The organism is Acinetobacter bouvetii DSM 14964 = CIP 107468, assembly GCF_000368865.1.
Taxonomy (GTDB): Bacteria; Pseudomonadota; Gammaproteobacteria; order Pseudomonadales; family Moraxellaceae; genus Acinetobacter; species Acinetobacter bouvetii.
The window spans coordinates 115,344-171,964 of sequence record NZ_KB849728.1 but is presented as its reverse complement, the minus strand read 5'-3'; the positions used below and the strand labels follow the sequence as shown (position 1 = coordinate 171,964).

Genomic DNA, 56,621 nt, shown 5'->3' with positions numbered 1-56,621 from the left:
TCAGTGAAATCGAAATCGCCGTGAAGATGCGGTGTACCCGCGGCTAGACGGAAAGACCCCGTGAACCTTTACTGCAGCTTGACATTGAACTTTGATCTTACTTGTGTAGGATAGGTGGGAGGCTTTGAAACCGCGACGCTAGTTGCGGTGGAGCCAATCTTGAAATACCACCCTGGTAATATTGAGGTTCTAACTCTGCTCCATAATCTGGAGCGAGGACCATGTCTGGTGGGTAGTTTGACTGGGGCGGTCTCCTCCTAAAGAGTAACGGAGGAGTACGAAGGTGCGCTCAGCGTGGTCGGAAATCACGCGTAGAGTATAAAGGCAAAAGCGCGCTTAACTGCGAGACCCACAAGTCGAGCAGGTACGAAAGTAGGTCTTAGTGATCCGGTGGTTCTGTATGGAAGGGCCATCGCTCAACGGATAAAAGGTACTCTGGGGATAACAGGCTGATACCGCCCAAGAGTTCATATCGACGGCGGTGTTTGGCACCTCGATGTCGGCTCATCTCATCCTGGGGCTGAAGCAGGTCCCAAGGGTATGGCTGTTCGCCATTTAAAGAGGTACGCGAGCTGGGTTTAGAACGTCGTGAGACAGTTCGGTCCCTATCTACCGTGGGCGCTGGAAATTTGAGAGGATCTGCTCCTAGTACGAGAGGACCAGAGTGGACGAACCTCTGGTGTACCGGTTGTGACGCCAGTCGCATCGCCGGGTAGCTATGTTCGGAAGGGATAACCGCTGAAAGCATCTAAGCGGGAAGCCTACCTCAAGATAAGATTTCCCTAGGACTTTATGTCCTCTAAAGAGCCGTTGAAGACTACGACGTTGATAGGCTGGATGTGGAAGTGCGGTGACGCATGAAGCTGACCAGTACTAATTGCTCGTGAGGCTTGACTATACAACGCCCAAGCAGCTGTATATCATGCTTCAATTGATTCACATATAATCAATCAAACTTGATTTAGTTAAAAAGCTAGATACAATGAACAAATTAAATGAACTCAAGTACTTCTGTTAATAACTCATTTGACCAAGCAACGGCACTGAAAAGATAAGACCAAATGCAAAGTCATAACAGTTGTGCTGGCGACAATAGCAAGAGTGAACCACCTGATCCCTTCCCGAACTCAGAAGTGAAACCTCTTAGCGCTGATGGTAGTGTGGGGTTACCCATGTGAGAGTAAGTCATCGCCAGCTCATTATTCGAAAACACCCCTAACTCAAGCAGTTAGGGGTGTTTTTTTATGCATTAAATAAAAATAGCAAATAATTGCCCGCGGAGAGCCTTGAGCGCAGTCTGAAGCCCTGATATTGATCTTCTTAAAATATGCAGCGTATTTTTATTGCTTCAAATATTATTTTATTCTGAGTTTTATTATGATTTAGTCTGATTCTTTTTGTCATTTAAGGGATAAATGCGGCTATAGGCTTAGGCCTTCATAATTTTTATAGATTATCTGGTTAAATCTGCCAATTTTTATATCAAATCATCTATTGTCTGATTGTTGAATTTAGATTATTAACGTATTGATTTTTATTAAAAATAAAACTAGACCCATGGTTCATCATTTAAGTATTAAATAAATATTTTAATTTTCTATAGCTTTTTCTGACATTTTATTACCAATTATGATTTTGATATTTTTAAGGTATGGAGTGATACCTTTGAAATTTTGGACAAAAACCATTCAAAACCGCATTGTAAACCGAAATTAATCTCACAATTGGAGGTGAGGTCTCATGTCGGCAAACACAATGAATGTGAATAATGCCATAGATAATGCAAAATTTACAAAATCGCATTTAAGCATCATGCTTTGGTGCTTAATTTTAATTTTATTTGATGGCTATGATTTAGCGATTAATGGCGTGGCTTTACCGCTGTTGATGAAAGATTGGGGGCTGACTACAGTTCAAGCGGGCATGCTGGCGAGTACGGCATTGGCTGGCATGATGTTTGGCGCGATGCTGTTTGGCACGCTGGCAGATAAGATTGGCCGTAAAAAGGTCATTATGATTTGCGTATTTTTATTCAGCGGTTTTACTTTTGCGGGCGGCTTTGCATCGAATCCAACTGAATTTGGCGCATTGCGGTTTTTAGCCGGTTTAGGCATAGGAGGTGTGCTTCCTAACCTTGTAGCGCTCACTTCGGAATATGCGCCGAAAAAGCTGCGCAGTACGCTGGTGACAACCATGTTCAGCGGCTATGCCATGGGGGGAATTATGGCAGCGCTGTTTGGATCATGGTTTACCCCAAGCTTTGGCTGGCCGATCATGTTCTTTATTGCGGGCTTTCCGCTGCTGTTATTGCCATTTGCATGGAAATTTTTGCCTGAGTCAGTGACTTTTTTAGTCAAGGTTAAGCGTCATGAGGAAGCGCGTCAAATTCTGAAAAAGATTTCTCCTGAGCAGCCTTTGAGTACCGATACAAAGCTTGAGCTGTCGGAAGTGACTGTACCTGGCGGAACAACAGTTAAGGCGCTGTATCAGCAGGGCCGGGGTATCGGTACAGCTTTATTCTGGCTTTGCTTTTTTATGTGCTTATTGACGCTCTATGCGTTAGGCAGCTGGCTGCCTAAATTGATGATGGCGGCAGGCTATTCGATGGGCAGCAGCTTAATGTTTCTGCTGGCGATGAATATTGGTGCAGTGATCGGGACTGTCGGCGGCGGCATTCTGGCAGATAGATTCCACTTAAAGCCGGTGATTATCAGCTTATGTTTAGCAGGGGCGGTTGCATTGTCGCTGCTGGGCTTCAACTCGCCGCAGCCGGTTCTTTATTTCCTGGTTGCTGTTGCAGGCGCTTCTGCCATTGGCTCACAAATTTTGCTGTACAGTTATGTGGCGCAATATTATCCGTTATCTGTGCGTTCAACAGGAATCGGCTGGGCGTCCGCAGTTGGCCGTACGGGGGCGATTGTCGGGCCCATTTTGATCGGTATTCTATTGTCTAAAGAATTTCCGCATCAAGTCAACTTTATGGCCGTCGGCATTCCTGTGGTGATTGCGGCTGTTGCGGTGTTCTTTATCCGCAAAAGCGAAACAGACGTTGAAGAGATTCAAGCCGAAGCTTTGTCTAAAAAGGCGTTAAAGGCACAGCGTTCATTGGGCTAATTTCATGCTTGATTAAAAGGCCCATGTTATCGGGGCTTTTTTACGCTTAAAAGAATCGGGTTGCAAAGAAAAAAGCCCTTGGTATCCTGCCAAGGGCTTTTTCGTATCAGTTTTCGACTGAACTCCTGTTCGGTCTAAGCTTCCTGCTTTCTTTAATTTTATTCTTTTAATTTTGCTCTTTTGAGACATCCTGTCTCTGTATGATCTCAATATATTTGAATTCAGCATGGCTGTATAGCACTGCATTTCGTCAACGCTTGTAAGCGATTGCGTACATGGCAATGCATTTAAAAATGCGCTTCTACGCCTAAATATGGGCCTTTAAATTTCAGTTTAGCTTCGTCATCTGAATCTTTCTGCAATTGAATATCCAGTATGCGGTAACCGATTTTTGCGCCGACATCGACTAAAGCAGAATCAATAAAATTATATTTCAGTTCAGCCTGCGCATCCGTGACTTGCTCATGATTCAATCCAGCTACGCTGACTTCAGCATTCGCGCTCAATCCTGTCAAAGGCAATTTTACGCCTGCCTGCGCGTACAGCATAGGCAGGGTTTCACTGATATCTTGCGTTGAAGTGTAATTATGGCGAATATCACCCTCAATGCTTTTCACACCTGCGCCGACATCTGCATTGATAATATTGTCCAAGATTTCGTAATACAGAATAAAGTCTGAGTAATTGATATCGAGCTGGTTACGCTGAACATCAGAAAAGCTTTCTGCGCTTTCTGCCTGCAGATTAATATGCTTAATTTTGACATTGGGCAAAAAGGGTACAGGATGTTCAATGGCTGCAGAGAAAGCAAGTCCGCGGTCATCATCCAGTTCAGACTGAGCGGGATTGTGCTGCGGATGGCTCAGATCCGCATTGTATTGCCAGTAATCAATGCTGCCTTTGAGTCCAATAAAATCAGCATGCGCGCTATGCAGCGCCGTTATGCCCAGAATGGCGCAAAGGAGATTTAAAGCTTTCATGTTGCATCCCATCTATGAAAAATAATTTTAAAAGTTTGAGGCGGCTGAAAAGTGCCCATATTCCACGCGCATCATAGCTTGAATGTGCTCCTGCGAAAAGAAAATCTGAAGTCCGTTTGTTTTAAAAAAAATGCTATTAAAACGTTAGGACTGTAATTTACTTATAAAAAATGAAGGAAATCACATGAATAATGCGCTAAAAGGGCAGACGGACATGCTGAAACTAGGCTGATGCAGAGCGGCATTTGATGAATGGTGAAAAAATCGCTTGGAATTTATATCAAAGAGCTGAAAAAGCGGTTTGATGATGTGCTGAATGCCGGTTAGCCGCGCGGTTTAAAGGCGCATTGATTCAAGCGGCAAATACATTCCAAAAAGTTTGTTTATTTATGAATAATAATGTATAAAAAATAAGCTGATAATTTGTTCAAATGAATAGAAATATATTATGAAAAGTGAATATTTCAGCCACAAATTACAGAAAATTTGCTTAAAAGACGGTATTGTTTAGTTCATATAAAGGTCAATATCTGTAAAGAACTTTAAGCAAGATTTAGCAGAATTTTCCTGTTTGCAATTAGCTGATACCGCTCAAAAGGCGGCGCCGCTATGTTCAGACACACAGAATTATTTTTTTAATGGCACTTTTGCGGCTTGCGAATAATCGATAAAAAAGCAGCATCAAAAGAAGCCTAAGGTTGATATTTTATGACAGATACTCGTGAAAACTGGACGTCACGATCGGGCTTTATTATTGCAGCCGTCGGATCTGCGGTAGGGCTTGGCAACATTTGGCGTTTCCCTTATGTTGCCTATGAAAATGGCGGCGGCGCATTTTTAATTCCATATTTAATTGCTTTAATTACTGCGGGCTTACCGCTTTTATTCTTAGATTACGCGGTTGGCCATAAAAGCAGCGGCTCGCCTCCAAAAGCATACCGCAAGCTGTTCCGCGGCGGCGAGACTCTGGGCTGGTGGCAAGTCTGCGTGTGCATTATTATTGGCCTGTACTATGCCAGCGTGCTGACTTGGGCCGGCAGCTATGTGTATTTCTCGATTGGCCAAATGTGGGGCCATGATCCTGAAGGCTTCTTTTTTAAGACCTATTTGCAGACCAGTGATGCAGCCGGCTTTGATCCAAGATTTGTCAGCCATATCTTCTGGCCATTGGCAGGCATTTGGGCGCTGACGCTGGTGATTTTATACGGCGGAGTGAAAAAAGGCGTAGAGCTTTCAAATAAAATTTTCATGCCGTTATTATTTGTGCTGTTTACAGTCTTAGTCATTCAGGCATTGCGCTTGCCAGGCGCTGCAGCGGGCTTAAATGCTTTCTTTACGCCGAACTGGGCCGCCATGATGGATTACAAAGTCTGGCTGGCGGCCTATGGCCATACCTTCTTCTCGCTGTCTGTAGGCTTCGGGATTATGGTGACCTATGCGTCTTATTTAAAACCGAAAACCAATTTGACCGGTTCAGGCTTAATTGTTGGTTTTGCAAATGCATCGACTGAAATATTAGCGGGCATCGGTATCTTTGCCGCGCTGGGCTTTATGGCCTATACCGCAAATTCGAATGTTCAGGATGTGGTCAGCGGCGGAATTGGCTTAGCTTTTATTGCCTTTCCTAAAATTATTTCCAGCATGGGTTCTGGTTCAGACCTCTTTGGCTTTTTATTCTTCACTTCGCTTTTTGTCGCGGGCATTTCATCAATGGTCAGTATTTTGGAAGTTCCAATTGCGGCCATGATGGATAAGCTGAAGTGGAGCCGTAAAAAAGCGGTCACGATTGTCGGCGGCGGAAGCGCAGTGGTTTCTATTGCGCTGTTTTCCAGTGTGAACTCAATTAAGCTGGTGGATATTATTGATCATTTCATCAATAACATCGGCATTATTGGCGGCGCTTTGCTGTCGATTGTCTGCATTGCCTGGTTTAAGCGTTCGGCGCTACTGGAAATTAAAAATCATGTGAATGCCATTTCTACGGTAAAATTGGGCAAGGGCTGGGATTTCACTTTAACGGTGATCACTTCACTTATTCTGCTGGTGACGCTGGCCATGACGGTTTACCACCTGCTGATGAAAGGCTATGGTGATTACAGCGCCAGCCTTCAATGGATATTTGGCTGGGGCTGTGTGATGTTCTGTGCTGTGGTTGCTGTTATTTTGGCGCAAATGAAAGACCGTGAGGAGCGTTAAGATGAATACTTCCGCAATTGTGATGATGGTGATTTCCATGGTGTTTTTATGGGGCGGATTGGCGTTGTCCATTCTGCATTTAATGAAGAACCCGGAAGAGCTGGATGATGTGTTGGAAGATGTGAAGGACCAGCACACGCTTTAATAATTATCCCGAAAAAAAAGCAGGCTTTACAGCCTGCTTTTTTTATCCGCGCCTGCTCAGCTTCTGCTTTTAAGCGGGGGGAGAGCGTCAAGGGGTGTTAAGCGGTTTTCTGGATTCGGCAATAATAGAAACCGTCGCCAAAACCATTCTCAGGCAAGAGCTGACGGCCGTGGATTTGCGCCAGCCCCCAATTTTCTTCAATTTTAATTTCTTCGGCATCTGCATGTTCCGCAAAGAAATTCACCATCTGCTGTTCATTCTCAATTTTTAAAATAGAGCATGTGATATACAGCAGTGTTCCGCCGACTTTCAATTGCCCCCACATGTGGTTCAAAATCTGCTTTTGCAAATCTGCAGTTTGCTGAATGTCGGCCGACTGGCGCAGTAAACGGATATCCGGATGGCGGCGCATGACGCCAATGGCGGAACATGGCGCATCCAGCACAATGCAGTCTACAGGTTCTGGCGCAGTCCATTTGGCTGCATCCGCAGTGATAATTTCGACATCCGCCTGCGCGCTTAATTCCAGGCGCTCTAAGTTTTCCGAAACACGGAGCAAACGCTTGGCGTCATGGTCCAGCGCAATTAATTTTTTAGGCTGGAAGCGTTCTAAAATGTGCGCGGTTTTACCGCCTGGCGCAGCGCAGGCATCCACGACAACTTTGTCGTCAAGATTGGGCAGCAGCATGGCGCACAATTGCGCATGCTCATCCTGAACTGAAAAACCGCCTTCTTCAAAACCCGGCAGTTGGGTAATATTGCCTGTTTGCTCAAGGACAATGCCGGCATCTGAAAGATCGCATGCATGCGCGCCGATCTGTTCTTCATCTAAAATTTCAAGATATTCATCACGGCTGATTTGACGCTGATTGACGCGCAGGGTCAGCGGCGCAGTCTGCTTCAGATTCTGACAGAGTTCCGTCAGCTGTTCTGGCCAGTCTTTTTTCAGGCGCTTGAATAGCCAGCTTGGCAGGCCATGGCTATTTCCCAAGGTAGTTTGGAATTCCTCTGTTTCACGTGAAACCCGGCGCAGAATGGCATTGACCAATCCGCTCATCGGCTCAAAGCCTAATTGCTTGACCGCGTTGACGGTTTCAGAAATTGCGGCATGTGCAGGAATGCGCGTGCATAAAAGCTGATATAAACCTAAATATAAACAGCTTTCTAAGGCTTCATTGTCTAAAGGCTTAGTGAGCAGGGGCAGGGTAATGGCTTTTAAAGAATACCACTGGCGCAAGCAGCCTAAGCTGAGCTCATGATACAAGCCGCGGTCACGTTCAGAAACAATATTGAGATGCTGGTTTAAGACAGATGTTAAAGATTGCCCATTTTGTACGGCCAGTAATGTCTTAACGACTTGCGCACGCAAATTCAAATTTTTTGCAGACGATTGAATTTGGCTCATGCGAATGTATTTCCTGCTGATAGTTTTTGAGTTTGATTAATTTGAACTGGATTTAACGCTTTACCGCCGGGCCATTGCAGGCTGGTGAGGCAAACGGCCTTTTCGTTGCCGCAAGCCACATGAACGCCAAGGCTGTCTAAACAGAGAATAGCGCCAGGCGCCTTTCCGGCAGCATTTTGCTCAGACAGCATTGAACCCCAAACACGCAGGTTATTGCTTTCGTCCAGCGGAATAAAAGCTACAGGCCATGGGTTAAATGCGCGGATATTGCGGTCAATGCTGACCGCATCCAGAGACCAGTCAATTTTTGCTTCCGCTTTAGACAATTTATGCGCATAGACCGTGAGTGATTCGTCCTGAACTTCACGGGTGTCTAAGTAATGCTTAAGCTTTTCTTCAGACTCGAGAACCGCAACGATTGCCTCCGCGCCTTGAAGCGCTAATTTATCTTGCAGGCTGGCTGACGTGTCGGTTGCGTCTATTGGGCAAATGGTTTTATACATCATGTCGCCGGTATCCAGGCCTGCCGCCATTTTCATGATGGTTACGCCTGTTTCTGCATCTCCCGCTGCAATCGCGCGCTGAATGGGCGCGGCGCCGCGCCAGCGGGGCAATAATGAGCCATGAATATTCAGGCAGCCGTATTGAGGCATATCCAGAACCGCTTGAGGCAGGATCAGGCCGTAAGCGGCCACAACCATGACATCGGCGTTCAATTCAGCTAATTCTTTTTGCGCAGCCAAGCCTTCTTCAGTTGACGCTTTGAAGTGCAAGGGCTGATAAACCGGCAAATTGTGTTCGAGGGCTAATTGCTTGACAGCAGATGCTGTCAGCTTCTGTCCGCGTCCAGCTTTGCGGTCAGGCTGAGTATAGACCGCGATAATTTCGTGATCTGTATTGATCAGCGCAGCCAGTGCTTCAGCTGCAAATTCAGGTGTACCCGCAAAGACGATTTTCACATGTATGCCTAAAAAATTAAAAGCTGATTATATCAAACATGGTTCAAAAAACCTTTGTCAGCCAAAATTTGTTAATTAATATAAAAAATGTATAAAAGTTTAGTTTTTTTAAATAAATAAAAGTGACTGTTTAAAAATATTTAATGATTTATTTTTGTAAAAACCGAAATCCTTTTGTTTTACTAAACAGTAAAAATAATTTATTTAGATATTTTAAATAAAATCATATTAAACATAACTTTAAGATAAGAATGGTGGTTATTTTTTGTATATTATTCATGTTTTACTAAAAAACAGATTAAAATAAAATAGATCAAACATATTTTTATGGACGTAATTTGTTGTGTTTTTGTGTGTGAAATCATTGAAATTAAAACACATAAATTCATTGAAAAGAGAGCCAGATTTAGATGAATAAAGTCTATAAAGTTGTGTGGAATGCTTCGTTAGGAGCTTGGATTGCTGTTTCTGAGTTGGCAAAAAGTCATTCAAAAACGAAATCAAAAAATCTTAAGTCAGTGATTCTGCCTTTGGTGGTCGGTATGACATTTTCTTCTGGAGCTTGGACCGCTCCATTTGCTGCCGGTGGCGGTAATGCTGCGGTATCCAATTCAATTGCAATAGGTACAGATGCAAGTACAGCCAGTGCAGTCAGTGGTGCAAATCAATCTGTTGCGATTGGCTATTCAACCAAAGCAAGCGGTGACCAATCGGTTGCTTTAGGTGCCAATGTGATTGCATCAGGCAATTCAGCTATTGCTATTGGCGGCGATGATATTGACCGTATTGCCAATGATAAGGCGGTTAACGACTCTTATCAGGCATTGACAGGTGTCCGTTTGGTTGCGGGTAATGCAGCAGGCGGCAGTTATCGTTCAACCACTGCAAGTGGTGCCGGCGCAACTGCAATGGGGACGCAGTCGGCAGCTTCTGGTGATTTTGCAGTAGCTTTGGGTATGACCTCAACTGCAAGTGGCGATGCAAGTTCAGCATTGGGTGTCTATGCAAATGCGTCTGGCGGCGGCGCGCTGGCGATTGGCGCAATTTCTAAAGCGCAAGCAGAGCAAAGTATTGCATTGGGAACAAATGCAAAGGTTGTACAAGCTGCATCTAACTCAATTGCCATTGGTAATGGCGCGGTAGCAAATAATAAAGATTCTATCGCCATGGGTGCTGGATCAACTGCAAACAGTCAAACTTTGTCAAATCAAGCCTATTTGGTCGGGGGCACTGCCAAAGGCGAAATGAATATTGGGGACCGCCGTATTACGGGGGTAAGTGCAGGCTCTGCAGATACAGATGCAGTCAATGTTTCACAGCTGAAAAAAGCGGCTGCTCTAGCGAAAACAACGGTCAGTAAAGGCAAAAATATTGAGTTAACAACGACTCAAAATGCAGATGGCAGCACCAATTATGAAGTTGCAACAGCAGATGATTTAAATGTAACGTCTGTGACAGCTGGCAATGCCACGCTGAACAATAATGGTCTAGCGATTGCAGGTGGTCCGAGTGTACTGGCTTCCGGTATTGATGCAGGCAGCAAAAAAGTGACCAATGTCGCCAATGGTGATATCAGTGCTGCTTCAAAAGATGCCGTGAATGGCAGCCAGCTTTATCAAACCAACCAAAATGTAACGAATGCGCAGACAGCTGCGGACGCTGCGCAAGCAGCAGCAAATAAAGGCATTAGCTTTGGTGATGGCAAAACCAATAATAACTATGCGCTGGGTGAAACAATAAATGTGAAGGGTGACAGCAATGTTACCAGCACGACTACAAGTGATGGCGTACAGCTAGCTTTAGCGAAAGACATTACTGTAGACAGTATTGCCGCTGGAAACAGTGTTTTAAATAATAGCGGCCTAACCATTGCTGGCGGTCCGAGTGTACTGGCTGCCGGTATTGATGCAGGCAGCAAAAAAGTGACTAATGTCGCCAATGGTGATATCAGCGCTGCTTCAAAAGATGCCGTGAATGGCAGTCAGTTAAGTGATCTGATTGGCGCACCTGTGACCACTGACGCTAACGGTAAAACTGTAGTGTCAAATATTGGCGGCACGACAGCCAGCAATATCAATGATGCGATCCAGCAGGTGAACACCGCAGCAAATGCCGGCTGGAACGTCACAGGTTCAGGTGCAAACTCCGCAAATATTGGCCCGAATGGCAAATTAGATGTCGTTGGTGACAGCAATATTAGTGTTCAGCAAACAGGCACAGATCAAGATGCGAAATTAGAAATTAATTTAGCGAAAGATTTAACAGTTGACAGCCTCACAGCAGGCAATACGGTCCTCAACCCAAATGGCTTAAGCTTTATTACTGCGGCAGGTGATCCTGCAGGTCCGAGCATTACATCTACTGGCATTAATGCGGGTGATTATAAAATTACTCAAGTGGGTAAAGGCGACGTCACTGCTACGTCTACCGATGCAATTAATGGCAGTCAATTGTTTGCTGTACAGCAAACTGTCGATAACGTGATTACCAATGCATTACAGGGTGTACAGGCTAAGTTTTCTGTCGCGAGCAATGGAGATACTCCATCATTAGTCGGTGAAGGTGCTGTTTTAGATATTGGAACAGATGCTGCTGAAAGTAATTTAACGGTATCGCGTATCGGTACAACGATTGATTTTGCATTGAAGAAAGATCTTAAATTAGATTCTGTAACAACTGGCTCGACCAAGATTAGCGATGCAGGCCTGCAATTTGTAAACAATGCAGGGGCTGTAACTGGGCCAAGTGTTGCGTCTACTGGAATTCAGGCAGGTGATTTAAAAGTTACCAATGTTGCCAAAGGCGATATTGCTGCAAACTCTAAAGATGCAGTGAATGGCGGCCAATTAAGTGATTTGATTGGTGCGCCTGTGACAACAGATGCCAATGGCAATACTGTGGTGTCAAACTTAGGTGGTACAACTGCAAATAATATCAATGACGCGATTCAGCAAGTCAATAACACTGCAAATGCAGGCTGGAATGTTACAGGTTCTGGTGCAAATTCTGCAAATATTGGTCCGAAGGGCAAGCTTGATGTCAAAGGCAGCAACAGCAATCTAAAAGTGAGCCAAACAGGCACAGATCAGGATGCCGTGCTTGAAATTGCGCTTTCTGATAACTTGAAAGTAGACAGTCTGACAGCAGGCAACAGCACATTGAGTACCGACGGGCTGAGGGTGAAAGATGCGGCTGGCAATACAACAGCGCTTGGCAATAACGGTTTAAGTTTCACTAATGCGGCTGGAACAGCTACGGGCCCAAGCATTAGCATGAGCGGCCTTGATGCTGGCAATAAGGTCATCAGCAATGTTGTTGCTGGCGCGATCACATCGACTTCGAAAGAAGCCGTGAATGGCTCACAGCTGGGCAACCTGATGGGCACAGCGGTGACCACGGTTCAAAATGCAGACGGCAGCACAACGGTAACAGCGCCGAATCTTGGCGGCACAACGGCCAATAATGTGCATGATGCAATTCAGCAGGTAAATACAACTGCAGCAGATGCATTAACCACTGCGAATAAAGGCTTTGCATTAAAAGCGCAAGACGGCAGAACGGTTCAAAAAGCTTTGGGTGAAGCTGTTGACGTGGTTGGCGCAGATTCAAATATTGAGACGCTGGTTGCGAATGGCCAAGTTCAAATTCGTTTGGGTGATAACATTAATGTCGCCAACAGCATTACGGCGGGCGGCAATACTTTAAATGCGCAAGGCTTAACTGTAGGCGACAGCACTTTAAGCAGCATGGGCTTAAGCATTGCCAACGGCGGCCCAAGTGTTACATCTGCAGGCATTGACGCTGGCAATAAAGTCATCAGCAGTGTCGCTGCGGGCGCGATTTCATCGACATCGCAAGATGCGGTGAATGGCAGCCAGTTGTATGCTGCGCAAAATAATGTGGCGAATGTGATTGGCGGCAATACTAAAGTTGATCCAAATACAGGTAATATCAGTACGTCTAATATTGGCGGTACAGGTAAAAACACCATTTCTGAAGCTGTGGCCGCTGCGAAAAGCACGGTGGCAGAAGGCAAGAACATTACCGTTAAAGAAACAAAAAATACGGACGGCAGCAGCAACTACATCGTGGCAACTGCAGATGATTTAGATATTAAATCTTTGAAAGCAGGCGATACGCTGATTAACAGCAACGGTTTAACCATTGCCAATGGCCCAAGTATTACTTTAGCTGGCATTAATGCCGGCAATAAAGTGATCAGCGATGTTGCTGCAGGCAGCATTTCCGCAGCTTCAAAAGATGCGGTGAATGGCAGTCAGCTGTATGGCGCGCAGAATAATGTGGCCAGCCTGATTGGCGGAAGCACGGTAATTGATCCAAATACCGGGGCAGTGACTGCTGCAAATATTGGCGGTACGGGTAAAAACACCATTTCTGAAGCGGTTGCTGCAGCCAAAACGACTGTGACTGAAGGCAAAAACATTACGGTTAAAGAAACGAAAAATGCCGATGGCAGCAGCAATTATCAAGTCGCGACAGCGGATAATTTGGATGTGACATCTCTGAAAGCCGGCAATACACTCATTAATAATAATGGTTTAAGTATTACAGGCGGCCCAAGCGTTTTAGCTTCAGGCATCAATGCAGGCAATAAGAAAATTACCAATGTTGCCAATGGTGATGTCACATCTACTTCAAGCGATGCCGTGAATGGCAGCCAGCTTTATGCGGTAGATTCGCGTATTGATCAGATCTTAAATCAAAATATTGCCAATCTTGAGCAAGGTTTCAGTTTAACCGCAAATGGTCAAAACACCGCAGCCGTTGTGGCCGGTGCAACGATTGATATTGGTACAGCAGCGGATGAGAAAAACCTCACTGTGACCAAATCCGGCAATACGATTGATTTTGCATTGAACCCGGATTTGAAGGTAACTTCGGTGACTGCAGGCGGCACGGTATTAAATAACCAAGGCTTAAGTTTTGTGGGGCAGGATGCAAACGGTAACCCCATTGCCACAGGGCCAAGCGTTGGCGTAAATGGCATTGATGCGGGCAACAAGAAAATTGCCAATGTTGCCAATGGCGATGTTTCTGCAAGTTCAAAAGATGCAATAAATGGCAGCCAGCTGTATAGCGCGCAAAACAATGTGGCGAATGTGATTGGCGGCAATACATCCATTGATCCAAACACCGGCAATATCAATGCGTCGAATATTGGTGGTACAGGCAAAAACACCATTTCTGAAGCCGTAGCTGCAGCCAAAACAACGGTCAGCAAAGGCAAAAACATGGAAGTGAAAGCCACTCAAAATGCAGATGGCAGCACCAACTATGAAGTTGCAACGTCTGATAACTTAGATGTGACTTCATTAAAAGCCGGCAATACCACAATTAATAACAGTGGTTTAAGCATTGCTGGCGGTCCAAGTATTCTAGCTTCTGGGATTGATGCAGGCAACAAGAAAATTGCCAATGTTGCCAATGGCGATGTTACTGCAAGTTCGAAAGATGCCGTGAATGGCAGCCAGCTGTATAGCGCGCAAAACAATGTGGCGAATGTGATTGGCGGCAATACATCGATTGATCCAAATACCGGCAATATCAGTACATCCAATATTGGCGGTACAGGCAAAAACACCATTGATGAAGCGGTCGCTGCGGCTAAAACCACGGTGAGCCAAGGCAAAAACATGGTGGTGACTGAAACTAAAAATGCCGACGGCAGCAGCGACTATAAAGTTGCAACGTCTGATCATTTAGATGTGACTTCGTTGAAAGCTGGAAATAGTCTACTGAATAACCAAGGTTTAACCATTGTTGGCGGCCCGAGTGTTCTGGTTTCAGGCATTAATGCAGGCAACAAAAAAATCACCAGTGTTGCCAACGGTTCAGTGACTTCAACTTCACAAGATGCTGTGAACGGCAGCCAGCTATATGCGCTGGATTCACGTTTAGACAGCATTATTAACAAGAACATTAATGCCTTAGAAAAAGGCTTTAATTTAAGCGCCAACGGACTGAATGAAAAAGCCGTGGTTGCGGGTGAAACCATTGATATTGGCACCGCATCAGCTGAGAAAAACCTGACAGTCACTAAAACGGGCAATACCATTGATTTTGCATTGAACCCGGATCTAACTGTCGATTCTGTAAATGCAGGCGGTACGGTTATTAATGCTGATGGCTTAAGCTTCCAAACTTTGGATGCCAATGGCAACATCATTACGATGGGCCCAAGCATCAGTTATGCAGGCATTAATGCAGGCAATATGATTATTGCTAATGTTGCGAATGGTGCGGTAAATGCAGCATCGCAAGATGCCGTGAATGGCCGCCAGCTGTATAACGCGCAAAACAATGTGGCGAACCTGATTGGCGGCAATACCGTTATTGATCCAAATACAGGCAATATCACCGCTTCAGATATTGGCGGCACGGGCGCAAACAACATCCATGATGCCATTCAATCAGTCAATAATGCGGCGGCCAATGCCAACCAAGGCTGGAATGTCAGCACCAATGGCGGCGCAGCCAGCAATGTGAAACCGGGAGATACCGTTGATTTCAGCAATGCTGATGGCAATCTAAAAGTTTCAAATCAGGGCAATAACATTACGGTCGATTTGAATAAAGACCTTAATTTGGGCGCTGCAGGCAGCGTAACAACGGGCGATACCAAAATTGATGACAATGGTTTAAGCATTGCCGGCGGTCCAAGCGTCACCAAAAACGGCATTGATGCCGGCAATAAGCAAGTGACCAATGTGGCTGACGGTCAAATTGCTGCGGGTTCACAAGATGCAGTCAATGGCGGTCAAATCCACGACATGATGGGCGCAGGCGCTTATGATGCTGCTGGCAACTTAAGCAACATCGGCGGCACAGGTGCAAACAATATTAATGATGCATTTGCAGCGGTGAACAAAGCAGCGACTGAGTCCAAAACGACAGTCACAGCGGGTTCAAACATTGATGTGACGTCTACTAAAAATGCAGACGGCAGCACAAACTATGTGGTGGCAACCAAAGATGACATGACTTTAAACAGTATTACTGCGAAAGAAATCAATGCGGATAAAGTCGTTGCGGGCAACACCACAATAGACAGCAATGGCGTGAGCATTAAAAACGGCCCATCAATGACTGCTTCCGGCGTAGATGCGGGCAATAAAGCGGTGAGCAATGTCAGCAATGGCGTGCAAACCAGTGACGCGGTGAATATGGGGCAATTGGCGCAGTATCTGGGCGGCGGCGCAGGCTATAACAACATCACTGAAAGCTTTGATGCGCCGGCGTATAACGTCAATGGCGGCAGCTACAATAACGTTGGCGATGCTTTGGGCGCATTAAACCAAGCCGATCAAGTGCTGGGTGACCGCATTACCAACTTAGGCGATCAGTTGCAGCAAGCATTCTACTCAACCAATCAGCGTATTGACGATGTAGAGAAAAAGGCCAATGCCGGCATTGCCGCAGCCATGGCGCTGGAAAATGCGCCGTACATTCCAGGCAAATACACCTATGCAGCGGGCGCAGCTTACCACGGCGGTGAAAATGCCATTGGCGTCACCTTGCGTAAAACTGCCGACAATGGCCGCTGGTCATTGACTGGCGGTGTGGCTGCAGGTTCATCAGGCGATCCAAGCGTGCGCGTCGGCATCAGCGGCGTGATTGATTAATGCATTAGACGGGAAAGAGCCATGCGCTCTTTCCCTCTTGTCCTTTTACTGCACATATACATATTGAGAAGACAATGAACACAATGTTAAAAAGCCTTATCGGCTCAGCAATCGTGGGTCTAGCATGCAGCACGCCAGTTTGGGCCGCTGAACAGTTGGACCTGAACATGGCGGATGAATCGGTTCATTTTCCGGAAGTGAAAGACAGCTATTTAGACCAAGTTCACCGCTATGAATATCATCAGGTGAACCGTTTGGATGCGGGCTTAACCAAAGACCAGATTCGCTATATTTTGGGACATCCTCACTTTAGCGAAGGCGTCTTTGCTGTGCGTGAATGGAATTATGTATTAGACATTCGTGTACCTGAAACACAGCAATACAAGCGCTGCCAGCTGCGCATTGACTTCGATAAAAAGTATTTGGCAAAAGCCTATTACTGGAAAGGTGAAGCTTGCCAAGGGCTAGCGCAATATGGCGCCAACAACGAGTCTGCAGATCCGAATGCTTTTGTAGCGTCTGGTTTAGATGCGGCGAACGAGCAAGCCAGTGTGCTGTTTGCTTTTGACCGTCATGATGAAGCAGCGCTTAACCGCGACTTCAGCCGTGTTGAAGAAATTGCCGACGCTATTAAAAAGTCTGGCAGCAAGCAAGTGCGTATTACTGGTTTTGCCGATAAATTAGGCAATTTTACCTATAACCAGGCTTTGTCTGCACAGCGTGCAAATACTGTGGCGTATCTGCTTACCCAAAACGGTATTCCAGCAGCGCAAATTAATATCGATGCCAATGGTTCAACCCGCATTTATAAGGAATGTGAAGGCCAAACAAAATCGGCATCGACTGTGGAATGCTTGGCGCCAAACCGCCGCGTAAATGTCAGCTGGTAAGCTCAAGTTCATCAAACCGATGTATTCAGCCATGCCTGTTTCAGGCATGGCATTTTTATAGTTGAAATGTAATGTTTAAAAAAATCTCCTGCCTTGCTTTGGCAAGTGTCTGTGCATTTTCGGCCCAAGCCTTTGATAAAACTCAAATGGATTTACAGAAAAATTTCTGGGGCACATGGTCTGTGTACAATGCTCAGACCAAATGCACAGAAACGTACCAATTTACCCAGCCAGCGCAAGTGGCCTATAGCGCGAAGCAGAAAAAAATGACAGGTGAATTTTCTGTCATCCGTACGCAGGATCCGAACCAGATTGATGTTTTTGCAATGTCGGTTGGCGCGGACAACAAAAAGGCCGGCTGCGGCAATCAAGCCACGGACTATAGCAAGGCACAAATCCGGTTAGGTTTGAAATGGATTTCGGCAAAAACGGCTGAATTATGCAGCGATCTGGAAGGTAAAAAGTGCTTAGGCCTTTATTTCATCAAGCAGAAATAATCCTTTCAATTAAAAAGCTTTTTCGGAAGCTTTTTTTATAACTTAAGATTGATCAATTTCGGATTTTTAATAAATTATATTTATATAAAATTTAAAAATTATTCATGAAAGTTTTGCAATGAATCTGGAGTGATGGCGTTATAGTAGATTTCATTAAAGATTCTTGTCGTCAGATCGTCGAGACGCACCTATACACATATCTGCCATTTTATTCAACGAATGGGTCATCTTGAAAAACAATGGCTTGTAGTATGATATGTGTAAAATTCGGCTGATTTAACATCATGGTCAGTATGATTTAGCCAAAATGAATCTGTCTGATTCATTTCAAGCTCAAACTTTGTTGGAAATATATAATGCCTGACTATCGTTCAAAAACATCGACACACGGAAGAAATATGGCTGGCGCACGCGGTTTATGGCGTGCGACGGGGATGAAAGATGAAGACTTTGGCAAGCCGATTATTGCGGTGGTCAATTCATTCACGCAATTCGTTCCCGGTCATGTGCATTTGAAAGACTTGGGTCAATTGGTCGCGCGCCAAATTGAACAGGCAGGCGGTGTAGCCAAAGAGTTTAATACCATTGCGGTCGATGACGGTATTGCGATGGGGCATGACGGCATGCTGTATTCACTGCCTTCACGTGACTTGATTGCAGACTCTGTAGAATACATGGTGAATGCGCATTGCGCCGATGCCATGGTCTGCATTTCGAACTGTGACAAGATTACCCCGGGAATGCTCATGGCCTCTATGCGCCTCAACATTCCGGTGGTGTTTGTTTCTGGCGGGCCAATGGAAGCGGGTAAAGTCAAAATCCGCGGCAATGAACACGCGATTGACCTTGTCGATGCCATGATTGTCGCAGCCGATGACAGCTTCACCGATGAAGAAGTGGCTGAATATGAACGTTCAGCATGTCCAACCTGCGGTTCATGTTCAGGCATGTTTACTGCAAACTCAATGAACTGTTTAACCGAAGCTTTGGGTCTATCCCTTCCGGGCAACGGCTCGACACTTGCGACGCATGCCAACCGTCAAAAACTATTTGAGCGTGCGGGTCAATTGATTGTTGAAATTACCAAACGCCATTACGAACAAAACGATTACAGCTTATTGCCGCGTTCAATTGCCACTAAAGCAGCCTTTGAAAATGCAATGACGCTTGATGTTTCAATGGGCGGTTCAACCAATACAGTGCTTCATTTATTGGCGGCAGCGCACGAAGCTGAAGTTGATTTCACCATGGCCGACATTGACCGTTTGTCACGTAAAGTGCCGGTATTGTGTAAAGTTGCACCGGCAAAACAAGACGTGCATATGGAAGATGTGCACCGTGCCGGCGGCATCATGTCCATTTTGGGCGAATTGGACCGTGCCGGTTTATTGGATACTTCCGTACCGACCGTGCATGAAAAAACCTTGAAAGATGCTTTGGACAAATGGGACATCATCCGTACAGAAGATGAAGATGTATACAACTTCTTTAAATCGGCGCCGGGCGGCGTGCCAACGCAAACGGCATTCTCACAAAACCGCTACTATTCACGTTTAGATGGTGACCGTGAAAATGGCGTGATCCGTAACGCTGCCAATGCTTTCTCACAAGACGGCGGTTTAGCAGTGCTTTACGGCAACATTGCATTGGATGGCTGTATTGTCAAAACGGCGGGTGTTGACGATTCAATCTTGAAATTCAACGGCACAGCGCGTGTCTTTGAAAGCCAAGATTCAGCAGTTGAATCCATTTTGGGCAATGAAATTAAAGCCGGTGACGTGGTAGTGATCCGTTACGAAGGCCCGCGCGGCGGCCCGGGCATGCAGGAAATGCTGTATCCAACCAGCTACTTGAAATCGAAAGGCCTTGGTAAAGACTGTGCATTGCTCACCGATGGCCGTTTCTCTGGCGGTTCATCAGGCCTGTCGATCGGCCACGTGTCTCCGGAAGCGGCTGAAGGCGGCGCGATTGGTTTGGTGGAAGATGGCGACCGTATCGAAATCGATATTCCAAACCGCACCATCCACTTAGCCGTTGATGAAGCGACCATGGCAGCGCGCCGTGCAGCGCAAGAAGCGAAAGGCTGGAAGCCTGCGGAAGAGCGTCCGCGTAAAATCTCTAAAGCCTTGAAAGCGTATGCGATGCATACCACAAGTGCTTCTAAAGGCGCAGTACGTGAAATCTAAAGTTTAGATTTTTAAGTCAAAAAGCACTCCGCATGGGGTGCTTTTTTATGCAAAAAATTATTTTCAAACTCCCAGTTTTTGTTAAGTAGGGGTGCGACAGGAAGTCGCACGTTTGTCCGTATGGCAGGGATGCCATATCGGGCAAATAAGGGCTTTTGTTTACTTTTGGCCTGTCAAAAGTAAAAAGCGCCTACGAGATAATATTAGAAATTAATCAGGTAATTTGAGGCTGTATGGGAAACAATCTAAGGTCTATATCAATACTTTTTTTATAATGAAATTTTATATGGTACATATGATGTGTTTTATGAAATATACAGTTCGTACAATCTAAGTTTTTAAATTGGACGGTAGGGTACGACGGTGCCCTATCTTTTTTAAGCAAATGTTACTTTTGTTTTGGCAAAATGAGAAGCGAAGCTTTGCAAGGAAACCATCTTACGGAGCATTGCTCCTCACTGCAAAACTCGTTAAATACCCACATTTTTTCAGTTAATCACGGAAGCATTCGATATTAATTTTAGTCCTGCTTCGAACCGCTGCAGATGGTCTTGCCGCGTATCAAATATCATAAATGGCGTTTGCTTCCGCTGGTTTATGCGCTGCAGAGGGGAAAGAATGGACGTTCCCTCTGCTTTAAAAAGAGAGGGCTAGGGAGAGGATTGATATGAAAAAAAACTTCATCCTTTTGCGGAGCATGCTCCTCATCCCGAAAAAAGAAGAGGCTTTCAATATTCATTTTATGAGCGGTTTAGTGATCATTTTGGATTTTTGAAAGAGGTTCACTATGTTGCGCTGTCTTATTTCTATACAATAAATGCAAAACAATTCGCCAAAGGCTGAAGCTTAAAATCAGTCATCGCCAAGGAACATAACAATGATTAAAGAAAATATCCGCGAACATTCAGCCCCTGTCTATGAAGGCATTGAAAATGCGCCAGCCCGTTCCATGATGCGCGCAACAGGCTTTCAGGATGAAGACTTTACCCGCGCTTTTATTGGCATTGCATCAACATGGGCCAATGTGACGCCGTGCAATATGCATATTGACGGCTTGGCGCGCGAAGCGGAATTCGGCGTGAATGCTGCTGGCGGCAAAGGCATTATTTTCAACACCATCACCATTTCTGACGGCATTTCCAACGGCACCGAAGGCATGAAGTACTCTTTGCTGTCACGGGAAATTATTGCCGATTCCATTGAAGCCGTGGTGGGCTGTCAGGCCTATGACGGTGTGATTGCGATTGGCGGCTGTGACAAAAACATGCCGGGCTGCATTATGGGCCTAGCGCGCTTAAACCGTCCGGGTTTATTTATTTACGGCGGTACCATTAAGCCGGGTGCAGGGCATACCGACATGATTTCGGTGTTTGAAGCCGTGGGGCAGTATGCCAAAGGCGAAATCAATGAAATCCAGGTCAAGCAGATAGAAGAAGTTTCACTGCCAGGCCCGGGTTCCTGCGGCGGCATGTATACCGCTAATTCGATGGCCTCCGCGATTGAAGCTTTGGGGATGAGCCTGCCGGGATCATCGGCGCAGGAAGCCGTTTCGGCGGATAAACTGGCTGACTGCCAGCGCGCAGGCGAAGCGGTCATGAATCTGCTGCGCCTCGATCTCAAGCCGCGTGACATTATGACCAAAGCGGCGTTTGAAAACTCCATTAAAGTGCTGATTGCTTTGGGCGGCTCAACCAATGGCGTACTGCATTTGATTGCCATGGCGCATACGGCGGGCGTGGAACTCAGCTTGGATGACTTCGTCCGCATCGGTCAAGACATTCCAGTGGTGGCGGATGTGCGCCCATCAGGCAAATACCTGATGTCGGAGTTGATTGCGATTGGCGGCATTCAGCCGTTAATGAAACGCATGCTGAATGCCGGCATGCTGGACGGCTCTTGCTTAACGGTGACGGGCAAAACCTTGGCGGAAAATTTGGCGGATGTCGCAGACTATCCGGAAGGCCAGCAGATTATTCTGCCCTTTGATGCGCCGATTAAAAAAGACTCGCATCTGGTCGTGCTGAAAGGCAACCTGTCGCCAACGGGGGCGGTCGCTAAAATTACCGGCAAGGAAGGCTTATTCTTTGAAGGCCCAGCACGGGTGTTTGAAGGTGAGCAGGGCGCCATGCGCGGCATTTTGGATGGCGAAGTGCAGGAAGGCGAAGTGGTGGTCATCCGCGGTGTAGGGCCGAAAGGCGGGCCGGGCATGCCGGAAATGCTGAAACCGACCTCTGCGATTATTGGCAAAGGCTTAGGCAAGTCTGTGGCGCTGCTGACCGATGGCCGTTTTTCCGGCGGCAGCCATGGCTTCGTGATTGGCCATGTCACGCCGGAAGCGTATGAAGGCGGGCCGATTGGGCTGGTTAAAAATGGCGATAAAATTTCCATTAATGCCGAAACCCGTGAAATGACCTGGCATGTGTCGGAAAATGAAATTGCAGCCCGCAAGGCGGCTTGGGTCAAGCCTAAGCCGAATTATATCCATGGCGCCTTAGCCAAGTTTGCAAAATTGACTTCAGGGGCTGAGAAAGGAGCAGTTACGGATCTGAATTTAGATGTATAATTGATCATTCTCTAACAAGTTGCTATAAACCCTTGTAGTCCTGCAAGGGTTTATTTTTTCGAGGCAAATCTCATGTCACTGCTGCGCCGTTGGTTTGATCCAATCCGATCGAGCTGGTTTTATCAAAAACCGACTCGGCAAACGGTGTTACCCACGGAACAAGGTTTAAGCGTTTACCTGCGTTTAGATGATGTTTACAGCTACTTGGCTGCCCAGCAGCTGCCTCAGCTGGAAGAAATCCTCAGTGATGAACTGAAGCCCTTAAAAGTCTATATCTCCAGCCAGAGCGGTGAACCGCCCAATCACATGTCTGGCGCAGAATGGCAGCAGTATTGCTTAAACGATGCCCAAATTCTGTCTAAGCAGCACCGCTTCAGCTTTCATGACACGCCTGAACAGCCGACTGCTGAAGCGTTGCAGCAGGCGGAAACCATATTGCGCAATACGCCTTTGCGCGGTCAGGACTTTTTGTATTTGCTGGAAGATGTGTTCCATATGCTGTGGCAAAAGCAGTATGGCAAATTGCGCACATTGCACGCCATGGCCAGCCGCCATCATCAGCCGCAGCATTTCCCGGAGCGCGTCTTTGGCGAAATGCCCGTGCTGGCGAGCTATTTCGAATTTGGCGGGCGCAAATACCATGCGGTAGATGACCTGCTCCGCTTAACCCGCCGGTTAAAGCAGCAGAAGCTGCTGACGGATAATCCGATTTTCCTGATCAATCATATTGAATGGCGCGAGCATCTGATCAGTGATGCGGAAGAGCTGAATGAAATTCAGGCGCTGGATCCGGAGCTGGATTTGTATATTGCGCTGGAAGACCCGATTTCGTGGCTCTTGCTGGCCTATATTAAAGAGGAATTGGCTGATTTTTATAATATTCAGCTGAATGTCTATCCGCTCAGCTACCATAGCCGCGACCTGTTTGACTGGAGTTTGGCGACCCGCTTGTCTAAGCGGACAGAAGTGGCATTTACGCCGTTTTGCCGTCCGACAAAAGCTGCGACGCTGTATATGGCGCAGCTGTATTACAGCGTTCCGGAAGAGCAGCGCATTGAGGCGATGTACCACATTCTGCAGGCGGTGTGGACCAAGGGCAGGGATTTATCCTTTAAAGCGCATTTTCAGCAGCTGCAGCAGGACTTGGGCATTGCCGCGCTGACTGAAGAGGATGTAGAAGCAATGCTGAAGGAAAACGATATGCATTGTGAAATGAAATCTCAGCCCGATTTTCCTGTGCTGGAATTGCGCATTGACGGGCAAAGCTATGTCTTTAACAGTTTATACCGCGTTTGGATGATTGAAAGTATTTTCAGTAATGTGTTAGAAGAGAAGTATAAAAGTGAAAACACAGCTGACAGTGAACAGAAGCCGCATGAACAAAGAGAAAGTTGAATCTTTAGAACAAGCCCGCGCGCAAATCGATGTGATTGATGAAGCGCTGATAGCATTGATTGCGGCGCGTCAATTTTATGTGGATCAGGCTGTGCGTTTTAAACGGACTGAGCAGGATGTGCAGTCACCGGAACGGGCGGATGAGGTCATTAAAAAAGTGCGCAGCGCAGCGGAGGCCCAAGGGGTTGATCCGGATTTGGTTGAACATCTTTACCGTGAAATGATCCAGCATTTCATTCGCCGTGAATTAAAGGAAATCAGGCCTTAATCAAGCGCTAGAAAAACAAAAAAGCTCCAGTATCGGAGCTTTTTGACGCAGTTGCTATTTGAGCTTATTCAGCAACTTCTACAGTTAAGCCATAAGTAAACGATTCCGCTTGCGGCTTTTTCGTATTGTCCGGGTTGGCTTCAGGATACGCCGCAGTAATTAAATAAACGCCGGCTTTTTCGAATTTCACTTCAATTTCGCCTTTCGCATTGGATTTCACTGCAGGAAGCTCTTTGGTTTTTTCAGCATCCAAGCTGCCGGTGCCTTTGAAGACATCCACTTCTACATTCGGCACAGCTTTGCCATTGAAGAGGATTTGCGCTTTTAAGGCTTCGCCTGCATACAGTTCGCTTGGATGAGTCAGCAGTTTCAGCTCAAAGCCTTTATTTGAAGGCGCTGGAATTGCGCTTGGCTTGCCTTTGGTAATGTAAGTTTCAGCAATGAGCGTATTTTTCACTTCGAATACTGGCGCATTGGCAGGCACTTGGTCAGCTGCAATCATGCGCGGAGGCTGTGCATTGGCAGGCGCAGGGGTTTTCGCCGCTTCGGCTTTGGGCGCTTCAGGCGCTTTTGCCTGCTGAGCCATTGGAGCGCGCATCGGGCGGACACGCAGCCAGCGGCCGTCAATCAGCGCGTATTTTCCGCTGTTGCCGACCGCATCCTTTGTCTGAATGCGGTAAGTGCCTTCATCAGCAGGGCTGAATTCAGCGACATTAAAGCGCTTTAACGATGCGGCCGCATCCAGCGCAAGCTGTTGGCCGCCCGGCTGCGTAATGATATAGCTGGTTTTAAAGTTATTGCTTGGAACAAAGAATTTTTCCACCGTTAATGCGCTTTGGAAACTGACATTCGAGCTGCTTATATCAAATGCGTCCGGCAGGATGAACGGACTGACAGTATGTGCATGGCTCAATACCGGCAAAGAAGAGAGCAAAGCAATTTTTAACCAATGATTCATTGAACCATACTCCAAATTTAAATCGAAATTATCGGTCGTAATCTACTTGATAACTACTATCATTATCAATAAAATTCAGAAAATATTTTGGAGAATCAGTATGCCATTTACTGCTAATAAAAATGAACCTGCACGGACAGCATTCCGACTAACGCCATTGGTTGTAGCGCTGGCGCTGATTTCTCCAATCAGCGTGCTGGCGGCGGAACAAAAAGCAGAAGATGGCCAGTTTGAACAGCAAGCGGCGCAAGCGCACCGTTTTCACCGCGATTATGTCTTGGGCACGTCTTTAGATGTGGTGGTGACAGGGGTCTCTAAGCAAGAGGCCAAATTGGCGCTAGACGCGATTCAAACTGAAATTGCCCGCATGGATCAGAAACTTTCCACTTGGCGGGCAGACAGCGAAATTACCGCCCTGAATAAAAACAAAGCCGGCGCGGTTTCCCCTGAACTCTTTGAAGTGATTGCCGCCTGTGAAGCTTGGCGCGATAAAACTTGCGGCGCATTTGACGCGCGCTTAGGTCAATTGATTGGCCTATGGGAAAAATCGCAAGGCATCACAGATCTGGATACAGCAACCCATGCGCAGGTGCTGAATTTATTGAAGCCGGACAACGTGGAGATGGATGAATCTGCGCAGCGGATCCAGATGGATGCTGCGGTGTCATTTGCGCCAGATGCCTATGCCAAAGGCTATATCATTGACCGCGCCATGGTGGCTGCCCGTCAAAAAGTGCCTGCGGCTGAAGGCCTGCTGATTGATATCGGCGGAGACATCCGTGTATGGGGCAGCGCGCCTCAGAAGGACGGCTGGAGCATCGGCGTGCAGGATGCGTTTAATCATCATGATTTGGCTGTGCCAAGCGAGGTGCTGCAGCTTAAAGATCAGGCTGTGGCATTCAGCGGTCAAGGCTACCGCGCATTGGCAGGTCAATCGCATCTGCTCGATCCGAAAACAGGCCTGCCTTTGCAGCAGGTTGAGCAATGCGTGGTTGTCGGCACCTGCGCAGCGGATGCCGATGCTTTAGCCACGGCTTTGGCTGCTATGCCGCCTGCAGAGGGCCTGGCGCTGATTGAAGCTTTGGCCGGCTATGAAGCAAAATTGACCATGCGCAGCGGCGCATCTTATCAAAGCGCGGGCTGGAATGGCTTATTGCAGCGTCAAGCGGCGCAGCCAGAAATGCAGGCTGTGGCAAGCGCGTCATCGGCAAAATGGCCATCCGGCTATCAAGCGGCGATTGATTTGGTCATTCCGAAAATTAATGTGGAAAAATACCGCGCGCCGTATGTCTCGGTTTGGGTGACGGATGCCAATAAAAAACTGGTCCGCACTTTGGCGGTCTGGGGCAAGAACGAACAATGGATTAATTCCAACTATGTGTGGTGGCGCCGCTATGGCCGTCAAATGGAAAAATTGGATGCGGTTGCCAAGCCCTCACGCCAGCCGGGCCAATACAAAATTGCCTGGGATGGCAAAGATGACAGCGGCAAAGCTGTCTCTGCCGGTCAATATATTGTGCATATTGAAACTTCCCGGGAGCATGGCGATCACTCTTATCAAATGATGAATTTAGATGTGAAAGCCAAAAATTCCAGTCAAAGCCTGCCAGCGCAAACTGAAATTGGCAGTGTCAAAATGAATTTCCAAAAAATCCATTAATTTTTTGATGGATGATGAAGGTTTAAACCGTGTACCAACGCCGTGATTTTTACCGCCATGCACGCTATGTGCATGGCTGGCTGTCTGCATTCGCATTTATTGTGCTGGTGTTTTTCTCCCTGACCGGCCTGCTGCTGAATCATCCCGAATGGTTTGATCCAGAAAAAGACGAAAAAACAGTCAAAATCGAATTGCCTGAAGATGTCCTTCAGGCCCTGCAGAAGCAGGAAAATCCTTCTAATGCATTGCTGGCGTATGTCCGTCAAAAAGAAGCTATTGTCGGCCGCTATCAAAGCAGTGAAGTGCTGGATGGCGAAGTGATGATCCGTCTGGAAAGCCCTGCCGGCTCTACAGATGTTTGGGCTTTGCTGGATACTGGCGAAGTTGAGATTACGCAAAAGCCGGCATCTGCTGTGTCGCTGATCAGTGATTTGCACCGCGGCAAAAACGCCGGCGCTGCGTGGAGCTGGCTGATTGATATCAGCGCGATCTTAATCCTGGCGCTGTCTTTGGCGGGCTATATTTTATTCCTCAGCATCAAGTCACGTTTAGTGCAGAATCTGCTGCTGACGGCGGCCAGCCTTGCGGTGCTGATCGCTTTAATTTGGTCGGCTGTATAGGGCATTTGATATGACACATGCAGCCCTTCTGCTTCTGAGTTTTTTTGCGGTTTTATTGTTTATTCATTTTCTGGCTTTAGTTTGGCTGCTGTATGCTCGGCGTGCTGAAAAAAAACAGACGCGAAGACTTGACCCTCAGCAGTATCTCATTATTTACGCCAGCCAATCAGGTCAAGCCGAACAGTATGCGCAGCACACCGCACAGCAGCTGCGGCAAGCGGGCGCGGGCGCAAAATGCGTGAATATCCATGACATCCGCGCTGAGGAATTGCCGCAGGCCTGCAAAGTTTTGTGGATGGTGAGCACCTATGGCGAGGGTGATGCGCCAGATCAAGCACAGGCCTTTCAGCAAAAGATTCTCACGCAGTCTTTTGATTTGTCTCAGATGTCTTATGCTGTTTTGGCCTTTGGCGACCGCCGTTATGCCAATTTTTGCCATTTTGGGCAGGAGCTGAATGCATGGCTGCTGAAGCAGCAGGCGCAGCCATGGTTTGATTTGGTCTGTGTTGATCAGTCTTCAGCGGCAGATTTGAACACTTGGACACACCATCTTGAAAAAGCAGCGGAGCTGCAGCTGGGCATGGCGCATGAAGAAAAACAGTGGGCAGATTTCCGCTTGAAGGATCGGCAGCTGCTGAACGCAGGCAGCTGCGGTGGCGCAATGTACCGCATCATGCTGTCTGTGCACAATCAGCAGTGGCAGTCTGGGGATATTCTGGAAGTGCAAAGCGCAAATGGCGCTGCGGAGATTCAGCGTTTTTTAGAGCGGCATCCAGCTGATTCTGATCAGGCTGCGGCCGATGCCCTCAAGCTGAAAAATCTGCGCCAGCTGCCTTTACGTCAGCCGGATGAAAGCTTCAGCCAGTGGGTCACACGTTTTGAGCCGCTGCCGCTACGGGATTATTCCATTGCTTCGATTCCTGAGTCTAAGCAGCTGGAACTGGTGGTGCGCCAGCAAATCACAGAACAGGGCTTAGGCGTCGGTTCGGGCTGGCTGACAGAGAGCGCTGCTTTAGGAGAAAGCGTCACTGCACATATCCGGACGAATCCAGCGTTTCATCTGGAAAAAATTGATAAGCCAATGATTTTTATTGGCAATGGTTCCGGAATTGCGGGATTGATGGCGCATTTGCAGCAGCGCCATGCCTGGGGATTCTGCCAAAATTGGCTGATTTTTGGCGAAAGGCAGCAGCAGTTCGATTTTCTGTTTGAACAGCCGCTTTCAGACTGGAAAAACAGCGGTGTTCTGCATACGCTGGATACCGTATTTTCACGCGATCATCAGCCTAAAAAATATGTGCAGCATGCGCTGGCGGAAAAAGCTGAACAGCTGTGCGAATGGGTGAATCAGGGCGCTTATATTTATCTGTGCGGCAGCCTGCAGGGGATGGCGCAAGGGGTGGATGAGGCGCTGACTGAAATTTTAGGCGCGGCGCAACTGGAGCAGCTGCGCCGAGAACAGCGCTACCGCCGTGATGTGTACTGAGCTTTATGCAAGCCTTAAACCTGCATTTAAAAAAAGCGTCCTCTATGGGCGCTTTTTTATTGCGGCAGAATGCAGATTACAGCAAAGCCTCAATATTTAATTGAGGCTGGATTCCAAAAACAGTGATTTTTGATTGGCGCAGAATTTTTTAGCATAGCGCTAAACATGAAACGAGTAAGCAGATGATTGGGTTTGTCATTGCGGTATTTGCCATTGCCGGCATGATTAAAGGCGCGATTGGGCTGGGTTTGCCTGCCGTTGCGATGGGGCTGCTGACCATGGTGATCAGTCCGTTTCAGGCAGCGGCATTGCTGATCGTTCCTTCAATGGTCACTAATTTTTGGCAGCTATTCGCTGAAGGGCGGGTGTTACAGCTGGTCCAGCGTTTTTGGCCTTTGCTGCTGGGCATAATTGCCGGTTCGATTTGGAGTGTTTTTCCGACTTTAGGCCATGGCGAATTTCAAAGTGAAGCGCTTTTGGGGGCAATGCTGGCTTTATATGGGCTTTATGGCTTATGTGCAAAAAAACTGCCGAATTTTGCCGGGCAGGAAAAATGGCTGTCGCCCATTATTGGCTATTTAGGCGGCGCGCTTACTGTAGCGACTGGCGTTGTAGTGATTCCTGTGGTGCCTTATCTGCAAGGGCTGCAGCTGAAGCGGGATGACCTCGTGCAGGCGCTGGGTTTGGCTTTTACGACATCGACCATTTGCCTTGCCGTATTTTTACAGCAGAATCCTGTCGATAATATGCCGCTGGATTACCAAATGTCTTTGATTGCTTTATTTCCCGCTTTAATCGGCATGTGGGCAGGCAAAAAAATCCGTTACCGCATACCGGAGCAGAAATTCCGCAAGGTCTTTTTTGCAGGGCTGATTGCCCTTGGCGGCTATATGATGCTGCATCAATTCGGCTGGATTTAATCCAGCTTTAATAGGCTGTGCTGCGCAATTAAAAATTGGCTGAAATGCTGATACGGCGTAGACAAATCATCAAAGCTGCGGGCAGTCAGCATCAGTTTCCGGTTGGCCCAGTCACCGGTTAAATCTACAGTGTCAAAAGCATACAGCGCCTGCAGGCGCAGGGCCGCCCGTTTAGGCATGATGGCAACGCCTACGCCGTTGGCGACCACTTGAGCAATAGCGGCAAAGTTAGGCAGGCGCAGCCGGTATTGAATGCGGGAGCCTAATTGTTTGGCTTGCGTTTCAATGGACTGCTGCAAGGAGTGATATTGCATCAGCCCGACAAAAGGATAGCCAAGAGTCTGAGCCAGCGGCATTGGCGCATGGCCTGTCAGTTCATGTGCTTTCGGGAAAATCAGCACCAGAGGGTCATCGGCAAATTCCAAGGTCTGCAGCTGGCTGGATCTGAAAAATCCTGAAATCAGCCCCAGCTGCGCCGTACCCTGTTCGATGGCGGCCACAATATCATGGGATTCCGCCTCTTTCAGTTCAATCTGCACATTGGGGTTCTGCAATAAATACTGCGGCAGCAGCAGGGGCAAATACTCGCTTTGCGCAGAAGAATTGCACCACAGCACCATGCTGGAACTGAGCCCCGCCGCAAAAGGCGCCATGGCTTGTTCCAGCTGCCGGCCTTGCTGCAGGATCTGCTGTGCATGTTCCACGAAAGTTTGGCCTGCCAGCGTAAGCTTTACGCCGGAAGCATGGCGGGTAAATAAACTGGCCGCATAACGCTGTTCCATTTTTTTAATGCGCTCACTGCAGGCCTGCAGCGAAATGGCAGAGCGCTCAGCGCCTTTGGTCAGACTGCCGGTTTCTACAATATTCAGCACCAGCTGCAGGTCAAACAGATCTAAGCGCATGCATTCTTGCTCTTATAAGAAGGCTTTATTTTACTCAAAATCGGCAGACAAAAAATGCGGATATGAAAAAAGCAGCCAAATGGCTGCTTTTTATATTTGAAGCGTCAAATTATTCTGATTTATCCGCTAAGCTGAAGAACCAGTTCAGAATTAAAGCTGCAAATGTTGCAGTGCCAATGCCGCCTAAATTGAAGCTGCCGAACTGAAGCGCAAAGTCGCCGGTTCCTAAAATAATGGTCACGGCTGCCACCATCAGGTTTTTATTTTTAGAGAAATCGACTTTGTTTTCAATCCAGATTTTTGCGCCGGCAATGGTAATTAAACCAAAGACTACAATGGATGCGCCGGTTAAAATTGCGCTTGGAATGGTATGGATGATGGCGCCAAATTTTGGAGACAGGCCCAGAAATACTGCAAATACGCCCGCCACCACAAAGATGATGGTGGAGTAGACGCGGGTGACTGCCATGACGCCAATGTTTTCGCCATACGTGGTCATGCCTGGGCCGCCGACAGCGCCTGAAAGGGTGGTCGCTACGCCATCCGCCACAAAAGCTTTGCCAATATGGGGATCCAGGTTTTCACCGGTCATGGCGCTGACGGCTTTAATATGGCCCAGGTTTTCCGCCACTAGAATCAGGGCAATTGGGGCAATAATCAGCATGGCATTGACGTTGAATTCAGGCGCATGGAAATGCGGTACGCCAAACCAAGCCGCCTGCTGAATCGGCGTAAAATTAATCGGCGTGCCGTATCCCATGACATTGGACACGATGTAATAAACTAAATAAGCCAGCAGCAGGCCGACCAGCAGCAGCAAGCGCTGCAATAGGCCTTTGGTGAATACGGCAATGGAGCCCATGCACAGCACAGTCACCAGTGACATCCACATATTAAAGCTGTTGCCCATCACGCCTTTAACGGTCACTGGCGCAAGATTCAAGCCAATAATCATCACTACAGCGCCTGTGACTACAGGCGGCATCAGTTTTTCAATCCAGCGGGTGCCAGTCGCCATCACAATGAAGCCGAAAATAGCATATAAAATACCGCAGGCCATGATGCCGCCGGCAGCCATGGCAATATTGGCATTCGGCGCACCGGTGCCAGACGCTGCATAGCCCGTGGCGGCAATCACGACGCCGATAAAGGCAAAGCTTGATCCCAAATAGCTTGGCACACGGCCGCCCGTGATAATAAAGAACAAAATGGTGCACAGGCCTGACATTAAGATGGCCAAGTTTGGATCAAAGCCCATTAAGAACGGCGCAAGAACCGTCGCCCCGAACATGGCAAAGGCATGCTGTATGCCCAATACAACACTTTGCGCAGGCGGCAGATATTCATTGGTGCCAACTGGACGTGCATCGATACTGCCTTCATACGGGCGCCATTTGGGAAACCAATTGGACATAAAATGAGCACTCAAAATTTAAATTGTGCACATCATACGCTTCTTTTTTGGAAGATTTAATCACTGCAATAAAAAAAAAATTAAAACTAATCCTATGACTTTTCATTATTTTTTACCGCACGGTAAAAGTTTTTTATTTTAAAAATAGCGTTAAATCAGTGATTAATAAATTTAAAGCCCGCAGAGGGCGGTCATAAATTTTTTTGATTTAACTTATGATTAAATGTATGGATTATAGAATAAATGGTCAATAAAAAGGCATATCCTTGGATATGCCTTTTTATTGGGTTTGGGGCCTTAGCCGGTATTGCGCAGACCTGCAGCAATGCCGGCAATGCTGACCATGAGGGCATGATCGACCGGGGTGTTTTCCGCCTGACGTTCAGCCAGATAGGCGCGGCGGCGCTTCATCAATTCTGCCTGCAGCAGGTGCAGCGGCAGCAGGTATGGCTTGCGCACTTTCATCGACTGATCCAGCACGTCATTGCTGCTGAGCAGCTTGGATTCGCCTTTCAGCGCAAGCAAGGTCTGCACCGCATCGCGCAAGCGCTGGCGCAGTTCTTCGCCTAAGGCTTTCAAATCTTCATCCTGCGTCAGATGCGACTCATAGTACAGCGCGACATGGCTGTCCGATTTGGACAGCACCATTTCCAGCATATCAATCAGGGTTTGGAAATAAGGCCATTCATGCAGCATTTCTTCCAGTACGGCTTTTTGCCCCTGATCCAGCACTTGGTTGATCGCTGCGCCAGTGCCCAGCCATGCCGGCAGCATCAAGCGGATTTGCGTCCAGGCAAAGACCCATGGAATGGCGCGCAAGGATTCAATGCCGCCGCTGACTTTACGCTTGGCCGGGCGTGAGCCCAAAGGCAGCATCTGCAGTTCAAGTTCGGGGGTTACGGTGCGCAGGTATTTGACGAAATGCGGGTTTTCACGGACGGTTTGGCGGTAGACCTGCACAGACAGTTCAGTCATTTTATGCATCAGCGCGCGCCATTCCTGCTTAGGTTCAGGCGGCGGCAACAGCGTCGCCTCTAAGGTGGCTGCAGTATAAATTTCCAAATTCTGCAAGGCAATGCCTTCTAAGCCGAACTTAAAGCGGATCATTTCGCCTTGTTCGGTGACCCGGATCGCGCCTGAAATTGAACCCGGCGGCTGTGAGAACAGCGCCTGCTGGGTGGGCGCGCCGCCGCGGCTGATTGAGCCGCCGCGGCCGTGGAATAGGGTCAGCTGCACGCCGTGTTTCTTTGCAATCTCTGTTAATTCTTCCTGCGCGCGGTACTGCGCCCAGTTGGCAGACATAAAGCCGGCATCTTTAGCAGAGTCAGAATAGCCGATCATGACTTCATGCTTGCCCTGAATATGCTGCTTATACCAATGCATGCCGAATAAGGTCTGCATGGTGGCTGCGGCGCCATCCAAATCTTTCAATGTCTCGAATAATGGCACCACCCGCAGCGCTTGCTGAATGCCGGCTTCTTTCTGCAGCAGCAGCACGGCCAGCACATCGCTTGGATATTCCGCCATCGAAATAATGTACGCGCCTAAGCTTTCTGACGGCTGTTCCGCCAATGTGCGCATGGTGGCAAAGACTTCCTGCACATCAGGGTGTTCAATCAGGCTCTGTTCCGGTTCATTCAGATGCTTTGGCAGCAGCGGACGCTTGCTTTGCAGTTCCTGCAGCAGGAAGTTCTGGCGGGCCTGTTCGGTCCACGTTTCAAAATTGCCCAGGCCTAAATATTCTGTAATGGCGGAAATTGCCTGGCGGTGGCGGCCGGATTCTTGGCGGATGTCCAGTTTCAGCAGTTCAATGCCGAAACAATTCACGCGGTGAATAAAGTCCAGCAGTTTGCCATTGGCGATTTCAGGCAGATCGCAATCTATCAGTGAACGGTAGCACAGCAGCAGCGGCTGAAGCAGTTCATCTTTGCTTCGGATGACTTGACTGTCATCTGCATCTTCACCTTTCAGTTTTTGCGCCAGCCAGTAACGGGTGGCTTTTAAGCGCTGGCGGGTATCACGCAGATATTCACGGTACGGTTCCGGGTGGTCTTGACCTAAAGCGGCGCGCAATTCGGCGCTGCACTGTTCAATTGACAGTTCCCAGCGCAGGGCTTCAATGTCGCGCACATACAGGTCGGCGGCTTTCCAGCGCGACAGCCACAGCACTTCTTGCGTGATGTTATGGGTCACGTTCGGATTGCCGTCGCGGTCGCCGCCCATCCATGAGGCAAAGCGGACAGGGGCAATAGTCAGCGGAAGCTGCTGGCCGCAATGTTCAGTGACCATGCTGTCCAATTCACGCATGAACTTCGGCACAGCATTCCATAGCGTCTGTTCAATGGTAGTGAAGCCCCACTTTGCCTCATCGACAGGGGTTGGGCGGTGCTGGCGGATTTCATCGGTTTGCCAGGCAGAACACACCAGCTGTTTTAAATCGTCCAATACGGCTTGGCGTTCTCGCGGGGTCAGCTTCTGCTGATCGAACTTAAACAGGCAGTCATTAATGCCGTCATATTTTTGAATCAAAGTGCGCCGGCTGACTTCAGTCGGATGCGCGGTCAGTACCAGTTCAATTTTTAATTCGCAGATTTGCTGATACAGCGCTTCGGCCGAAATGTCACGGTCTTTGAATTTTTGAAATAAATGATCCAGCGGGTTGGGCGATGGCGCCTGTTCATCAAATTCGCTTTGACGCCGGCTGCGCACCACATGGTACTGCTCGGCAATATTGGCAAAGTTTAAAAAATGGGTAAACGCGCGGGTCAGCGGCAGAATTTCATCATCTTCCAGGCTGAGGAACAGCTGTTCCAGTTGCTTTTCCGCTTCAGCCTGCCCGTCGCGTGCGCCTTTCGCAAGGGCGCGAATCTGTTCAACCTGATTAAACAAATCTTGTCCAGCATGCTGCTTCAGGGTTTCGCCCAGCAGGTTGCCCAGCAATCGTACATCGTCACGTAATGGAGCATCAATTTGTTGAATCATTTTTTCGCATTCTCCGGTTGTTCTGACTTTGAATATACCCCGATTCAATGACAATCCAAGCAGGCACAGACAAAAGTCGGATTCAGTTTGCTTAGAAAATAGCAATGTTTATGCCGATCCAGACTTGACGCGGCCAATTTAAGAGAAAAATACCTTAGCCATCAGGCGCCAGTTCCATAGCGCAGCAGAAACAGCGCCATGCTGTCCTGAATAATCTGCTGCCGCTCTGCATGATCGGGAACAGTCCGGATGCCCATTAAGACTTCATGATGGCGCAGGCCCAGCAGCAATGAAAAAATCAGCATGGTTTGTGTGCGGGGGACATCCGGACGGATAAATTTGAGCGCAACCGCCTGTTCAAAGAAATTTTCCCATAAACCGCAGAGCTTTTGATGCGAGGCATTGTAAAACTGCTGCGCCAGCGGATTATGCTGCGAAGCCAGTTCCAGCAGCAGATATTCCATTTTCAGCGCTTCCGGCAGATTGACAATGTTTAAAGACAGCTCACAGGCATGCTGCAGCGCCTGCAGGAAATTGCTGTCTGCCGACAAATGAATCGGCTGCGCGCTGATCAGCTTGTCACAGGTTTCTGCAATGGCGGCTGTAAACAGGCTTTCTTTATCTTGGAAATGGTTATACACCGTCAGTTTAGTGGTATCGGCCTTCTGCGCAATTTTATTCATGCTGCAGCCATGATAGCCGCATTCTAAAAATAAGATTTTGGCTGCATCCAGGATGCGCTTGCGTTTTTCAAAGTCTTTTGGACGTCCAGCATTCATGTGCAAAAAAATTCCAAAAATGTCATTCAGGTCATTGATTTTGTCTTAAATTAACAATTAGTGTACCGTATGGTTTATTAATTAAAAAACAATCAATTTTTAATAGGCCTATTTTGCCTTAAAAACTACTTTGATATAAGAGCGAGCTTCATGAGCACGATAAAAACCGCTGTTGCCAGCATGATTATTGTCTGCGGCGTGACCTTAGGGGGATGCAGCAAGGATCAGGCGTCTGCTGAACAGGAAGTCCCATTGGTGATGGTGGCACAGCCGGGTGCTGTGCAAGTCAATCAAAAAAGCTATGCCGGCGAAGTGCAGGCGCGGCAGCAGACGGCTTTGGCGTTTCGCGTGGCCGGTCAAATTGTTGAGCGCTATGTAGACGTTGGAGATCAGGTCAGGGTTGGGCAAGTGCTGGCCCGCTTGGATGTGAAAGATGCGGAACTGCAGAAAAATGCCAACCGCGCCCAGCTGGACAGCGCGCAGTCTGCAGTCAAAACTGCAGAAAGTGAATTGAAGCGCTTTCAGCAGCTGCTGCCGATCAATGCCGTCAGCCGTTCGCAATACGATGCCGCTGAAAACCAATATAAAACGGCACAGGCAAATCTAAAGCAGGCGCAATCGGCTTATGATGTCAGCAGCAATCAAACACAGTACAACCAGCTGACCGCCACAAAAAATGGGGTGATTACCGAGCGCAATATTGAAGCCGGTCAAGTGATAGCAGCGGGTCAGCCGGCATATCAGCTGGCGATCAATGGCGAGCGGGAAGTGGTGATTGGTGTGCCGGAACAGGCGATTGCAGAAATTAAGCCAGGCCAGCCGGCCAAAGTCACTTTATGGTCTAAGCCGAACGAACAGTTTAACGCCTATGTGCGTGAAATTTCGCCAGCGGCGGATCAGTCGCGCACTTACACTGTGAAAGTGGCGCTGCGGGAAGGCAATGCGCTGATTCAGCTGGGGCAAAGCGCGCGGGTCTTTTTCAGCCAGACAGACAACGGCCAGCTGAATGTGCCGCTGTCCAGCGTTTCTGCGCAGGGGCAGCAGGCTTATGTGCTGACCGTCAACCCGGACAATACCGTGCATAAAGCGCCTGTAATGCTGGGCGCTTATGGCCGCGACAGTGTGCCGGTGCTCAGCGGCCTGAAACCGTCAGACTATGTGGTGATTGGCGGGGTGCATCTGCTGCGTGAAAAGCAGAAAATTAAGCCGATTGACCGTGAAAACCGTCCAGTGACCATTCAGGCGGGAGGCTAAATATGCAATTTAACCTTTCGGAATGGGCGCTGAAAAATAAAGGCCTGGTGCTGTATTTTATGCTGCTGCTGGGCATTGTCGGCATTGTGTCCTATTCCAAGCTGTCGCAAAGTGAAGATCCGCCTTTTACTTTTAAGGTGATGGTGATTCAGACCTATTGGCCTGGGGCAACCGCCAAAGAAGTATCGATGCAGGTCACTGACCGCATTGAAAAAGAGCTGATGACGACCGGCCAGTATGAACGCATTATGGCCTATTCACGCCCCGGAGAATCCATGGTGACTTTTGTTGCCAAAGATTCCCTGCGTTCCAAGGACATTCCGGATGTCTGGTACACGGTGCGCAAAAAGGTCAATGATATTAAGCACCAGCTGCCGAGCGGCGTGCAGGGGCCTTTCTTCAATGATGAATTCGGCGATACCTTCGGCAATATTTATGTGCTGACCGGCAAAGATTTTGACTATGCCACGCTGAAAGACTATGCCGACCGCCTGCAGCTGCAGTTGCAGCGGGTCAAAGATGTCAGCAAGGTCGATTTGATTGGCCTGCAGGATCAGAAAATCTGGATTGAAATGTCCAATACCAAAGCTGCTCAGCTGGGGATTCCGGTCAGCGCGATTCAGCAGGCTTTGCAGCAGCAGAATACCGTTGCCAGCGCGGGTTTCTTTGAAACCCATTCTGACCGCATTCAAGTCCGCGCCAGCGGCAACCTGCATAGCGTAGAAGAACTGAAGCAAATGCCGCTGCTGATTAATGGCAAGACCATTCAGCTGGGCGATGTGGCTGACGTCTACCGCGGCTTTAGCGAGCCTGCGCAGCCGCGCATGCGCTTTATGGCGGAAAACGGCATTGGCATTGCGGTATCGATGCGCAAGGGCGGCGATATTTTGGCGCTGGGCAAAAATCTGGAAACCGAATTTGCCGCCTTGCAGAAAGCGCTGCCGCTGGGCATGACGCTGCAAAAAGTGTCCGATCAGCCTGTAGCGGTAAAGCGCAGCGTCAATGAATTTATGAAGGTGCTGACGGAAGCGGTCATCATTGTCTTGCTGGTGAGTTTTTTTTCATTGGGTTTCCGCACCGGTTTGGTGGTGGCATTTTCCATTCCCTTGGTGCTGGCCATGACCTTTGCCGGCATGAATCTGTTTGATGTCGGCCTGCATAAAATTTCCCTTGGCGCTCTGATTCTCGCGCTGGGCCTGCTGGTGGATGACGCCATTATTGCCGTGGAAATGATGGCGGTTAAAATGGAGCAGGGCTATACGCGGCTGCAGGCTGCGGGCCATGCGTGGCGCACGACCGCCTTTCCGATGCTGACAGGCACGCTGATTACGGCTGCCGGCTTTTTGCCGATTGCGACTGCGGCATCCAGCACAGGTGAATATACCCGCTCCATCTTCCAAGTGGTGACCATTGCGCTGATTGTATCGTGGTTTGCCGCGGTGCTGTTTGTCCCGTATTTGGGCGACAAACTGCTGCCGGACTTCAATAAAGATGTGGTGCAGCGTGCGCCGTGGTATCAGCGGCTGTGGGCGCGCCTGCGCAGGCAGCCGGAACCTGAGCCAATGGTGCACCATGCTGGGGAACAGCATGATCCTTATCAGACCAAGTTCTATCAGCATTTTAAAAAGTGGGTCAATGCCTGCGTCACTTACCGCAAAACCGTGATTGCGGCGACGGTGGGGATTTTTGTACTGTCCGTGCTGATGTTCAAATTGGTGCCGCAGCAGTTCTTCCCGCCCTCCAACCGCGCCGAAATTGTAGTGGATATCAAGCTGGAAGAAGGCGCTTCATTAAAAGCGACAGAAGCGGCTGTACGCAAAGTGGAAAGTTTTCTGTCTAAACAGCAGGGCATCGACAACTTTGTGGCTTATGTCGGCACCGGTTCGCCGCGTTTTTATTTGCCGCTGGATCAGCAATTGCCGCAGGCCAGTTTTGCTCAGTTTGTGGTCCTGGCATCCTCGCTGGATGACCGGGATGAAATCCGCCGCAGTTTGAGTGAAAAAATCCGCGTCTTGCTGCCGGAAGCGCGCACCCGTGTGGCTTTGCTGGAAAATGGCCCGCCTGTCGGCTATCCGCTGCAGTTCCGCGTGTCTGGCGAAGATTTGGGACAGGTGCGTGAATGGGCGCAGAAAGTGGCTGCCAAGGTCGGTGACAATCCAAATACCACCAATGTGCATTTGGATTGGGGCGAGCCCAGCAAAGTCATTAAATTGGACATTGATCAGGACCGCGCTCGCCAATTGGGGGTAAATACGCTGGACTTATCCAATTTCCTGAACAGTTCCATCAGCGGCGCTGCCATTAACCAATTCCGTGAAAAGCGTGAGCTGATTGAAATCCGTATGCGCGGTGATGAAGCCGAGCGTGTAGATGTCGGCTCGCTCAGCAGTTTGGCGGTTCCGACAGCATCGGGCAGCTCGGTGCCCTTGGCGCAAATTGCAAAAATTGAATACGGTTTTGAAGAAGGCTTGATTTGGCACCGCAACCGTTTGCCGACTATTACAGTGCGCGCGGATATCCGCACAAAACTGCAGCCGGCAACCGTAGTCAATGAATTGTCTGAGCCTTTGGCTGAATTGCGCAGCCAGCTGCCAAGCGGCTATCTGCTGGAAGTGGGCGGTACCGTGGAAGAGTCTGCCCGCGGTCAAAACTCAGTCAATGCCGGCATGCCGATGTTTTTGGCTGTTGTGCTGACCTTGCTGATGATTCAGCTGCGCAGCATGTCGCGCACCTTTATCGTCTTTCTGACAGCGCCTTTAGGCATTATTGGTGTGGTGCTGTTCCTGCTGCTGTTCAATAAGCCTTTTGGCTTTGTGGCGATGCTGGGCACGATTGCGCTGTCTGGCATGATCATGCGCAATTCACTGATTTTGATTGATCAGATCGAGCAGGATATTCAAGCGGGGCATGATCCATGGAATGCGATTTTGGATGCCGCTGTGCGCCGCTGCCGGCCGATTGTGCTGACCGCCTTGGCGGCTGTGCTGGCCATGATTCCGCTGTCACGCAGTATTTTCTTCGGCCCGATGGCCGTTGCGATTATGGGCGGATTGATTATTGCAACGCTGCTGACTCTATTTTTCTTGCCTGCATTGTATGCGCAGTGGTTCAAGGTGAAAAAAATTCAGCAGAATCCATAAAAGTTTCATAAAATTGGGTGCGAAATATTGTTTTTTTCAATATAGTAGCACTTAATCTTTATTGATAATTTTAATAAGCAATTCACTGCGCGTATTCAGGGATTTGATGGGCAGTGGATGGGGTTGAATCAGACATGACGACAGACAACATTACCAAGTATCGCCGCTATATAGCGATTTCTTATGTCTTCATGTTTTTTGCGCTGTTTACCGTTGTGAGCGGCCTATTGGCCTATTGGTTTGCCCGTAAAGTTACGCAGCTGGATTCAGCGGAAGTCTGGATGCAGGCGCACGCATTATGGGTCATGCGCACCATCACTATTTATATTATTTTGGCGTGTTTTGCTGCCTTATGGTTTATCCCATTATTTTTCTATTATTGGGACACCTATTTATGGGTGACGGGCTGCACTGTAGCAGGAGTGGTATTCTCCTGTATCGCCTTTCTGTATTTACTCAATGCCTGGATTAAAGGCATTTCTAAGTTTTTCAAAAATAAAGCAGTTTTCTAAGCCTGCAGATTTTTTTCCAGCTCCCCCCTTGTAAAACTTGGTTTGAACCCAATTTCAGACCTCAGTTAAGTATTAATTAAATTCCGTGAGGAGCATCGCCAGTCATGGCTAAACGTGATTATTATGAGGTTTTGGGTGTCGCTAAAACCGCTAGTGATGATGAAATTAAAAAAGCCTACCGTAAGTTGGCGATGAAGTTCCATCCAGACCGCAACCCAGACAACCCGGAAGCTGAAGAAAAATTTAAAGAAGCCTCTGAAGCTTATGAAGTGCTGTCGGACGGCGAAAAGCGCAGCATGTATGACCGCATGGGCCATCAGGCTTTTGAAGGCGGCATGGGCGGAGCAGGCGGCGGTTTTGGCGGCTTCAGCGCAGAAGATATTTTCAGCCAGTTCGGCGACATTTTCGGCGGCGCATTTGGCGGCGGCGGCCGTGGCGGCCAGCAGCGCGCGCGCCGCGGGTCGGATTTGCGCTATGTGATGGAACTGACGCTTGAAGAAGCGGTCAAAGGCGTGAAGAAAACCATTACCTTTACTGCGCCGGCGCCGTGTGATGCCTGTGACGGCAACGGTTCGAAAAATCCAAATGATGTTGAAACCTGCAAAACCTGCCATGGCGCAGGCCAAGTGCGCATGCAGCAGGGTTTCTTCTCGGTGCAGCAAACTTGCAGCACCTGCCGCGGCCAAGGCAAAATCATCAAGAATCCATGCAATAAATGTCATGGTTCAGGGGTATCAGACCGTCAGCAAACACTTGAAGTCACGATTCCTGCAGGTGTGGACAACGGCGACCGCGTGCGCTTAAGCGGCAAAGGCGAAGCAATCCGCGGCGGCCAGTCAGGTGATCTGTATGTGGAAGTGGTGGTGCGTGAGCATGAAATCTTCCAGCGTGACGGCGCAGACTTGTATATGGATGTGCCGATCAGCATTGCGGATGCGGCTTTAGGTAAAGAAATTCAGATTCCGACGCTGGATGGCCGTGTCAGCCTGAAAATTCCTGAAGGCACACAAACCGGCAAGCTGTTCCGTTTACGCGGCAAAGGGGTAAAACCGGTACGCACCAGCATGCAGGGTGACTTGCTCTGCCGTATTGTGGTGGAAACTCCTGTCCATTTGACGGCGCGTCAGCGTGAACTGCTGAAAGAGCTGCAGGAAACCATGGATGGCGAAGGCAGCCGGTCGTCGCCAAAGAAAAAATCATTCTTTGACCGCCTATTTGACTAATGTGATTAAATTAGCGCGATAAAAAAAGAGCCTGCATTTTGCAGGCTCTTTTTTTAGGCTGGAATGATCAATAAGACACGAATAGCCCGTGCTGATACACAGATGCGCTGTTTATTTTGACGGCATATCTTTGATTAGCTCTTCGTAGCTTAAATCTTTTTTCTGAATGATCTTGATCCGCTGCAGCTGATGCTTCGCTTCAGCTTCATAACCGTTATAGGCCAGCATTTTGGCATATTTGGTCAAATTGTATTTGGTTGGATAGCTGCGGACCAATTTTTCAACTTCATCCAGCTCAGCCTTTGACATGCGCTGATAAGGGTCCGCGCGGATCAGATCAATGCGGTGGCTGAACTCCGTCAGCAAGAAAATCCGGTCATTGCGGGTAATCTTTTCTGGGGTTTTTTCAAAGCGGGCAGCCTGATCCATTTTAGGCACCAGCACATCATAATCCCGGTAAATTGCGGCGAGCAATACAAGGCCAATAATGAATACAGTACGCATAAAGGCAGGCGGCAGCGTTAGCGCGGCCGTATCCGTTTTTTGCGCAAGCACGGTGCCCAGGATAAAACCGACAGGCAGCAGGAAGTATGCATAATTCTGCGGAAATTCCAGCATGGCATGAATAACGAAAACACCAATCATGAGCAGGCCAATCACCGCTGCCGCTGATTGCGCGCGCTTATGCAGCTGAAGGCCTAAATAGCCGAAATATATCAGAAATGGCCCGCCAACCAGCACACCATTCCAAATCAGAAAATCTAAAATAAAATTATGTGAACTGCGGACCCAGACGGGGCCTTGATAGGTATCGGAAATAGACACGAAGGCGGTGCTGGTTTGATACCAGCCATAGCCAAACCAGGGCTGCGCCGCCAGAGCATGCGCCATCTGCTGCCAAATGGCCAGCCGCGACATATCTCCGCCAGCACGCTGCGCCACATCACGGCTTTCGATCATCTGCAAGCCAGACACCTGCGCCAGCCATTGGCTGATTTCCGGCAGGCAAAAAATCAATCCGGCAAAGCAGGCCAGCCACACCGCATTGTAGCGCCATGGCAGGCGGATGACGTGGCGGTACTGCTGATAAGACAGATACAGCAGAATCGCAATACAAGCTACCCAAGAGGTGCGTGACTGGCTGAGCGCTACGCCAATCAGAATGGGCAGCGCAGCCAGAACCAGCCATTGAGTAGCGACAGCTTTCTTCTCATACAGATAAAGGCAGGCCAGCAGGGACATCAGCAGGAATGTACCCATGTTGTTGGGCTGGGCAAAATTGGCAAATGGCCGGGTGCTGCCGCTGATATTCATCATAATCCAGCTCAGCTGCTCATCAAAATTCAGCCACTGGCAGATCGCCACCAGGGCTGTGGCGATACCGCCAGCGAGAAAGGTGTAGCTTAAATAGAGGAAGGTTTTCTCACGGCTGTCCGGCTGGCTGCTTAGGCTGAAGCCGATGGCAATAGCCATCCAGAACGAAAAGACATACAGGAATCCCAGCAGCGCGATGCTGAAATAATAGACATGGCCGAAGGCGAATTGAATCAGCGGAATCAGCGCCAGCCCGAAGATGGGCAAGGTGATTTTCGGCAGCTGAATGTGCTGCCTTAAGAACGCTGCCGCTAAAGCGAACAGCGCAAAAAAAGCATACAGCTCGCCTAAATAAGTTGCCCATGGCCGGTAATGAATGGGGTGCAGCCATGCAATAAACATAAAAATTGCAGCGAGCGCAAACAGGAAGTTTCTCATGCCTGATCATCGTGGAAAAAACGCGCTTATCATACATCGAAATGCGCAAGATATAAAAAAGCGCTGCATTTTCTGCAGCGGCAGGCAACAGGAATGGCGCGCCGAAAACAGCCCGCAGAATTTTCAGGATTTTTTGTCCGCCGAACTTAGCCAAGCTCAGGAGTTTTGCTATAGTAAGAGCAATTTCGAATCAGCATTAGGAAAAGGTTATGTCAGCAAATCCGCGCATTGGGGTATTGGGTGCAGGCGGCCGCATGGGGCGCATCTTAATTCAAGCGGTTCAGCAGGCCGGCTATCAATTGGCGGCAGCGGTGGAGCGTCCGGAAAGCAGCCTGGTGGGTGCAGACGCAGGCGAGCTGGCAGGCATTGGCGCGGTAGGCGTGAAAGTCGCTGGCGGTCTGGAACAGGTCTTGAAAGACTGTGATGTGGTGATTGATTTTACTGCGCCGGCAGCGACAGCGCATCATCTTGAACTTTGCCGTCAAACCGGTGTGGCGATTGTGATTGGCACAACCGGTATGAACGATGAGCAGAAAGCGCATTTGGATGAATCCGCGCAGGAAACGCCTGTGGTGTATGCCGCAAACTATTCAGTGGGTGTCAATGTTTCGATTAAGCTGCTGGAGCTGGCATCGAAAGTTTTCGGCGATACCGTGGATATTGAAATTATTGAAGCGCATCACCGCCACAAAGTTGATGCGCCGTCTGGCACTGCATTAATGATGGGTGAGGCGATTGCTGAAACGCTGGGCCGTGATTTAAAGCAGGATGCGGTGTACTGCCGTGAAGGCCACACCGGTCCGCGAGAACGTCAAAGCATCGGTTTCCAAACCATCCGCGGCGGCGACATTGTCGGTGAACATACAGCAATGTTTATTGGCGAAGGCGAGCGTGTTGAAATTACCCATAAAGCCACCAACCGCATGAACTTTGCTGCTGGCGCTGTCCGCGCCGCTGCCTGGGTAGTCGGCCGTGAACCGCGCAAATATGACATGAAGGATGTGCTGGGATTTAACGATATTCAGGTATAAATCTGGATCAAAATCCGCTATAAAAATCATAGAAAACTAAAATAAGACGAACAATGGAATGAAAAAAGTCATATTGATGGCCTGTGCCGCAGCGCTGAGCGTTTCGGCACAGGCTGCGCCTGCGGGCAGCCCGAAACTTAGCTTGAATAAAAACAATATTAAGGTCTGGACCTATCAGGACAGTCAAAATCCCGTGATGATGTATAAAGCGGAAACAACGTTAAATGTGCCGATTGAGCAGGCTGTCGCGCTCATTTTAAATGTGGATCATGCGGTGGATTGGGTGCCGTTTTTGGGCAAGATGAAGCTGCTGTATCGGGATGATAAAAAAGGCGAGTTTCAGCTGTATATGGTGCTGGATTTTCCATTCCCGTTAAAAGACCGCGATTTAATTGTGCAGGGTAAAATGTCCAAAGATGCGCAGGGCATTATCAGCATTCAAAATAAAGCGCTAAAGAAAGGCTATCCGCTGAATAGCAATTATGTGCGCTTAACCAGTTACGAAGGCGACTGGGCCTTTCAAAAGCTGGGGCCGCAGAAAGTGAAGGTGTCGACCTACGGCTATGCCAATCCTGAGGGCTCTATTCCGCTGTCTGTGACCAATATGTTTGTGCAGCAGCAGCCTTATCAAATGCTGCAGAAAATGAAAGCGGAATTGGCAAAACCGCAAGGGGCGATTGAGCTGCCGGCCATTTTGAAATAGCCCGCATTAAGGCGCTTCAGCCCTATTCGGGCTGAACACTTTGCTCGGATGGAAGGCTGAATGCCGTGAGGGTTTTCAGCTGCATCGGTTCGGGCAGCTCAATACTTAACTGCGCGACAGCATTTTCATGCTGCGGATCAGACAATTTCAGCTGAAACTGGCGTGCAGACAGCTGTTCACAGGCAAAGCGCAGTTTCTGCTGCTGGGGCAGAATATTCATATGGTTTGATCCCTGCGCTTGATAGATATATAAGCGCTGACTCGCGGTGCTGTGGAGCGTGGGCTGTATTTTCCAAAGCTGATAATGCGTCAGTTTTTGAGACTTTAAAAATCCTTCAATCAATGCGCTGCAGATAAAGTTCTGCTGCTGCGCAGCGGCATTGGGCTGTTGAGGCTGGCAGGCCATCAGGCAAAGGCATAGGCTGAAAAGCGTGAAGGGCATTGTTATTGTTTTCATGAATCGCTCCTGTATCTGATTGAAAAACTGTACTGCAAGCTTAAATATGTTAATGTTTTGGGTACAGATACAGTAAATATTAAAAAATGGGTACAGTATGGCCTTTCAGTACCAGCTGCTGGCGCAGCAAATTACACAGAAAATTTATACCGGGGAACTGAGTGCAGATCAGCGCCTCAGTTCTTTGCGCCAGTTTGCAGCGCAGCAGCGGATCAGTTTGAATACAGCAAGAAGCTGCTATGAATTGCTGGAAGCCAATGGCTTGATTTACGTTAAAGAAAAGTCCGGCTATTTTGTGCAGGAGCAGGCGCCTGGCCGTGAAATTGCGGTGCCTGAGCATCCGGATTTTCAGCCCAAAGTTCGTGAAATTTCCAATTTGGAACTGCAAATTCAGATTCATGAAGCCGCGATTGACAGCAAGCTGATCCATTTAGGCTCGATTCAGCTTTCTCCCAACCTTGTTCCTTCTAAGGCGCTGAGCCGTTCGATACAGCGCGCCTTGAAGTACTGCAAGCCCGAAGATTTTTTATACAGTGACCGGCAGGGGCATGTGCGGCTGCGTGAAGCGCTGTCGGCGCATTGGTCTGAAGACGGCTTTCATATTGCCCCAGAGCAGATTTATGTCAGCAATGGCTGCATGCCGGCACTGTCGGTCATGATCCAAAGCTTAAGCGCGGAAGGGGACAGCATTATTGTTCCGACGCCCAATTATAATGGCCAGCTGCAGCTGCTGGCTTTGCTGAAACGTAAAATTATTGAAATTCCTGCAGATACCGAAGGCTTTGACTTGGAGCGGCTGGAACAGGCCATGCAGTATTCAGGCGCAAAACTTTGCCTGCTGACGGCTAATTTTCAAAACCCGCTGGGCTTTTGCCTCAGCAACGCGGAAAAGCAAAAGATTGCGCAGCTGGCGGCCAAATATCAATGCCATGTGATTGAAGATGATATCTACGCTGAGTGCAGCTTCAGTGCAGCGCGGCCTCTGCCCATTCAGTATTGGGACCAGCAGGGCTATGTGATTTATTGCGGTTCGGTTTCAAAATCCTTATCTCCCTCTTACCGCGTAGGCTGGTTCTGCATACCGCCGCGGCTGAAACATTTGCATGCCAAATTGATAATTCAGAATATTTCAGTCAATACGCCTTTGCAGCTGGGGCTGGCGGATTTAATTTACAGCCGGGCATACCGCCAGCATTTGAGCCAGCTGCGCCCGAAACTCATGAAGCAGGTGGAACAGTACCGGCAGTTTATTGTGCAGGCTTTTGCAGGTGTGGCGGTGAGGATCAATCATCCTCAGGGCAGTTATGCTTTATGGCTGCAGTTTCCTGAGCACGTGGACGGTTTGGCGCTGTACTATCACGCGCTGCAGCAAGGCATCAATATTGTGCCTGGACTGCTGTTTGGGGAGGACCGGCGCTATAACAACTGCATTCGCCTGAATGCCGGCCATGAACTCTCGGCAGAAATTCAGCAGGCCATATTGCAGCTGGCGCATTGGGTGAAGCATGGGCTCTCAACAGCTGTGCAGGTGAATGCATCCTGAATAACGGCGCATAAAAAGCCTGCTTAGCAGCAGGCTTTTTATGCTGTGCACATGCCAGCCGTTTTAAAAATCCGCTTTCAGCACCACACGGTAGCGGGCTTGCCCTGAATGCAGGCGCTCGATGGCTTCATTCAACTGTGACATGGGATACAGTTCGATTTGCGGCGCAATGTTTTTGCGTGCAGCGAATTTGAGCAGCTGACGCAATGCTGCAGGTGAGCCTGTCGGCGAACCCGTGATGGACTTGGCTCCGCCGATTAGGCTGCCTGCATTCAGCTTGATGGGTTCCAGAGGCAAGCCTAGCAGATGGATTGTGCCATTCGGCGCCAGTGTACTGATATAGGCCGGCCAATTGAGCGGGACATTCACGGTGCTGAGGATTAGATCAAACTTGCCCCGCTGGGTTTTAAGCGCATCCACATCACGGCTATTCACCACATGGTCTGCGCCCATGGCCTTGAGCTCTTTAGTTTTGTCGAGGTTCGAGGTGAACGCAGTAATTTCACAGCCCCATGCCTTGAGCAGCTTAATCGCGATATGCCCTAAACCGCCAATGCCAATCACTCCGACATGGTGAATGGCTTGAATTTGGTGTTTTAAAATCGGATCAAAAACGGTAATGCCGCCGCACAATAAAGGACCTGCGGACTCAGGGTCCAGCTCTTCAGGCAAAGGAATAATCCACTGCCAGCCTGCGCGGACTTTGTCGGCAAAGCCGCCAGCATGGCCGACGATGGTTGCTGTTGATCCGCCAGTACAGAGCACCTGCTGGCCCGATACACAGGGGTCACAGTGCTGGCAGCTTTCTGCTGTCCAGCCAATACCGACGCGCTGTCCAAGTTTAAGCCCTTTGGCTTCGGAGCCTAAGCGGCGGATGGTGCCGATAATTTCATGGCCCGCGACAACCGGATAGACCGAAGAGTTCCATTCATTGTTAATCACCGAAACATCGGAATGGCACAAGCCGCAGTATTCGACTTTGACTTCGACCTGATGCGGCTGCAGTTCGCCTGCATCGAATTGATAGGGCTGCAAAGCTGCGCCCGCCTGCATCGCCGCATAAGCGCGAATGGTGTTATCCGTCATATCTTATATCCTTATTTACCTGTTTTTATGTGCTTTTATTTAAAATGGCAGCTGTTTTCATGGTCATTGACCATGCCCACCGCTTGCATAAAGGCATAGCAGGTGGTGGGTCCGACAAATTTAAAGCCCTGTTTTTTCAGATTTTTTGACATATTTTGGCTTTGAAGCGTCTGCGCAGGCGCTGTGCGGTAGTCCGGGACATCATTGTTGATGGCGTGCTGCTCGACAAAGTTCCAGAGCCACTCGACAGGGTTGATGCCTTGCTGTTTCAGCGCTTGCCATGCAACCGCATTGTCACGAATGGCGGTCAGCTTTCCGATATGGCGAATTAAGCCTGCATCTTGGACTTTCTCGGCTAAGTCTATATCACTGAAAGCCGCAATCTGCTCGATGGAATGTTGGAAAAACTGGCGGTGATAATGTTCGCGCTTTTTCAGGACGGTAATCCAAGACAGCCCGGCTTGCTGGCCTTCGAGGCAGAGCATCGCGAATAGCTGTTTTTCATCATGCAGCGGCTGACCCCACTCATGATCATGGTAAGCAATATAGAGCGGGTCATTGGAACACCAGCCGCAGCGCTGCGCAGTCATTCGAATCCTCCTAAATTATAAAGCGGCAGGGCCTTAGAGCTTAAATTCAGCCCATTGACTGCCTTGATTGTCCCAGTAGGATAATTCGGCCTGATCCAGGTCTGTAAACTGAATCCAGACGTCTTTACCGGATTTATCGGCATAGCCGGTGCTGATTAATAAGGCTTCTTCAGTAATTTCCATAATCCAGCCTTGATAGCTTTGTCCGGCTAAGACAATTTTCTGCTGATTGCCTGATTCAGCAAATTCGACTAGACGGTTGATCAATGCTTCTGACATGAATAATTCCTAACAATTAGCGTAAATAAGGGAAGGGGTTGACTGCGCCGCGGCCTTTGCCATTCAGGTAAATCCCGTAATGCAAGTGCGGCGCGGTGCTGCGCGCATTGCCGGTATTGCCGACGTAGCCGATCAGATCGCCTTTCTTGACTGTGTCGCCGACATTCAGGCCGTGCTTGTGGCTGTCTAAATGCGCATAGTAATGCCATGATCCCGCAGGCCCCATGACCCAGATCACTTTACCACCCAAATTGTTATTGCGTAAGTCAGCAATCAGCCCGTCTGTAGCGCTGTATACTTTTGTTCCACGTGGAGCCAAGATGTCAATGCCTTCATGCGCGCGGCCTTGGCTGCGTGAAGCGCCCCAAGTATCTTTGAGTCCATGACGCTTAATGCCCTGAACGGGGACAGGCAGCTGCTGAGCTAAACGCATATTTTTCAGCTGCTGGACTTTTGAGGCAGGCAGCGGGCTTCCGCTTGGCGCAGGCGGCGCGGTGCGGCAAGCTGCGAGCAGCAGAAGCACAAAACTTAAACTGGCAAGCGCAGAAAGGCGGGGCAAACAATAGCGCACGGACAATCCTTTATTCTTTCAGTGATCTAATTTTAAAGTGTCAGGTTAAACCCAATGGATTACCTGACTATGTCACAGTTGAATTGCCGAGATCAATTTTTTCATCGCGGTTGGGATGCCCATTTCTGTGACGTTTTGTATGTCTAGCCATGTGCTGGCCAGTTCTATACTGAAATGTTCGAGCTGATCGGCATCCGCCTCAAAGCAAAGCGCTTCAAGCTGCCAAGTGAAATGGGTGAAACTATGTGAAATTCCAGCGCGTTGCGAGACTTGTTTCAGCCCTAGGCTTTGGCACAGCTGCGTGAGTTCATCACGGTTTTCAAAAATAGGTAAACACCATAAACCGCCCCACAGTCCGCTATTCGGGCGCTGCTGCCACAGCCACTGATTGTGATGGCGCAGCACCAAAACTTGGGCAGACTTCACAGGCACAGCTTTCTTGGGCTTTTTAAAAGGCAATTCATTTTCTAGCCCTTGTGCATGGGCTTTACAGTGCTGCTGCATCGGGCAGCATAAACACAGCGGTTTTTTCGGGGTACACACGGTTGCCCCCAAATCCATGATGGCTTGGGTATAGTCATGGTTGCGTTCAGTTGGACAAAGTTCAGCGGCCAGTTGCCACATGCTGCGCTCATGCACGGGTTTAGACAGATCATCTTCAATGGCGAAAAAGCGCGCGAGCACGCGTTTGACATTGCCGTCCATGATGACGCCGTACTGGCGCAATCCTAAAGACATCAGTGCGCCTGCAGTAGATGGGCCAATGCCCGGCAGTTCTATCCATTGTTCCAAGGTTTCAGGAAAATGCCCCTGGCGGGCCACGACCCCTGCGGCTTTATGCAGATTGCGTGCGCGGGCATAGTAGCCCAGGCCTGCCCAGTAGGGCGCAACCTCATCCCATGATGCTGTCCCTAAAGCTTCAACCGTTGGGAAGCGTTCGATAAAACGCTCGAAGTATTGCAGCACGGTTTTGACTTGGGTCTGCTGCAGCATAATTTCAGACACCCAGACTTTATAGGGATCATCTGCCACTTGCCAAGGCAGGTCATGGCGGCCATGAACATCGAACCAAGACAGCAGGACATCTGAAAATACAAACATAGAAGTGAACAGCAAACAGAAAAACTGCCTCAGTATACATGGAATCTTTTCAGGAGTTTTCCGCATCTGCAGAATAATGAAATCTGCTTAAGGCGGACAAAAAAAGGATCCGAAGATCCTTTTTGACATGCAGGAATTTTCAGCCTGCCATGCCCCAGCGCTCATCCAGCGTTAAGGCCTGATTTTCATAGCGCGGAATAATATGAATATGCAAATGTTCAATGGATTCCCCAAACACTGTGCCGTCATTGAAACCAATATGGAAGCCTGTAGGATGATGGAGCAGGTTCAGTTCATTGCGGGCTTGTTCCAGTAAAGCCATCAGGCTTTTCCGCTCTTTATCGGTAATGTCAAAAAAAGAGCGGACATGGCGCAAGGGAATAATGACGCAATGGCCTTTTGACAGGCTGTGAGGTTCTGGCAAGATGGCACCAAAGTCATTTTTTGCAATTGCGTCATATTCATCATAATTGCAGTAAGGGCAGTTGCTGTCAGTCATTGTTCAATCCTCCAAATCAGTATTCAGTTCAACTTCATTTAGCGTTTTGCTTATTCTTTGCTTTTCAGCTGGCGATCCAGCAGCGCATACATTGCATCCAGACTGCCTTTTTCCGCAGCTGCGTTATAGCCTAAATCAACACCGTTGGCTTTGGCGCGCTCGTCGGCCAATGGATTGCTGAAGCCATGCTTTGCATTTTCAAAAATAATCACTTCGTGCTCGACTTTGGCTGCATGCATTTCCTGACGGAAGGCTGCGACATCGTCTAAGGTGACCATGCTGTCCAGCTCGCCGTGCATCACTAAAATTTCCGCTTTAACTTTGCCTTCCTGAGCCGGAGCTTTTGGCGCCAATGCGGCATGGAAGGTTGCAACAGCGCGCAAATCGGCGCCTGAGCGGGCTAAGTCCAGGACCACTTTGCCGCCATAGCAGAAGCCGATCGCCGCAAGCTTGGCTGCATTGACTTCTTGCTGCTGCGCCAAAGTGTTTAATCCAGCCGCTGCGCGGACAACAATGGTTTCAGGGTCTTCGAAAGTCTGCATCATCCATGCGGAGGCGTCACTGACCGCAGTGGTAACTTTTTTACCGCCATACATATCAATGGCCAAGGCAGCATAGCCATGTTCAGCCAATTCGCGTGCGCGCTGCTCTGTATATTCATTGCGGCCCCACCATTCAGGCGCAACAATCACTCCCGGCACGGCAGCATCAGTTTCAGGCGCTGCAAAATAGCCGATCAGTTTGGCGCCGTCGGCAGCAGTATATTCGATTTCACGTGTTTTAATTTTCAGTGCCATGTATCGCTCCCTGTTTGATGGCCAATGCCATGATTAAAGCATAATAATCTGATTTTATTAATAATGATTAAGAAAAGGATGTATATTCACCGGCAGCAGGCGAAATGAAAAAAAGATAAAAATACGCTAAAGAGTACATCAGCGGTGCGGATAAAAGCATACAGCGCATTAAAGCGCTGCATGCTGAAAAAATTGTAATGATTTATTTGGCGGCGATTTCAATCAGCTCAACATCAAAAATAAGAGTGCTGTTAGGCTCAATGGCATCACCCGAACCGATTTGCCCATATGCTAAATTGGCAGGAATGAAAAAGCGGTATTTGGCGCCTTCCTTCATCAGCTGAAGGCCTTCGGTCCAGCCTTGGATCACTTGGCTGACTTGGAAGCTGGCCGGCTGATTGCGCGCAATAGAACTGTCAAAAACCGTGCCGTCAATCAAGCGGCCTTCATAGTCTACTTTTACAGTAGAGTTCACCTTTGGCGATTTGCCTTGGCCTTCTTTCAATACCTGATACTGCAGGCCGGATTTAGTCACTTTCACATCCGCTTTTTTTGCATTCTCTGCTAAAAAAGCGGCGCCGATTTTTGCATTCTGCTCGGCTTTCTGCTTGAGTTCAATCAGCTGTTTTGCTTCAGACTGTTTTTTATACTGAGTCAGTACGCGGGTTATTTCTTCATCGCTGAGAGATGCGTTTTTGCCTTGAGTCGCTGTTTTCAAGCCTTCAATAAATGCATTCACATCCATATCTTTCATGGCGTCTGCATTGCTGCGGCCGAAACTGTAGCCGAAGCTGTAGCCGACTTGTTCTGATATGCTGCTTTTGTTGTTAATTTCTTTGGCAAATGTACTGCTGGCGCATAGTGCAAGGCAGAGCAGGGTCATCTGAATTTTCATAGGCATCTCAAAAAATAAAGAAAGGAGAGCGTAGCCGGCTCTCCTTAAAATTTTTGTTATTTCACTTTAATCAGTTCAACATCAAATATTAAAGTACTGTTTGGCGGAATCGTTCCCGGTACGCCTTGCTCACCGTAGCCCAGATTAGATGGAATATACAGTGTGGCTTTGCCGCCTTCCTTCATCAGCTGAAGGCCTTCAGTCCAGCCCGGAATCACCTGATTCAGCGGAAATTCAATCGGTTCGCCGCGCGCAATCGAGCTGTCAAAGACTTTGCCGTCCACCAGCTGGCCTTTATAATGCACCGTCACCACAGAATTTGCAGCCGGCTGTTTGCCTGTGCCTTCCTGCGTGATTTTATACTGCAGGCCGGATGCTGTTGTTATCACGCCAGGCTTTTTCGCATTCTCAGCTAAGAAAGAATCACTGCTGGTTTTTGCTTGCTTTGTTTGATCCAGCTGCTTTTGCTGCATTTCCTGCTGGAACTGAACATAGGCCTGCTGCAGTTCTTCTTCGGTATAGGCTGGCTGAGCGCGCGCATGGCCGGCGCGGACACCGGTAACAAAACTGTCAATGTTAAGTTCAGGCGGTGTCTGGTGCGCAACTTCGTAGCCCAAAGCATAGCTGATCTTTTCTACTGCTGACGCATTTGCAGGAGGCTGGGTGGAAGTCGCTGCCTGCACAGCAGGCTTTTGAGTTGCATAATAAACTGGAACAAGCGCAGCACCGCCTAGAAGAACAGCGACAGCAATGGGTAGGGCCTTACTCATAAATTTTCCCACAATTATTTTATATGTAAAAAGTTGCCAAAATTTTAGCAGACTTTTCTCAGCAGCAGTTTTCTAAAGTGACTGCAGCCCAGAAAATTATCATAGACATCTTTAGGGTATTATTCTATAAAATACTGAATATATAAAACATTTTTCATACAATAATGCGAAAAAGGCGCTTATTGAATTTATCCTTTAAAAACTCAAAAAGCCAGTGTCGGCACTGGCTTTTTGGATTGAAAAACAATTAATCCTGTTCTTTGGCCGCCTTGTAGCCATAAGAATAGTTATAGCCGTAGCCATATCCATAACCGCCGGCCGCGCGCTGAATGTCATTCAGAATGATGCCGTTGACTTTCACGCCCACTTGTTCAAAGCGGTTGACGGTAAGTTCCAGCTCTTTCATCTGTGTTTTCGCATAACGGGCAATTACTAGGTTCACGCCTGTATATTGTGAAATGATAATGCCGTCAGTCACGGCAAGCACTGGCGGAGTATCAATAATGATATGGTCAAACATTGGCGTCAGCTGTTCCAGCAGGGCTGCAAATTTTGCTGAACTGAGCAGCTCTGATGGATTTGTCGGATTTTTGCCGCGGGTAATGACGCTTAAGCCCGCAATTTCCGTTGGCTTAATAATGGCGTCCAGTTCCTGAAAGCCATTCAGATAATCAGCAAGGCCTGGCTGATTATCGGTGTTGAAGTATTTGTGCAAATAGCCGCGGCGCATGTCTGCATCAATGATGAGCACACGTTTAGCGCTTTGCGCTAGAATGGCGGCCAGGTTGGTTGAAATAAACGACTTGCCGACTTCTGGCGCAGGGCCAGAAATCATAATGATATTATTTTTCGCTGCGCTTAAGGCAAAGTGAATGGCGGTACGCATGCTGCGCAGGCTTTCAATGGCAATGTCATCGCCATTTTTAACCGCAAGTACAGGAATATGCTTTTTCTTTTTCAGCAATTTTATGCGGCTTTCTTGCATAGGTGAACGCGGCACAGTGGCATAAACAGGCAAGTCCAGCTCATTTTCAATTTGGGTAGAATCTTTAATGCCGGAACGCATCATATTGCGCAGCAAGGCCAGCAAGGTGCCTAAGAAGCCGCCGAGGAAAATAGACAGAATTAAAATCTGCAATTTTTTGGGCGCAATCGGTTCAATCGGCTCAACCGCCGTATCGACGACACGGACATTGCCGATTTCGCCTGCTTTGGCAATGCGCAATTGCTGATAAGAGTTCAGCAGGGCGGTATACAGCTGGGTTTTAACTTCCACTTCGCGGTATAGCTGCAAATAGCGGCGCTGCAAGTCAGGCAGCTGTTTTAAGGTGCCTTCCAGTTCGCCGATTTTCTTATTTAATGCCGTCAGCTGGGCATTCATTTGCTGCATTACCGGATGCTCACTGGTATATTTCGCGCCTGCTTCAGCGACTTTCTGTTCCAGTTCCGCTTTTTGCGTTTCTAAAGTAACGCTTTGGGTCAAATACAGTTCAGATTCTTTGGTGACATCAACCGTATTGTATTGCTGACGGAATTTGTTGAATTCACGTTCTGCAACATCCAGCTGTTTTTTCAGATCCGGCAATTGTTCATCCAGGAACTTCAAGGTCTGCGCGCTTTCAGCCGAACGGCGTTCAATATTTTGCTGGCTGTAGGCGGCCAATATTGAATTCAATACTTTGGTGATGTGCTGTTTATCTTGGCCTTGATAATTTAAACCCAGCACGCCGGTCATTTTGCCTTTTTCAGCAACAGCGTAATTTGCCAAAATACTGTCGACGGCTGCAGGCAAAGACTGTTTTTCGATTAAGTAAGCATCTTTAAATTGATCTTGGCTGAAAATCGAGACTTGCCATAGGCCTTGCGGAGTCTGCAGCTGATTATTGGCATTGATGCTGCCGCTAAATACAGTCTGATCAGTTTTTGGATCTATTATATTGAGTTTATTGCCTGCAAAATGCAGTTCCAGCTGTTTATCCCGATAGGCTGCCGGAACAATAAATTTACGCACTTCAAATGCTTTTTCGTCATCTTTGAACACAACAGATTTTGACAGATACTCTGTGCTGTAGTCATGCGGCGCAAATAGACGGTCTGTAAAAGAATTTTGCGTACCGGAAATTTTCAAATCTAAATTCAGATTTTGAATGACGGTGCCTAAGACCAAGCGTGATTTTAAGATTTCGATTTCGGCTTGAGCGGGCTGCTTTTGATCAATCATACTGGACAGATCGCCCAGTAAGGCTGCTGAAGCGCCTTTGCTTTCTTCGACTTGAACCAATGCATTGACTGCATAAGTATCTGGCGTTGCTCTAAGATACAGCAGTGCGCACACTAAACTTAAGATGACGCAAAGCGCAATCAGCTTCCATTGCGCGATTAAAGAAAAAAACAGTTCTTTTAAGTCAATTGTATCTTCAGTATTGGTATTTTGGCTCATAATCGTAGTTCAAATT

At 48.3% G+C, this 56,621-nt stretch carries 41 protein-coding genes and 2 rRNA genes; 23 read left to right on the top strand and 20 right to left on the bottom strand.

Annotated features, from left to right (window positions below; all coding sequences use genetic code 11):
• The 3 genes from F941_RS13640 to F941_RS13630 all read left to right on the top strand — a co-directional run.
• Positions 1–898, top strand: a 23S ribosomal RNA gene (locus tag F941_RS13640); the annotation flags it as partial.
• A 184-nt stretch (positions 899–1,082) separates the two neighbouring features.
• Positions 1,083–1,197 (top strand): 5S ribosomal RNA (rrf, locus tag F941_RS13635).
• A gap of 543 nt (positions 1,198–1,740) precedes the next feature.
• Positions 1,741–3,114 (top strand): MFS transporter, encoded by a 1,374-nt coding sequence (locus tag F941_RS13630; protein WP_005012354.1) that lies wholly within the window; start codon positions 1,741–1,743, stop codon positions 3,112–3,114.
• A 287-nt stretch (positions 3,115–3,401) separates the two neighbouring features.
• On the opposite strand, the gene F941_RS13620 is transcribed toward F941_RS13630, so the two are convergent.
• Positions 3,402–4,094 carry a TIGR04219 family outer membrane beta-barrel protein gene (locus F941_RS13620; protein WP_005012352.1) on the bottom strand — a complete coding sequence of 231 codons (693 nt, stop codon included), beginning with the start codon at positions 4,092–4,094 and terminating at the stop codon, positions 3,402–3,404.
• Positions 4,095–4,802: 708 nt separating this feature from the next.
• On the opposite strand from F941_RS13620, the gene F941_RS13615 reads away from it, so the two are divergent.
• Together F941_RS13615 and F941_RS16300 are read left to right on the top strand one after the other, a co-directional pair.
• Positions 4,803–6,290 (top strand): sodium-dependent transporter, encoded by a 1,488-nt coding sequence (locus F941_RS13615; protein ID WP_005012349.1) that lies wholly within the window; start codon positions 4,803–4,805, stop codon positions 6,288–6,290.
• A gap of 1 nt (position 6,291) precedes the next feature.
• Positions 6,292–6,435: a methionine/alanine import family NSS transporter small subunit gene (locus F941_RS16300; protein ID WP_005012345.1), complete on the top strand. Its 144-nt coding sequence runs from the start codon at positions 6,292–6,294 to the stop codon at positions 6,433–6,435.
• A gap of 97 nt (positions 6,436–6,532) precedes the next feature.
• On the opposite strand, the gene rsmB is transcribed toward F941_RS16300, so the two are convergent.
• Together rsmB and fmt are read right to left on the bottom strand one after the other, a co-directional pair.
• On the bottom strand, positions 6,533–7,840 hold the full coding sequence (gene rsmB / locus F941_RS13610; protein WP_005012344.1) for a 16S rRNA (cytosine(967)-C(5))-methyltransferase RsmB: 1,308 nt from the start codon (positions 7,838–7,840) through the stop codon (positions 6,533–6,535).
• On the bottom strand, positions 7,837–8,799 hold the full coding sequence (gene fmt / locus F941_RS13605; protein WP_005012343.1) for a methionyl-tRNA formyltransferase: 963 nt from the start codon (positions 8,797–8,799) through the stop codon (positions 7,837–7,839). Before fmt ends, rsmB begins: the two co-directional genes overlap by 4 nt.
• A gap of 410 nt (positions 8,800–9,209) precedes the next feature.
• Between fmt and F941_RS13600 the strand changes: the two genes are divergently transcribed.
• From F941_RS13600 to F941_RS13570, 7 genes are all read left to right on the top strand, one after another.
• Positions 9,210–16,442 (top strand): ESPR-type extended signal peptide-containing protein, encoded by a 7,233-nt coding sequence (locus tag F941_RS13600; RefSeq protein WP_005012342.1) that lies wholly within the window; start codon positions 9,210–9,212, stop codon positions 16,440–16,442.
• A 74-nt stretch (positions 16,443–16,516) separates the two neighbouring features.
• A complete protein-coding gene (gene tpgA, locus F941_RS13595; RefSeq protein ID WP_005012336.1) occupies positions 16,517–17,332 on the top strand; it encodes a trimeric autotransporter adhesin/peptidogylcan-associated protein TpgA in 816 nt (271 codons plus the stop codon).
• 71 nt (positions 17,333–17,403) lie between these two features.
• A complete protein-coding gene (locus F941_RS13590; protein WP_005012334.1) occupies positions 17,404–17,829 on the top strand; it encodes a hypothetical protein in 426 nt (141 codons plus the stop codon).
• 356 nt (positions 17,830–18,185) lie between these two features.
• Complete coding sequence (ilvD, locus tag F941_RS13585) at positions 18,186–20,015, top strand: dihydroxy-acid dehydratase (RefSeq protein WP_026253472.1); 1,830 nt, start codon at positions 18,186–18,188, stop codon at positions 20,013–20,015.
• An 877-nt stretch (positions 20,016–20,892) separates the two neighbouring features.
• Positions 20,893–22,578, top strand: coding sequence for a dihydroxy-acid dehydratase (gene ilvD / locus F941_RS13580; protein WP_005012328.1), 1,686 nt, complete (start codon positions 20,893–20,895; stop codon positions 22,576–22,578).
• Between the two features lie 72 nt (positions 22,579–22,650).
• On the top strand, positions 22,651–23,973 hold the full coding sequence (locus tag F941_RS13575) for a hypothetical protein (RefSeq protein WP_005012326.1): 1,323 nt from the start codon (positions 22,651–22,653) through the stop codon (positions 23,971–23,973).
• Positions 23,954–24,241: a chorismate mutase gene (locus tag F941_RS13570; protein ID WP_018573157.1), complete on the top strand. Its 288-nt coding sequence runs from the start codon at positions 23,954–23,956 to the stop codon at positions 24,239–24,241. Before F941_RS13575 ends, F941_RS13570 begins: the two co-directional genes overlap by 20 nt.
• A gap of 64 nt (positions 24,242–24,305) precedes the next feature.
• Here the strand turns inward: F941_RS13570 and F941_RS13565 are convergent, their stop codons facing one another.
• The gene (locus F941_RS13565) at positions 24,306–25,199 is read right to left on the bottom strand and encodes a DUF4198 domain-containing protein (protein WP_005012322.1); all 894 of its coding nucleotides are present in this window, start codon (positions 25,197–25,199) and stop codon (positions 24,306–24,308) included.
• 100 nt (positions 25,200–25,299) lie between these two features.
• On the opposite strand from F941_RS13565, the gene F941_RS13560 reads away from it, so the two are divergent.
• The 4 genes from F941_RS13560 to F941_RS13545 all read left to right on the top strand — a co-directional run bounded on the left by F941_RS13560 (position 25,300) and on the right by F941_RS13545 (position 29,885).
• Entirely contained in the window at positions 25,300–26,859 is a 1,560-nt protein-coding gene (locus F941_RS13560) for a DUF2271 domain-containing protein (RefSeq protein WP_005012320.1), read from the top strand.
• 29 nt (positions 26,860–26,888) lie between these two features.
• Positions 26,889–27,479: a PepSY-associated TM helix domain-containing protein gene (locus F941_RS13555; RefSeq protein WP_005012318.1), complete on the top strand. Its 591-nt coding sequence runs from the start codon at positions 26,889–26,891 to the stop codon at positions 27,477–27,479.
• Between the two features lie 10 nt (positions 27,480–27,489).
• Positions 27,490–28,965: a sulfite reductase subunit alpha gene (locus F941_RS13550; protein ID WP_005012316.1), complete on the top strand. Its 1,476-nt coding sequence runs from the start codon at positions 27,490–27,492 to the stop codon at positions 28,963–28,965.
• 182 nt (positions 28,966–29,147) lie between these two features.
• Positions 29,148–29,885 carry a sulfite exporter TauE/SafE family protein gene (locus F941_RS13545; protein ID WP_005012315.1) on the top strand — a complete coding sequence of 246 codons (738 nt, stop codon included), beginning with the start codon at positions 29,148–29,150 and terminating at the stop codon, positions 29,883–29,885.
• Here F941_RS13545 and F941_RS13540 read toward each other — a convergent pair.
• The 4 genes from F941_RS13540 to F941_RS13525 all read right to left on the bottom strand — a co-directional run bounded on the left by F941_RS13540 (position 29,882) and on the right by F941_RS13525 (position 35,962).
• Positions 29,882–30,787, bottom strand: coding sequence for a LysR family transcriptional regulator (locus F941_RS13540; protein WP_005012314.1), 906 nt, complete (start codon positions 30,785–30,787; stop codon positions 29,882–29,884). The two genes, F941_RS13545 and F941_RS13540, sit on opposite strands and share 4 nt — an antisense overlap.
• 109 nt (positions 30,788–30,896) lie before the next feature.
• A complete protein-coding gene (locus tag F941_RS13535; RefSeq protein WP_005012313.1) occupies positions 30,897–32,201 on the bottom strand; it encodes a solute carrier family 23 protein in 1,305 nt (434 codons plus the stop codon).
• 297 nt (positions 32,202–32,498) lie between these two features.
• Complete coding sequence (gene ppc, locus F941_RS13530) at positions 32,499–35,183, bottom strand: phosphoenolpyruvate carboxylase (RefSeq protein WP_005012310.1); 2,685 nt, start codon at positions 35,181–35,183, stop codon at positions 32,499–32,501.
• A gap of 161 nt (positions 35,184–35,344) precedes the next feature.
• Positions 35,345–35,962 (bottom strand): TetR/AcrR family transcriptional regulator, encoded by a 618-nt coding sequence (locus tag F941_RS13525; RefSeq protein ID WP_005012309.1) that lies wholly within the window; start codon positions 35,960–35,962, stop codon positions 35,345–35,347.
• 150 nt (positions 35,963–36,112) lie between these two features.
• Here F941_RS13525 and F941_RS13520 point away from each other — a divergent pair, with 150 nt between their 5' ends.
• The 4 genes from F941_RS13520 (at position 36,113) to dnaJ (ending at position 42,091) form a co-directional block, all read left to right on the top strand.
• Complete coding sequence (locus tag F941_RS13520; protein ID WP_005012308.1) at positions 36,113–37,216, top strand: efflux RND transporter periplasmic adaptor subunit; 1,104 nt, start codon at positions 36,113–36,115, stop codon at positions 37,214–37,216.
• A gap of 2 nt (positions 37,217–37,218) precedes the next feature.
• Complete coding sequence (locus tag F941_RS13515) at positions 37,219–40,356, top strand: efflux RND transporter permease subunit (protein ID WP_005012307.1); 3,138 nt, start codon at positions 37,219–37,221, stop codon at positions 40,354–40,356.
• Between the two features lie 134 nt (positions 40,357–40,490).
• A complete protein-coding gene (locus tag F941_RS13510) occupies positions 40,491–40,868 on the top strand; it encodes a hypothetical protein (RefSeq protein ID WP_018573160.1) in 378 nt (125 codons plus the stop codon).
• 104 nt (positions 40,869–40,972) lie between these two features.
• Positions 40,973–42,091 carry a molecular chaperone DnaJ gene (gene dnaJ / locus F941_RS13505; protein WP_005012305.1) on the top strand — a complete coding sequence of 373 codons (1,119 nt, stop codon included), beginning with the start codon at positions 40,973–40,975 and terminating at the stop codon, positions 42,089–42,091.
• A gap of 111 nt (positions 42,092–42,202) precedes the next feature.
• Here the strand turns inward: dnaJ and F941_RS13500 are convergent, their stop codons facing one another.
• A complete protein-coding gene (locus F941_RS13500; protein WP_005012304.1) occupies positions 42,203–43,843 on the bottom strand; it encodes a PglL family O-oligosaccharyltransferase in 1,641 nt (546 codons plus the stop codon).
• Between the two features lie 209 nt (positions 43,844–44,052).
• Here F941_RS13500 and dapB point away from each other — a divergent pair, with 209 nt between their 5' ends.
• Positions 44,053–44,874, top strand: coding sequence for a 4-hydroxy-tetrahydrodipicolinate reductase (dapB, locus tag F941_RS13495; protein ID WP_005012302.1), 822 nt, complete (start codon positions 44,053–44,055; stop codon positions 44,872–44,874).
• A gap of 58 nt (positions 44,875–44,932) precedes the next feature.
• Positions 44,933–45,577, top strand: coding sequence for an SRPBCC family protein (locus tag F941_RS13490; protein WP_005012300.1), 645 nt, complete (start codon positions 44,933–44,935; stop codon positions 45,575–45,577).
• A gap of 22 nt (positions 45,578–45,599) precedes the next feature.
• On the opposite strand, the gene F941_RS13485 is transcribed toward F941_RS13490, so the two are convergent.
• Positions 45,600–46,034, bottom strand: coding sequence for a hypothetical protein (locus tag F941_RS13485; RefSeq protein WP_005012298.1), 435 nt, complete (start codon positions 46,032–46,034; stop codon positions 45,600–45,602).
• A gap of 97 nt (positions 46,035–46,131) precedes the next feature.
• Here F941_RS13485 and F941_RS13480 point away from each other — a divergent pair, with 97 nt between their 5' ends.
• Entirely contained in the window at positions 46,132–47,577 is a 1,446-nt protein-coding gene (locus F941_RS13480) for an aminotransferase-like domain-containing protein (protein WP_005012297.1), read from the top strand.
• A 63-nt stretch (positions 47,578–47,640) separates the two neighbouring features.
• Here F941_RS13480 and ahr read toward each other — a convergent pair whose 3' ends face one another.
• The 10 genes from ahr to F941_RS13430 form a co-directional block, all read right to left on the bottom strand.
• Positions 47,641–48,663, bottom strand: a complete 1,023-nt coding sequence (ahr, locus tag F941_RS13475) for an NADPH-dependent aldehyde reductase Ahr (protein ID WP_005012296.1) — start codon at positions 48,661–48,663, stop codon at positions 47,641–47,643.
• Between the two features lie 35 nt (positions 48,664–48,698).
• The gene (locus F941_RS13470) at positions 48,699–49,253 is read right to left on the bottom strand and encodes a DNA-3-methyladenine glycosylase I (protein ID WP_005012287.1); all 555 of its coding nucleotides are present in this window, start codon (positions 49,251–49,253) and stop codon (positions 48,699–48,701) included.
• 33 nt (positions 49,254–49,286) lie between these two features.
• Entirely contained in the window at positions 49,287–49,532 is a 246-nt protein-coding gene (locus tag F941_RS13465) for a hypothetical protein (RefSeq protein ID WP_005012281.1), read from the bottom strand.
• 16 nt (positions 49,533–49,548) lie between these two features.
• Positions 49,549–50,091 (bottom strand): M23 family metallopeptidase, encoded by a 543-nt coding sequence (locus tag F941_RS13460; RefSeq protein ID WP_026253473.1) that lies wholly within the window; start codon positions 50,089–50,091, stop codon positions 49,549–49,551.
• A gap of 84 nt (positions 50,092–50,175) precedes the next feature.
• Entirely contained in the window at positions 50,176–51,204 is a 1,029-nt protein-coding gene (mutY, locus tag F941_RS13455) for an A/G-specific adenine glycosylase (RefSeq protein WP_005012272.1), read from the bottom strand.
• Positions 51,205–51,343: 139 nt separating this feature from the next.
• A complete protein-coding gene (locus F941_RS13450; RefSeq protein WP_005012269.1) occupies positions 51,344–51,703 on the bottom strand; it encodes an HIT family protein in 360 nt (119 codons plus the stop codon).
• 50 nt (positions 51,704–51,753) lie between these two features.
• Complete coding sequence (locus F941_RS13445) at positions 51,754–52,500, bottom strand: dienelactone hydrolase family protein (RefSeq protein ID WP_005012267.1); 747 nt, start codon at positions 52,498–52,500, stop codon at positions 51,754–51,756.
• Between the two features lie 202 nt (positions 52,501–52,702).
• Positions 52,703–53,395 carry a BamJ family beta-barrel-assembly machinery protein gene (locus F941_RS13440; protein WP_005012266.1) on the bottom strand — a complete coding sequence of 231 codons (693 nt, stop codon included), beginning with the start codon at positions 53,393–53,395 and terminating at the stop codon, positions 52,703–52,705.
• A 56-nt stretch (positions 53,396–53,451) separates the two neighbouring features.
• Entirely contained in the window at positions 53,452–54,165 is a 714-nt protein-coding gene (locus F941_RS13435; RefSeq protein WP_005012265.1) for a BamJ family beta-barrel-assembly machinery protein, read from the bottom strand.
• Positions 54,166–54,412: 247 nt separating this feature from the next.
• Entirely contained in the window at positions 54,413–56,605 is a 2,193-nt protein-coding gene (locus F941_RS13430) for a polysaccharide biosynthesis tyrosine autokinase (RefSeq protein WP_005012264.1), read from the bottom strand.
• Between the last annotated feature and the right edge of the window lie 16 nt (positions 56,606–56,621).

Coding starts and splice junctions, on each gene's coding strand:
- F941_RS13630 (WP_005012354.1), top strand. CDS start 1,741: ATGTCGGCAAACACAATGAATGTGAATAATGCCATAGATAATGCAAAA.
- F941_RS13430 (WP_005012264.1), bottom strand. CDS start 56,605: ATGAGCCAAAATACCAATACTGAAGATACAATTGACTTAAAAGAACTG.
- F941_RS13445 (WP_005012267.1), bottom strand. CDS start 52,500: ATGGCACTGAAAATTAAAACACGTGAAATCGAATATACTGCTGCCGAC.
- rsmB (WP_005012344.1), bottom strand. CDS start 7,840: ATGAGCCAAATTCAATCGTCTGCAAAAAATTTGAATTTGCGTGCGCAA.
- F941_RS13615 (WP_005012349.1), top strand. CDS start 4,803: ATGACAGATACTCGTGAAAACTGGACGTCACGATCGGGCTTTATTATT.
- F941_RS13480 (WP_005012297.1), top strand. CDS start 46,132: ATGGCCTTTCAGTACCAGCTGCTGGCGCAGCAAATTACACAGAAAATT.
- F941_RS13500 (WP_005012304.1), bottom strand. CDS start 43,843: ATGAGAAACTTCCTGTTTGCGCTCGCTGCAATTTTTATGTTTATTGCA.
- F941_RS13600 (WP_005012342.1), top strand. CDS start 9,210: ATGAATAAAGTCTATAAAGTTGTGTGGAATGCTTCGTTAGGAGCTTGG.
- F941_RS13550 (WP_005012316.1), top strand. CDS start 27,490: ATGACACATGCAGCCCTTCTGCTTCTGAGTTTTTTTGCGGTTTTATTG.
- tpgA (WP_005012336.1), top strand. CDS start 16,517: ATGAACACAATGTTAAAAAGCCTTATCGGCTCAGCAATCGTGGGTCTA.
- F941_RS16300 (WP_005012345.1), top strand. CDS start 6,292: ATGAATACTTCCGCAATTGTGATGATGGTGATTTCCATGGTGTTTTTA.
- ppc (WP_005012310.1), bottom strand. CDS start 35,183: ATGATTCAACAAATTGATGCTCCATTACGTGACGATGTACGATTGCTG.
- F941_RS13510 (WP_018573160.1), top strand. CDS start 40,491: ATGACGACAGACAACATTACCAAGTATCGCCGCTATATAGCGATTTCT.
- F941_RS13470 (WP_005012287.1), bottom strand. CDS start 49,253: ATGACTGCGCAGCGCTGCGGCTGGTGTTCCAATGACCCGCTCTATATT.
- F941_RS13440 (WP_005012266.1), bottom strand. CDS start 53,395: ATGAAAATTCAGATGACCCTGCTCTGCCTTGCACTATGCGCCAGCAGT.
- dnaJ (WP_005012305.1), top strand. CDS start 40,973: ATGGCTAAACGTGATTATTATGAGGTTTTGGGTGTCGCTAAAACCGCT.
- F941_RS13515 (WP_005012307.1), top strand. CDS start 37,219: ATGCAATTTAACCTTTCGGAATGGGCGCTGAAAAATAAAGGCCTGGTG.
- ilvD (WP_026253472.1), top strand. CDS start 18,186: ATGCCTGACTATCGTTCAAAAACATCGACACACGGAAGAAATATGGCT.
- F941_RS13490 (WP_005012300.1), top strand. CDS start 44,933: ATGAAAAAAGTCATATTGATGGCCTGTGCCGCAGCGCTGAGCGTTTCG.
- dapB (WP_005012302.1), top strand. CDS start 44,053: ATGTCAGCAAATCCGCGCATTGGGGTATTGGGTGCAGGCGGCCGCATG.
- F941_RS13435 (WP_005012265.1), bottom strand. CDS start 54,165: ATGAGTAAGGCCCTACCCATTGCTGTCGCTGTTCTTCTAGGCGGTGCT.
- ahr (WP_005012296.1), bottom strand. CDS start 48,663: ATGACGGATAACACCATTCGCGCTTATGCGGCGATGCAGGCGGGCGCA.
- F941_RS13620 (WP_005012352.1), bottom strand. CDS start 4,094: ATGAAAGCTTTAAATCTCCTTTGCGCCATTCTGGGCATAACGGCGCTG.
- F941_RS13545 (WP_005012315.1), top strand. CDS start 29,148: ATGATTGGGTTTGTCATTGCGGTATTTGCCATTGCCGGCATGATTAAA.
- F941_RS13570 (WP_018573157.1), top strand. CDS start 23,954: ATGAACAAAGAGAAAGTTGAATCTTTAGAACAAGCCCGCGCGCAAATC.
- F941_RS13560 (WP_005012320.1), top strand. CDS start 25,300: ATGCCATTTACTGCTAATAAAAATGAACCTGCACGGACAGCATTCCGA.
- F941_RS13575 (WP_005012326.1), top strand. CDS start 22,651: ATGTCACTGCTGCGCCGTTGGTTTGATCCAATCCGATCGAGCTGGTTT.
- F941_RS13450 (WP_005012269.1), bottom strand. CDS start 51,703: ATGACTGACAGCAACTGCCCTTACTGCAATTATGATGAATATGACGCA.
- F941_RS13540 (WP_005012314.1), bottom strand. CDS start 30,787: ATGCGCTTAGATCTGTTTGACCTGCAGCTGGTGCTGAATATTGTAGAA.
- F941_RS13590 (WP_005012334.1), top strand. CDS start 17,404: ATGTTTAAAAAAATCTCCTGCCTTGCTTTGGCAAGTGTCTGTGCATTT.
- ilvD (WP_005012328.1), top strand. CDS start 20,893: ATGATTAAAGAAAATATCCGCGAACATTCAGCCCCTGTCTATGAAGGC.
- F941_RS13565 (WP_005012322.1), bottom strand. CDS start 25,199: ATGAATCATTGGTTAAAAATTGCTTTGCTCTCTTCTTTGCCGGTATTG.
- F941_RS13535 (WP_005012313.1), bottom strand. CDS start 32,201: ATGTCCAATTGGTTTCCCAAATGGCGCCCGTATGAAGGCAGTATCGAT.
- F941_RS13465 (WP_005012281.1), bottom strand. CDS start 49,532: ATGTCAGAAGCATTGATCAACCGTCTAGTCGAATTTGCTGAATCAGGC.
- F941_RS13520 (WP_005012308.1), top strand. CDS start 36,113: ATGAGCACGATAAAAACCGCTGTTGCCAGCATGATTATTGTCTGCGGC.
- F941_RS13525 (WP_005012309.1), bottom strand. CDS start 35,962: ATGAATGCTGGACGTCCAAAAGACTTTGAAAAACGCAAGCGCATCCTG.
- F941_RS13485 (WP_005012298.1), bottom strand. CDS start 46,034: ATGAAAACAATAACAATGCCCTTCACGCTTTTCAGCCTATGCCTTTGC.
- mutY (WP_005012272.1), bottom strand. CDS start 51,204: ATGTTTGTATTTTCAGATGTCCTGCTGTCTTGGTTCGATGTTCATGGC.